The following is a 57,671-nucleotide window of genomic DNA, read 5'->3' on the forward strand; positions in this document are numbered from 1 at the left end:
CGCGACCGTCGCCGCCCTGCCGGTCGGGCGCTGGGGCGCCCGACGGGCTGGTTCCTGGTTGGCCTGAGATTCCGGGGCCGGGCTGGTCACGGGCCGAGGCGTTGGCCGGGACCGTCGGCTCCGCGACGGTCAGCGCTGGGTCGCTGGCGCGACCGTCGCCCGGGACGGCTGATGCTGGGTCGCTGACGCGACCATCGCTCGGGACGGTCAGTGCTGGGTCGCTGGCGCGACCGTCGCTGGTCTGCCGGTCGGGTGTTGGGGTGGCCGACGGGTTGGGTTCTGGGTGGCCTGAGACTCCGGGAGCGGGCTGGTCACGGGCCGCGACGGGCCGCTGAGCCTGCGCCGGGACTCCCGTTCTGGCCCTCGCGACATTCAGCCGCGGCCACGCCACGTCACCCGAAGCCGTCTCCAGCTCCCCTACGTGCACCCCCACGCCGGCCAGCGTCTCACGGGCAGCAGCAAGCCCGCTACGCACAGCTCCCTCCATGGTGGCCGGCCAGCCGGTGTCGGTCCACGCGCCGGCCAGGGCGAACCCGGGCAGACCGGTCTTCGCCGCCGCGCGCAGCGCAAGCGATCCGGGCGCCTGCTGGAAGGTCGCGGTGCGCTCCCTGGTGACGAAGACCTCGACCAGCTCCGCGTCACGCGCGGCCGGGAGGATGCGGCGCGTCTCGGCGACGAACTCGGCGCCGAGCTCCGCCGCGGGCCGGTCCACCCAGGGCGCGGCGGCCGACTGGGAGAGGGCCAGATACTGCGATCCGGGCGGCGCGACGCCGGCGGCGGCGAGGCCCGAGGGGCCTGTCCGGTCGAAGATCCACTGGACGGGCGAACCGGTGGCCGCGAGGAACGGGCGGTCCATCACCTGGCGATCGAAGATCATGTGGATGTTGACGATCGGGGAGGCGCCGAGGCCCTCCAGGCTCGCCGGGTCGGGGTGGGCGCCCGGGGGCAGCAGCGCCGCCGCGGCCGGCGGCGGCACGGCGAGCACGACGGCGTCGGCCGTCAGCACGTCCGAGTCCCCGCGCTCCGTCCCGCCAGAGGTGATCGAGAGCTCGTAGCCGGTGTCGGTTCTCGTGATCTGGCGGACCTTCACGCTGGTCCGCACGTCCGCGCCGAGGTCGGCGAGAGCCTTGGCCGCGGCCTCGCCATGCAGCTGCTGCAGCGGCACGTCGGCCCAGCCGATGTCGGCGGCATCGGCCCGCTCGAGCAGTCCGGAGCGGACGACCTTGGCGGCCAGCGCCAGCGACGCCTCGGCGGCCGGGGCGTTGAGCGTGGCGACGGTGAGCAGCTCCCACAGCGCCTCGGTGGCGACGGCGCCCTGGCGGTGCGTGGCGAGCCAGCCGCCGAACGAGGCACCGTCGACCTTCGGCGAGCGCTGGTCGAGCCGGCCGATCTGGAGCGCGGCCAGCGCCGCGGAGACCCGCTGGCCCACCGGCAGCGCCTTGTAGCCGAGCAGGGCGGGCGCCAGGTGCAGCGGCGCCGGCAGCCGCGCCTTCGTGCGGCGCAGCCGGGCACGCTCACCCGGGCGGTCACCCAGCAGCACCTCGACGTCGAGCCGGGGCTGCAGCGTGGTCAGGTGCTCCACGCCGAGGCGCCCCAGGAAACCGCGGTAGGCGGTGCAGCAGCGCATGAACACGTGCTGGCCGGTGTCCACCCACAGGCCCTTGCGGTCGAACGACGCCGTGGCGCCGCCAAGACGCGGCCTGGTCTCCAGCAGCACCACCTCGGCCCCGCCATCGGCGGCCATCAGCGCGGCCGCGAGCCCCGCGAGCCCACCGCCGACGACCGCGACCCGCGGCCGGGCACTGCCCCCCTCGCCCGTCATCGAGCCACACCCTCGGCACCACCGGCACCACCGGGCGCGTCGCGCCGGACACCCTCGGGACGGCCGGCCAGGTTACGCACCGCGACCAGCGCCTTCTCCCGGCCCGGCAGCGACAGCCGCTGCGTCAGCACGGCCGTCGGGTCGGTCCGGATACGCCGGTTGAGACGCAGGTAGATGCCGGCCATCGCGCCGCAGCACGCGGCGCTGCGCCGGTCGAGCAGCCCCAGCAGGGCCAGGCCCCGGTCGTACCACTCGTCGGCCCGCGCCGCGCTGGTGCGCAGGTAGCCGACCAGGGCGTCCTCGGGCCCGCCCAGCCGGCCGTTCGCGTCGACGGCGAGCTTCACCCCGGCGGCGGCGAGCTCGGCCTGCGGCAGGTAGACCCGCCCGTTCAGCAGGTCCTCGCGCACGTCGCGCAGGATGTTGGTCTGCTGCAGGGCGACGCCGAGGGCGTCGGCGATCGCCGGCGCGTCCCCGCGGCCCGCGGCCTCCTTCGTCCCGAAGATCCCGAGCGAGAGCCGGCCGATCGTGCCCGCGACCAGGCGGCAGTACCCGACCATGTCGTCGAACGTCTCGTACGTGCCGGGCACGATGTCGCTCTCGACGCCGTCCGCCAGCTCGATGAACGCCTCGAGCGGGATCGGGAAGCGCCGGGCCGCGTCGGCGAGCGCCACGATCACCGGGTCGGAGCTGTCCGGGTCCAGGCCACGGATGTCGGCGCGCGCCTTGGCCAGGCCCTCGATCTTCTGCTCGTCCGGCAGGTCGCCGTCGCCGATGTCGTCGAGCCGGCGGGAGAAGGCGTAGACGGCGGACAGCGCGGCCCGCCGATCGGCCGGCAGCAGCCGGATGCCCCAGGAGAAGTTCCGCGCCGCCTGCTTGGTGATCTCCTCGCAGGCGGCGTAGGCCTCAGCGACGGTCGGCCGAGGCGCGGCGGCGGTCATCGAGCGCCCCCCTCGTCCGTCGGCCGTGTCTCGGTCGCGGCTCCTGCCTCTGGCACGGCTTCTGTCGCGGTCACGGCCCCTGTTCCGGTCACGTTCGCGGCGACGTCCCCCACTGGGGTATCCCCAGCGCCGGGGCCGCTGCTCGTGCCCGCCGACGTGGCGGGCGCCACGCTCGGTGCCCCCACCGAGGTGGCGGCGCTCACCGAGGTGACAGCGCTCACCGCGGCCGGGCTCGCAGTTGGAATGGACGACGGGGCCGGGGGCTCACACAGCGGCGACAGGCTGTTCGCGCCGGCCGCGGCGGCACGCGCGGAGGGGGCGTAGGACCGGGTAGTCACCCACAGTGTGGCGGCAACCACCCGCTGCTTGTTCGCCTTCGGCGCGCCGCCGAGCACGTCGTAGCCGGACTGCCGGACGGCGTGCAGCGCCGCGCGCCCGCCGCCGACGAAGCCCGCGATCGCCAGCCGCATCCGGCCGCGCAGCAGGCTCGCCAGCGGCGCCCCCTGGTCGAGGATGGTGGTCGCCCTGGCGACCTGGAAGGCCATCAGGTTGCGCAGCGCCGGCGAGGCGGTCGAGGCCGCGAGGTCGCGCTCGGTGACGCCGAAGGTGTCCATATCCTCCAGCGGCAGGTAGATCCGGCCGGCGGCGTAGTCCTCGGCGACGTCCTGCAGGTGCTCGGCGAGCTGCAGCGCGGTGCACACCCGGTCGGAGAGGATCAGCCGGTCCGGTGTGGCCTGGCCGAGCACGCCCAGCACCATCCGCCCGATCGGGTCGGCCGAGAGCGTGCAGTAGCGCAGCAGGTCGTCGAACGTGTCGTACCGGGTCACCCACTGGTCCATCCGGTTGGCCTCGACCAGCCGCAGGAACGGCTCAGCGGGCAGGTCGCAGGCCCGAACGGTGCCGGCGAGCCGCTGGTGGACGGGCAGGTGCGGCTCGCTGGTCCAGATCAGCTCCAGGTCGGCGGCGAGCCGGTCGAGCAGGGCGAGCCGGTCGCCGGGTGCCTCGTCGCCGATGTCATCGACGAGCCGGGCGAACCCGTAGAGCGCCTTGAAGTGGTCGCGGATGCCGGCGGGCAGCACCATGGGCGAGACCGGGAAGTTCTCCCCGTAGGCGGCGCGCAGCACCTCGTCGGTCGTCGTCGCGAGGTCGGTGACCCCCGCCGGCTCGGCTCGCCGCGGCCGGCCGCGCTGGGCCTGCTCCGAGGCCTGCGGACGCGTGGCGTCGCCGGTCTCCTCGGCGGTCCGCGCCAGCGGGTCGTTGGGGGAGCCACTACCGCCCTGTGACCGGATGTCGGTGGTGGTCATGCGCCTCTCCTTCGGGGGCGATCTGCGCGCACGGCGCTGGCGAAGCTGGTCGGGCTCGGGACCAGGCTGGCCGCTGGAGACACGATCAGGCTGTTCGGTCGCATCTGGAGCGGCGTTCTCCTGGAGTCTCGGGGCTCACGGCGGCTGCCGGCTGCTCTGCTCGGGCTTCGGTCCTCGCTGTCGGCGGGTCCTCGCCGCCCGCGGGTGCCCGCTGTCGGCGGGTGCTCGCTATCCGAACACGTTGGCCAGCCGCCGGTAGATCGGTGGCGCGGCCCCGTGCACGCGCGCCGCCAGGGACATCCACCCGGGCACCCAGACCTCGGCGTCACCGCGCCCGGCCGCCGCCAGCATCCGTTCAGCGACCAGGCCAGGGGGCAGTGGCTTGGGCCAGCGACGGACGTAGGGAGCGCCTCGACGGCGGAAGAACGGCGTGTCCACCGCACCTGGTAAACACAGCGTCACCGTGATGCCTCGGCCGGCGACTTCGGCGCGCAGCGCGTCCGCGAACCCGATCAGCGCCGCCTTGCTCGCCGAGTACCCCACCTCCCCGCGCACACCGAGCGCGCCCGCGACGCTGCCGACCAGCAGGATCCGGCCCTCGCCACGCTCGAGCATCGCGGGCAGGACCGCGCGGACCAGCATCATCGGCGACAGCACGTTGACGGCGACCAGGTTGCGCAGGGCGGTCGACGACATGGCCTCGAACGGCCCGGCCGCGCCCACACCCGCCGAGCAGACCAGCAGGTCGACATCGCCGAGGATCTCGACGGCGCGGGACGCGACAGCGTTCTCCGAGCCGACGACGGCGAGGTCGGTGGCGAACCGGTGGCCACCGGTCGCCGCCGCCACCTCGTCGAGGGCGACGCCGTTACGCCCGACCAGCAGCACCCGGGTGTCCTCGTGGGCGAGCTGGAGCGCGGCGGCTCGGCCGATTCCGCTGGACGCACCCGTGACAAGCGCGGTGCGCGGTGGCCAGGGAGCGGACGTGGCCGCCCGGGCCCTGCTGATCACCGGCCGGGAAGCCCGGTCCTGGACAGCGGGACGGGAGCGGGTGCTCACGCCTCAGACACCTCCGGTCGCGTCGGCTGTCATGGCCGGCACGACGCCGGCCATGGCGGGGGCGGTCGCCCCCGGAGGGGCAGACATCATGTACCAGACCACCGGGAACCTGCCAGACGACAGCGAACACGATGAACCAGCCCAGTGTGCCGGCCCGGGCCCGTCGAGTGGCAGGCTAGATGAACATGCGGAGGCGTCCCCATATCCTCCACATCCCAACTGCCCGGCAAGGCCCCGACAGCCATCAACTGAACTGAACGTGCCCAGTGCTACAGCGGCAAGGTTGTGCGTCCGCGTTGACGCTGGGCCCGCCAAGGGCAGCCCCATCATTTCACCGCCCCCCGGCGATCCCGTCCATGGTCAGATGGATGACATCACGCACCCAGCCCCGTCGGCGCGACCGATACTCGTCCACCGAAGGGTACGGAACGATTACCCAGAGCGCATCTTGCCGGCGCCCGGCCAACTATTCATTCGATTTACGTCTGTGAATCAGGTTGGAATGACACACCGGCGACATGCGGTAGACATGATGGGGACATCTGGCGGAACACGGCTGTGACGCCGTTGTGACACGCGTTGCCCACCGGTAGCGACATTGCCTGCCGTCCGGCCGGGCCGTCACGCTCGACCGATGGTCACCGAGCCACCTGCGCACACGATCGCGAAGGTGCTCGCGGGCACCTTCACTGTCAGCGCACAGAGACCCCTCGCGTCGTAGAGCGGGCACGACGCTATGTCACCGCCCAGACACGGAACCATCTCCCACACAGACACAACCCTACCGTCTCGGACAAACATGATCTAAAGGGGTGCCCGTGCGCGGTCAGTGTCGAACGGCCGTGACGTCTGGCGACGGGACCTGGTGATCTCGCACAAGATCCGCCAGGCACGGCGATGCCTAACAGGCCAGCGAAAACCGCCGCCGGCACGCGCGGCCCGGACGCGCCCGCCGCGCCAGTCGCGCCAGTCGCGCCAGTCGCGCCAGTCGCGCCAGTCGCGCCAGTCGGAGCCTGCGGCACCTACCGCGTGCCGACGCCGGCGAGGCCGCCCTGGCTCGCGCCGGGCGCGGCCGGGCCGGGCGGGCCCGCCGGGCGCCCGCCGCCCAGCGCCGCCATCGCGGCGTCCACGATCACGGACCGTACGTCTTCCGCGATGATCGGATGCGGTGGCCAGCTCACCTGCGCCCCGAGCACGCTTTCGGCCTTGATCTTGGACTCAGCCTTGGTCTCGGCGTCGGCGTCGGTCTCGGTGTCGGTCTCGGTGTCGGGCGCGGCCATGAGCGCCCCGGTGCCGCAGGTCACTCCCTCGCTGGCCGTCCCGCCGCCAGGGGCACGCGGCCGGCTGAAGGCGGCACCCAGGATGCCACTCTGCACCGCGCCGAGCGCGCAGCGCGCGCGCAGCAACGCGGTGGGCGTCGGGTCCGACCCGGCCAGGGCGCGGACAACCTCCTCCGAAAAGGAGAAGACGTCCTCTTCACCGATCTTGCGGTGAAGCACCGACGGGTCGTTGACGAACGCGCAAAGGATACTGCCCGGACCGGCGAGCAGGCCGGCCATCAGCTCGATGATCACCTTGGGCTCCGGCGGAGGAGCTCCCCTGACCAATTCCACGATTCGGGTGAGTTCGGTCACGAAGGGATCGAGCAGGGCATCGAGAATCGTCTCTTTTGACGGGAAGTGGTAGTACAGCGCGGCTTTGGTGAGCCCAAGGCGTTCGGCGATGTCCCGCACGGAGGTACCGGCGTAGCCATGCTCACCGAACAAGGAGACGGCGGCGTCGAGAATCCTGCCTCGGGTGTCGGTCCCCCGCACGCCAGTGGCCTCGGGGAGCCGGTCGGCGGGGACTGCTGGTGCGGCGCGGCCAGTCAGCGCGGGCCGGTGGGCGCGCCGGACCTGCTGGATCGGCTCCCTGACCTCCCCGATCGGCTCCGCCGATCGGGCAGGAACCCCGGATCCAGCAGGAACCCCGGACGGCGAAGCCTCACGCGCCCGGAGGCCTTCACCAGACACAGGTCCACCCTCCCGTATGGGAGTTGCCCCAGACGCGCGGGCACACGCGCCCCGGCGCCTCCCCGGTTGCTCGAAACCGTGATGTTAGCCTCCCGCTGACCTACCGAACGACCGGTAAGCTGTTCGGTAACCGACCGATCGGTAAGGCCTAGCCGAGCGGGCCCAACGACCGGCGAGCTCGCCCAGTACGCACACGGGCGATCACCCAGCGACATCCACAGCGATATCTGTCGACCCAGCGATACCTGTCGACCCGAGGAGAACCGTGACAGCGCTCGCCCGCTGGTGCTTCCAGCACCGCTGGATCGTCCTGATCGCCTGGCTCGTGGCCTTCGTCGGCCTCGGCGGTGCCGCGCGCGCCATCGGCGACGACTACAAGGACGCCTTCTCCCTGCCGGGCACCGACTCCCAGGCAGCGTATGACCTGCTGGCAAGCGATTTTCCCGCGGCTTCCGGCGAGAGCGCGTCGATCGTGCTGCACGCGCGGACGGGCTCGCTCACCGATGCCGCGCTGCGCACGCCCGCCGCGTCGATGCTCGACTCGCTGGCGAAACTGCCGCATGTCGCCAGCGTCGCCAGCCCCTACGACGCCAAGGGCGCGTCGCAGATCAGCGCCGACGGCCGGACGGCATTCGCGACCCTCACGGTCGATGGCCAGGCCTCGGATCTGACCGCCACGGACATCAAGAAGATCGTCGACACGGCGCGCGCCGCCGACAAGGGCTCGCTGCAGGTGGAGGCGACCGGCAACATCGTCTCGGCCGCCGAGCAGCCCGGGCAGAGCTACAGCGAGCTGATCGGCATCATCGCCGCGGCGATCATCCTGTTCTTCGCGTTCGGCTCGCTGCTGTCGATAACGCTGCCGCTGATCACCGCCCTGGTCGCTCTCGGCATCGCGACCAGCACTATCCCGCTCTTGTCGCACGTCTGGACCTTCTCGGAGGTCAGCCTGACGCTGACCACACTGATCGGGCTCGGGGTCGGCATCGACTACGCGTTGTTCATCGTCAACCGGCACCGGATCGCGCTGCGGGCGGGCAAGAGCCCGGAGGAGGCCGCGGTGAACGCGGTCAACACCTCGGGCCGCGCGGTGCTGTTCGCCGGAGTCACGGTGTGCATCGCCCTGCTCGGCATGTTTGCTCTCGGCGTCACCTTCCTTTACGGCGTGGCGGTCGCCGCCGCCCTCGGCGTGGCCCTCACCATGGCGACCTCGGTCACGTTGCTGCCCGCGCTGCTCGGCTTCTACGGGCAGAAGGTGCTCAGCCGCCGCGAACGGCGCCGGATCGCCCAGCACGGCCCGGAGCCGGAGCGGCCGAGCGGCTTCTGGTGGCGGTGGTCGAAGATCGTGGAGGCGAGGCCAAGGAGGCTCGCCGTCCTCGCCGCCGCGCTGATCGTCGTGATCGCACTGCCGTTCTTCTCGCTGCGCCTTGGCTCGTCCGACCAGGGCAACGGTGCGGACACAAAGACCTCCAAGCGCGGCTACGACCTGCTTGCCGAGGGCTTCGGTCCTGGTTTCAACGGCCCGTTCCTGATCGCGGCACGCACCGGCAGTGAGGCCGACAAGGCGACGGTCTCGCGGCTCGTCGACACCCTGGCTGACACTCCTGGCGTCGCGTCCGTCAGCGAGCCGGAGTACAGCCCGACAGGGACCGCGGCGACGGTCACCCTGTTCCCCACGACCAGCCCGCAAGCCGCCGAGACGTCGAAGCTTCTTGACCGGCTGCGCGACGATGTCGTACCCGCGGTCGTCGCCGGTTCAGGCACCCAGGTCTACATCGGTGGCTCGACGGCGACCGGCGACGACTTCTCCAGCGTCCTGCAGAGCAAGCTGCCGCTGTTCATAGGCATCGTCGTGATTCTCGCGTTCCTGCTGCTGGTGGCGGTGTTCCGAAGCCTGCTGATCCCGCTGACCGCGTCGGTGATGAACCTGTTCGCGGTCGGCGCCGCGTTCGGCGTGATCGTCTCGATCTTCCAGTGGGGCTGGTTCGGCAGCCTGATCGGGATCACCGGCGGCCCGGTCGAGGCGTTCATCCCGGTGATCCTGTTTGCCGTGTTGTTCGGCCTGTCCATGGACTACGAGGTGTTCCTGGTCAGCCGGATGCACGAGGAGTGGAGCGCGCGGCGCGACAACCGGCTCGCCGTCTCCCTCGGCCAGGCCGAGACCGGCCGGGTCATCTCCGCCGCCGGCGCGATCATGACCCTGGTGTTCGCATCCTTCGTCCTCGGCGACGAGCGTGTCCTGAAGCTCTTCGGCCTGGGCCTGGCGATGGCGGTCCTGATCGACGCGTTCGTGATCCGCACCGTGCTGGTTCCCGCCCTGATGCACATCTTCGGCAAGGCCAACTGGTGGCTCCCCCGCGCTCTCGACCGGCGGCTCCCCCGCCTGTCCGTCGAGCCGACCGCCGACGAGCTGGGGGAGATCGTGCCCGAAGCGGCCGCGGCCCGGTCCAACGGTTCCGCGATCCCCGGCCAGTCGACGGGCCCGAGAGCCTCCTTCGACAAGCCCGCCGGCCGGCGCTGACCCGCCGCCACCAGCAACGGCCGCTGTTATCCAGTAACGGCCGCTGTTATCTAGCAACGGCCACTGTTATCCAGTAACGGCCGCTGTTATCGCCCGCCCCAGGTATCGCTGGGGCGGGCGGTGACGTTTTCATCTACCGGGACATCTACCGGAGTCCCCATACGCGGCTCCCGGCAGCTCGTCGTCACCAAGGCCGAGCTGGGCCAGCCGTTCAAGCTGCCGGCCAGCGCGCCAACCACCCAGTTCGGACGGCGCTGGGGCCTCAACACTTCCCGCTTCCCGACACTTCCCGCTTCCCGACGACCACGCCTACCTCACTGTCGACGAGAGCATTGACCTTCCCGCCCTCCTCGCCGAATCTCGGCAGAGCTGACCAGTCAGGTATCCCGCCGTCAGGCATCCCGGGCCCTAACGTTGGGAGGTAACGCCCGCGAGAACGTTGGGAGGTAACGCCCGCGAGCCCGCTCCTCGGGTCCGCGGCGCGGTCACGGCCAGCTCACCAGCCCTCCTCGGCGCCGGCCACCCGCTCGGCCGGGAGGTGTCCGGCCGCCGGTGGATTCCCCTGATCGTCTGGAAGGGGCGTCAGAAGGGGCAAGGGCCATGGGCAGGAGTCCGGCGCCTCGGGATCATCGACTTGGAGCCGGGTTCGGCTCCGGCCGGGACGGTGGACCGGGTGTCGCGGTCCTGGTCCGGGAGGAGGCCCTCACCATCGTTGGTGTTGGTGTCGTTGCGATAGGCGCGGCCATCGACACTGGTCCAGACGAACACTCCGGGACGGGGCTGGCCGAGTCTCCATCCACCTTCGGTTTTGAGCCGGTGGTGGTGGCGGCAGGCGGCGCCGAGATTGTCGAAGGCGGTGGCGCCGCCGCGGGCCCAGGGGACGGTGTGGTCCAGGTCGGCATTCACCGCGGGGACCGCGCAGCCGGGAAACGTGCAGCGCTGGTCGCGATATCGGATGAGCCGGGCCAGATCCGGGGCCGGGACCCGGCGGCGCCCAAGGTCGAGGACGGTGCCGGTGGTCGGGTCGGTCAGCACGCGACGCCAGCGGGCATCGGCGGCCAGCGCCCGCCCGACGCCGGCCGGGATCGGCCCGTAGCCGACCAGCTCGGCAGGATTGTCGTCCAGCCCCGCCAGCGTGCCGATCGGGGCGATCACCTGGATCTCGGTCGTCACGTACTCACGCCGGTTGCCCAGCAGAAGCGCCGCGAGCACGTCGGCACGGACGGCCGCAATGGGCCGACCATCGCCGTCGGTACGCGCCTTCCTCGCGAGCCGGTCGATCCGGTCGCAGATCGCGCGGACATCCTCGGCCACGAGCGTCGCCGATAGCCGCGCCATCCCGTCCTCCAACGGCTCGACCGTGACGTCCCGCTCCGCGTGCGCCTCCCGGCGCCGCCGGGCCGCCCCCGCCGGGTCGAGCCGCAGCGCGAGCCGGCGCGCCTTGCGCCGCCACAGCGTCGGCGAGCCCAGCTTCTTCCCGGCGAGCATCTGCGCCTCGGCGACGGCACGCTGCCCCTCGGTCAGGTGCTCGGTAACGTCGAACAGCGCGAGCAGCCGCCGCCAGTCCAGCTCCCCCGCCACCAGCGCGTCCACGGCGCCGGGCAGTTTCCCGGCCAGATCCCACGCCTGCGCGAGCCGGTTGGAGACGGTGCGGGGTGACTGGGCCAACTCCGGGGCGACCCGGTCCGCCAGGAACTCCGAGTAGGGGTCGCCCGGCTCATCGACGTCGTTCTCGGCCGGCCCCGGCGGATGCAGCTCCGCCAGCCGGACCTGCGCCCGCACCGTCAGCCCCGCGAGCCGCGCCGCGTGCCGCCCCATCAGCAGCACGACCAGCTCCAGGGCCTCTTCCTTCGAGCAGGTCTCCAGCTTCGCCAACGTCTCGTCATACACCGCGTCCACCACGGCCAACCGCGCCACCAGCCCCGAAACGACCTCGTGGGTCACCTGGTCGCCCCCGGCGTCCGCCCCTCGGCCGGCGGAGTCGGCATGGCCCGCGGCGCCGCCCGGACCACCAGGCACGGCCGGACCACCCCGCACGGTCGAACCACGGGACACGGCCGGGCCACCGGACACCGCTGGGCCACGGGACACGGCCGGGCCACCGGACACCGCTGGGCCACGGGACACGGCCGGGCCACCGGACACGGCCGAACCGCGGGACACCGCTGGGCCACCGGGCAGGACTGGTCCGTCGAGCACAGCCGCGCCAACGAATGCGTCCGAACCACCGAGCACGGCTGGGCCACCGGGCAGGGCCGGCCCGTCGGGCACAGCCCGATCGTCGAGCACAGCCGAATCACCGAGCGCGACCGGATCGTCGGTGGTCGGACGGACGGCGGTCGGACGGACGCTGGCCGGCCCCGCTCGACAGGCGGTGGTCACGCGATCAGCGCCGCGATGGGTCTGACGCACGGTGGCGGCCATGTTTGTCATCCGGGCCGTGGTGTGGGCCTCCGGCCGTCTCAATGCGGCCGACGATGGCGCCGGTGCAGCCGGCGGCCGGGCAACGGAACGAGGCCGCGGCGCACCGGCCGCGCCGGGCAGCGTGGGCCGGGATGACGGGACAGGGCCATCCCGATCCGGGTCACCATTCATATCGAACACAAGTTCGACAATAAACGGGTTTGACGAATTCGTCAAACAGGGCCCGGAGCCGCACCCCGGCACCAGAAAAATACGAACGACAACAGCGAGAATTCCTCGAGAAAATTCGTTCAGAAAAAGATCGACCCCTAAATGACGTGGCGACCAATAACCGATCAGTACTCCCGGCGACTCTGTCGACCGACGGGAAGCACGCCCAACCCGTCCCGTCTCGTCGACATGCCTGTCTCGTCGACATGCCCTACCCCGCCCCACGCCTCCGCAAGGGCCTGATCGGGACGCGAAGCGGCGATCTCAGCCGTCCGCAAGTCAGGGCACGCGGAGTTCGCCGAGAGGCTGGAGATCGACCTGGCGCGACAGCGCGCCCCCGGCGCCCCCAGCGCCCGCCGGCCGGCGGGGCCGGCGGGGCCGCGGCTGCCGTGGGTCAGGCGGTGACGTAGGTGTCGGCGACGGTGAGGGCCTCGTCGAGGATGGCCAGGCCTTCTCGGAGCTCCTCGGCCGTGATCGTGCACGGCGGGACGACGTGGACCCGGTTGAAATGCGTAAAGGGCCAGAGGCCGCGTTCCTTGCAGGCCGCCGCAATAGCGCCCATGGGGGCAGCGTCGGGGCCGGCGGCGTTGAACGGGACCAGCGGCTCGCGAGTCTCCCGGTCACGGACCAGCTCGATGGCCCAGAAGACGCCTAGGCCGCGGACCTCGCCGATGCTTGGGTGGTTCGCGGCGAGCTTCTCGAGCTCCGGGCCGATGATGTCCGTTCCGAGCGTCCGGGCGTGTTCGACGATGCCTTCCTCCTCGAAGGCCCGGATCGAGCCGACGGCGGCGGCGCAGGCCAGCGGGTGGCCGGAGTAGGTGAGGCCGCCGGGGTAGGACCGGGTCGCGAACGCGTCGGCGACCCGTGGGCCCATGATCACACCGCCCAGCGGGATGTAGCCCGAGTTGACGCCCTTGGCGAAGCAGATCAGGTCGGGGACGACGCCCCAGCGATCGACGGCGAACCATTCGCCGCAGCGGCCGAAGCCGGACATGACCTCGTCGACGACCAGCAGGATGCCGTGCCGGTCGCACAGCTCACGCACGCCGGCGAGGTAGCCGTCCGGCGGGACGAGGATGCCGTTCGTGCCGACGACCGTTTCCAGCAGCACCGCGGCGACCGTCGACGGGCCTTCCATCGCGATCACATCGGCGAGGTGCGCGAGGGCGCGTTCGCCTTCCTGCCCGGCGCTCGCGGCGTAGAACGGCGACCGGTACGGGTAGGGGCCGAAGAAGTGGACGACGCCGGGGATGCCGGGCTCGCTGGCCCAGCGGCGCGGCTCGCCGGTCAGGACGATCGAGCCGCCGGTGGCGCCGTGGTAGGAGCGGTAGGCCGTGAGGATCTTGTGCCGGCCGGTGACGAGGCGGGCCATGCGGACGGCGTTCTCGGTCGCCTCGGCGCCGCCGTTGGTGAAGAAGACCTTGTCGAGGTCGCCGGGGGCGTGCGAGGCGATTAGCCGGGCCGCCTCGGAACGGGCCTCGTTCGCGTGGAACGGGGCGATGGTGGTCAGCTTCTGGGCCTGCTCGACGATGGCCGCGATGACCTTGGAGTGCTGGTGGCCGATGTTGGCGTTGACCAGCTGGGAGGAGAAGTCCAGATAGCGCTTGCCGGACTCGTCCCAGAAGCAGCTGCCCTCGGCCCGGTTGACCACCAGTGGGGTTAGGGCCGCCTGCGCCGACCACGAATGAAAGACGTGCTTGCGGTCGTCCTCGTACGTCTTGCTGTTCGTCCCCATGGAACCCGCTGCCTCCTCGCCGCCAGGGCTTGCCACTCGCTACCGCGCTGCCTCAGTGCCTCGTCGCCTCGTCGCCTCAACGCCTCGCTGCCGCGCCGCCGTCCCCACCCGGCTCTACCCCTCAGGAAACCCCGAGGCCGTGCCTGGACGCGAGCAGACGCCGGGCCGGCTCGCCCGCGGCGCGGGGGGTGCGCGCCGCGGGGCGAGCCGGTTGATCGGTATCGGCCTGACCCGCCGGCCCCAGCTCTGGCCATGCCGATGTCCCGAACAGGACGTACTGATGTCCCGGAAAGGAATCGAAACGGCCCCGGCCGGCCGGCGACCGGCGGGGTCGGGCCTGTCTATGTGTGTCGGGTCAGGTGGGTGTCGGGTCAGTCACCCGATCTCAGACGCCGCCCGCCTCCAGGGTGACGGTCTCCGGCTTGAAGCCGCTGCCGGTGACGTCGACGCCCTGGCCCTTCAGATCCGCCAGCGCCTTGGTGACGTAGTCGTTCGTGTAGGCGAGGCCTTCGGGGTCGCCCTTCAGGACGGTGTCGCCGTCGGCGTTCTTGGTGCCCTTGGCGATGGTGACGGTCTGGTCCCACTTCGTCTTGTCGATCAGGCCGATACCGTCCGGTGATGGCCAGATCAGCTTGTTGATCTCATTCACCTGCCAGAACTGGTGGCTCTTGCCGAGCTTCGAGCCGGCGGCGACGACCAGGTCGCGGCAGTCCGTCGGGTTGTCGCGGCAGTAGATCCAGCCCTTGATCGACGCGGTGACGAACTTCGTCGCCGTGTCCTGGTAGGCCTTGTCGCCCTGCAGCTTGTCGGTGTTCGCCCAGATGGCGTCCTGCAGCATCGCGGTGCCGACGTCATTCCAGTTCATGGTGTTGAAGTCGCTCGGCTGGTAGAGCTTGCCGGTCGCCGGGTTCGTCGCCTCGAGCACCTGGGCGTACTCGTTGTAGCTCATCGCCTGGGCAGCGTCGATGTCGCCGGACAGCAGGCCCTTCATGTCGAACTGCTGCTGAACCAGCGTGATGTCCTTGGACGGGTCGACCCCGGCCTTGGTCATCGCGGCGAACAGCTCGTACTCGTTACCGAAGCCCCAGTCGCCGACCTTCTTGCCCTTCAGGTCGGCCGGGGTGGTGATGTTCTTGTCCTTGAAGCTGACCTGCAGCGTGCCGGACCGCTGGAAGATCTGCGCGATGTCGGTGATCGCCGCGCCCTGCTCACGCGACGCCAGCGCCTTCGGCACCCAGGCGATCGCGAAGTCGGCCTTGCCCTGCGCGAGCACCGTCTGCGGGACGATGTCGGTGCCGCCCTCAAGGATCGAGACGTCAAGGCCCACGTCCTTGTAGTAGCCCTTCTCCTTCGCCGCGATGTAGCCGGCGAACTGCGCCTGGGTGAACCACTGCAGCTGCAGCTTCACCGGCGTGAGCCCAGCGGCCGAGCTCGCGCCGCCGCCGGGCGTCGTCGTCTCGTCGTCGCTGGAGCTACACGCCGCGAGCGCCAGCGTCACGGCAAGTGCCGCCGCCAGCCCTCCGGCCAACCGTCGTTTCATGTCCCCTCCACCTGCTCGGGCCGTCGCGGAACCGGGAACGACGCCCAGGCCCCTCTCGTCTGGTCGTCCGGACTCCGGAGTCCGTCGTATTCGTCAGCGGGCCGCACCGCCCGCGTCTCGCCTCGGATCCACCGGGCCACGCCGCCCGCCGACGAACCGGATGTCCACGGGCCACGCCGCCCGCCTGGCGGCCCGGTTCGCCGCTCACCTGCCGCCTACGTATTGGTTGACCTACCTACTGGCCGGCCCACGTATTGATTGACCTATGTACTGGCTGGTCTACGCTCTGGCTGGTCTACGTCCTGGCTGTCGACCCCGACCCCGACCCGCGCCGCCACGGGGTGGCGAGCCATTCGAGCAGGCCGGCGATGAGGTAGACGGCGATCCCGAGCACGCACGCGGCGAGGACGAACGCCCATGCCCTCGGGTACGCCGTGTTCGCCGCGGCCGAGGTGATCCGCGAGCCGAGCCCGTTCTGCCGCCCGCCGAAGTACTCGGCGACGACGGCCGCGATCACCGCCAGCGACGACGCCACCCGGAATCCGGTGAACAGGTACGGGATCGCGCCCGGCAGCTGCACCGTGCAGGCGAACCGCCACCGCCCGACGGCGAGCGAGCGCATCAGCTCCCGCTGCACGTCGGGCACCTGCCGCAGCCCGCGCACCGTGTTCACGTAGACCGGGAAGAACACCACGATCGCGACGACAAGTCGCCGCGGCACCGACGACGTCGTCGAGAACATCGAGTTGAACAGCGGGGCGAGCGCGATGATCGGGATCGCGTTCATCGCCGCCGCGATCGGCGCGAGCAGCCCGTCGACGATCTTCGAGCTGGCGGCGACGAGCGCGGCGAGCAGCCCGGTCACCAGGCCGACGACGAGCCCGACCAGGGCATTCGAACCGGTCGCCTTGGACGTGTCGACGATGACGCGGAAGCTGTGCCGGAACTGCGTCCAGATCTCCGACGGCGCGGGCAGCAGGTACGGCTTGATGTCGTAGGCCTGGACGTAGGCCTCCCACAGCGCGACGACGACGATCCCGAAGACGACCGGCGGGAGGACGACGGCCAGCCGCGCTCGCGCGCGGGCACCCCTGACACCTCCAGCACCGCTGACACCTCCAGCACCGCTGGCACCTCCAGCACCGCTGACACCGCCAGCACGCCTGGCACCTCCAGCGCCGCTGGCATCCGCGGCGTCGCTCGCATCCGCGACGCTTCTGGCATCCGCGGCCAACCGCGGGCCTGGGCCCGTCATGAGCCGCCTCCGGCGCGCAGCGCCTCGCGCACGGCGGTGACGGCCTGGAAGAACGCCGCCTGTTCGCGGACGTCCTCGGCCTCCGCGACGGCGTCCTCGACCGCCGGCGCGCCCCCGCTCTCCCCCGGCGCGGGGCCCCTGCCCGGCACGTCGATGTCGATGACCTGGGTGATCCGGCCCGGCCGGGGCGACATGACGGCGACCCGGTCGGAGAGGAACACCGCCTCGGGGATCGAGTGGGTGACCAGGATGACGGTCGTCGACGTCTCCAGCCGGATCCGGGCGAGCTCCGCCTGCATCCGCTCCCGGGTCATCTCGTCGAGAGCGCCGAACGGCTCGTCGAGCAGCAGCAGCGGCGGGCGCTCGGCGAGCGCCCGGGCGATCGCGACCCGCTGCTGCATGCCGCCGGAGAGCTGCGCCGGCCAGTGGCCGGCGAAGTCGGCGAGGCCGACGAGCTCGAGCAGCTCGCGGGCCCGCTCGCGGCGTTCCTTCTTCTTGACGCCGTGGACCTGCAGCGGCAGCTCGACGTTGCCGGCGACGGTGCGCCATTCGAGCAGCCCGGCCTGCTGGAACGCGATGCCGTAACGCTGGGACTGGCGGGCCGCCCGCGCCGGCTCGCCGAAGACGCGCACCTCGCCACCGGTCGGTTCGACGAGGTCGCCGACGAGGCGCAGCAGCGTCGACTTGCCGCAGCCGGACGGGCCGATCAGCGAGACGAACTCGCCCGGCGCGACGGTCAGGTCGATGCCGGTGAGCGCGACGGTCGCCCCGCCGCCGGAGGTGGAAAACACCTTGTCGACGCCGATGACCTCGACGGCCTGCGTCGGCCCGGCAGCGGCCGGCACGGCGGCGGGGACGGCGGCGGCAGTGGGGACAGCGGTGCCGGGCACGACGGGGTCCGGCGCGACGGGGTCCGGCACGGCGGCCGTCGGCTCGTCGTGGGGGGACGGCGCCGCGGGCGCGTCCGACGCGGCGCCGGCGGCCGGGGACTGAGGCGGCGTCGAGGTCATGTGCGCACCTTCTGGGTCTTCGAGGTCGAGATGCCCCGGCCCGCGCCTGGCCGCGCGGGATGAGCCCTGCGCGTGCCCAGCGCGAGCTCGGTGAGCGAGATCAGCCCGGCGACGAGCAGGCCGGTGACGGCGGCGCCGAGCACCGCGTCGTAGAGCTTCGTCGCGTCGCTGGTGGCGGACTGCGAGTAGGCGATGATCAGGCGGCCGACGCCGCCGCTGGTGCCGGTGGAGATCTCCGCGACGATCGCGCCGATCACGGCCGAGGCGGCGGCCAGCCGCAGCGCTGGCAGCAGGAACGGGACGGAGGCGGGCAGCCGCAGCCGCAGCAGCGTCTGCCACCAGGAGGCGGCGTAGCTGCGCATCAGCTCGACGGCGTTCGCGCCCGGCGACTGCAGGCCGCGCAGCATGCCGATCGCGACCGGGAAGAACGCGAGATAGGCCGCGATCAGCGAGACCGTCATCCAGTCCGCCCACTCGAGCGTGCCGACCTTCAACTTGCCGGCCCAGCCGGCGACAAGCGGCGCCAGGGCGATCAGCGGCACCGTCTGGCTGGCGATGATGTACGGCAACAGCCCGCGCTCGACGAGCTTGAGGCGCGCCATCAGGACAGCTAGCAGCACCCCGACGACGACGCCGACGACGAGGCCCACGAGCGCCACGCGCAGGGTGAACCAGATCCCCTTGAGCACGGCGACGCCGACCGTCTGGCTGTCGGCGGTGTTGACCTCCTTGTGCCCGAGCTGCGCGAGCACCGACCAGATGTGCGGCATCGACGTGTCGTCGTTGCGGGGCAGCACCGGCACCCCGAACAGGCGGCCGCCGTGCGGCGAGCCGACCAGCTTGTAGAGCTCCCACACCGCGCAGACGAGCACCACGGCGGCGACGGCCAGCCCCACGCGCCGCAGCCGCTCCCCCCGGCCGCCGGCGGCCGCGGGCCCCGGCGCGGGGGCGGCACCCGCGTCGCCGCCGCCGGCCGGGGCGGGCCGTTCGGACGCCGGCTGGTCGACGGTGGTCACGGTCACGGCGCCTCGCCCGGCGCGCCCACGGCCGGCGCGCTCTCGGCCGATTCCTTGGCGCGGACCGTCTGGGCGATCGCCGGGATCACCTGCTCGCCGTAGGCCTCCAGCGTCGTCATCTTGGCGTCGTGTTGCAGGTAGATCGCGAACTGGTCGACGCCGAGCGCCGCGAGCTCGGTCAGCCGGCGCACGTGCGCCTCGGCCGGGCCGAGCAGGCAGAACCGGTCGACGATCTCGTCCGGGACGAACGTGGTGTGGGTGTTCCCCGCCCGGCCATGCTCGTTGTAGTCGTAGTCGGTGCGGCCCTTGATGTAGTCGGTCAGCGCCGCGGGGACCGCGGAACCGCCGTCGGGAGACCCGGCCCCGTAGCGAGCGACCAGGTCCGCGACGTGGTTGCCGACCATGCCGCCGAACCAGCGGCACTGGTCGCGCTGGTGGGCCATCGACGCGTCGTCGCCCGGGCCGACGTAGGCGGGGGCGGCGACGCAGATCTTCACCGACGCCGGGTCGCGGCCCGCGGCGGCCGCCGCGGTGCGCACGGCGTCGATCGTCCAGGCGGTGATGTCCGGGTCGGCGAGCTGCAGGATGAAGCCGTCGCCGACCTCACCCGCGAGCGCCAGCGCCTTCGGTCCGTAGCCGGCGACCCAGATGTCGAGCCGGCTCTCGGTGCCCCAGGGGAAGCGCAGCCTGGTGCCGTTCACCTCGGCCTCGCGGCCGTTCGCGAGCTCGCGGACGACGCCGATGCAGTCGCGCAGGGTCGCGAGCGTGGTCGGCTTGCCGTTCAGGACGCGGACGGCGGAGTCACCGCGGCCAATGCCGCAGATCGTCCGGTTGCCGTACATCTCGTTCAGGGTCGCGAACAGCGAGGCTGTGACCGTCCAGTCCCTGGTCGCCGGGTTCGTGACCATCGGGCCGACAACCACCTTGCGGGTGGCGGCCAGGATCTGGCTGTAGATGACGAACGGCTCCTCCCAGAGCAGGTGGGAGTCGAACGTCCACACATGTGAGAAGCCGAGCGTCTCCGCCTGGCGGGCCAGCTCCACCACCCGGGAGGCCGGCGGGTTCGTCTGCAGCACAACGCCGATTTCCATGATTCCTTACTCCCCTCCCGTGGTACATGCTGTTGCGCTGTCCGTAGTACGTGCCGTTGCGCTGTTGCTTGCGTTTCCAGCGTTCGTGGTGACGGCCTGGCCTAACCGTCCGGCCCTGTCCGTGGTCTGCCTGCCGGCCCAGGGGCAGGCGCCACGTTCTTGCGCTGTTGCTTACGTTTCAGGCGTTCGTGGTGCGGCCTGGTTCGTCGGGCCCGGCCTGGCTGGGCGTCTGCCTGGCGGCCAGGGCGGGCGCCCCCAGGTTCGGGGTGGGCGCTCCTGGGGGCGGGCTCCTGGCCGGGCTGTGCACGACGGCCCGGCCAGGGCGATCGACCTACTCTCGCGTCATCTTGTGCGCGGGAAGCCGAGGTCCACCGAGCTGGTCGCCGGGTCCGGCCAGCGGGTCGTGACGACCTTGGTCTTCGTGTAGAAGCGGATCCCGTCCGGGCCGTACATGTGCAGGTCGCCGAACAGCGACGCCTTCCAGCCACCGAAGCTGTAGTAGGCGACCGGCACCGGGATCGGCACGTTGACGCCGACCATGCCGGCCTGGACGTCGAACGTGAACCGGCGGGCGGCGCCGCCATCCCGGGTGAAGATCGCCACGCCGTTGCCGTACGGGTTGTCCTCGACGAGCTTCACCGCCTCGGTGTAGGTCTCGCAGCGGACGACCGCGAGCACCGGGCCGAAGATCTCGTCGGTGTAGACCTTGCTGGTCGGCGACACGTTGTCGACCAGGCTCGGGGCCAGGAAGAAGCCCGGGCCGGAGTAGACCGGGTCCTCGCGGCCGTCGACGACCAGGGTGGCGCCGTCGGACTTGGCCGTGTCCAGGTAGCCGGCGATCTTGTCGCGGGCCTCCCGGGTGATGACCGGGCCCATCTCGCTGTCCGGGTCGGCGCCCGGGCCGACCTTGATCTTGCGAACCCGCTCGGCGATCGCCTCGACCAGCGGGTCGGCCGCGTCGCCGACCGCGGCGACGACGGCGACCGCCATGCAGCGCTCGCCGGCCGAGCCATAGCCCGCGGAGACCGCCGCGTCCGCCGCCGCGGCGATGTCCGCGTCCGGCAGCACGATCATGTGGTTCTTCGCGCCGCCGAGCGCCTGCACCCGCTTGCCGGCCGCGGTGCCGGTCTCGTAGACGTAGCGCGCGATCGGCGTCGAGCCGACGAAGCTCAGGGCCTCGACGTCCGGGTGGGTGAGCAGCGTGTCGACGGCGAGCTTGTCGCCCTGCAGCACGGTGAACACGCCCTCGGGCACGCCCGCCTGCGCCAGCAGGTCGGCCAGCAGCAGCGACGCCGAGGGGTCGCGCTCGCTGGGCTTGAGGATGAACGCGTTGCCGCAGACCAGGGCGTTGGACAGCATCCACAGCGGGACCATCGCCGGGAAGTTGAACGGCGTGATGCCCGCGACGACACCCAGCGGCTGGCGGATCTCGTGGACGTCGACGCCGGTCGACACCTGCTCGGAGAAGCCGCCGCGCAGCAGGCTCGGCGCTCCGCAGGCGAACTCGACGTTCTCCAGGCCGCGGGCGAGCTCGCCGAGGGCGTCGTCGACGGTCTTGCCGTGCTCCGCGGTGATGAGCTTCGCGAGCTCCGTCCGGTTCGTGTACAGCAGCTCGCGGAAGCGGAACATCACCTCCGCGCGCCGGCCAAGACCGGTCCGCCGCCAGGCGGGGAACGCCGCCCTGGCGCTCGCGACCGCCGCGTTGATCTCGTCCAGGCTGGCCAGGGCCACCTGCGCGGCCTGCTCGCCGGTCGCCGGGTTCCACACCGGCCCGAACCGGCCCGAGGTGCCCGCCACCGCCTTGCCATCGATCCAGTGCCCGATTTCCCGCATCGCGTCCCTCTCCGGTCCATCCGTCCGCCGCGCCCGTCCTGTCGGCGGTCATCCCACCGTACGAACTGAGCGCTTACTCAGCACTCTTCGTACCCGCTTCGGGGCCGGCGTGCAGTGGTTATGTCGCGCGCCACCCGGCGACGGGATGAGTCAACGCAGGTACTGGGTCAGGCCGCGGCGCAGGTACTGGCCGTGGCCGGCGCGGCCGTGGAAGGCACCGCCGGCGACGACCGCGGTCCCCCGGGAGAACACCGTGTCGACCTTGCCGGCGATCTCGAAACCCTCCCAGGCCGAATGGTCCAGGTTCATGTGGTGGGTGGCCGCGCTGATCGTGGTCGTCGCGTTCGGGTCGTAGATGACGATGTCCGCGTCCGACCCCGGGGCGATCACGCCCTTCTTCGGGTAGAGGCCGAACATCCGGGCCGGCGTCGTCGAGCAGGTCTCCACCCAGCGCTCCAGCGACAGCCTGCCGGTGGCGACGCCCTGGTAGACGAGGTCCATCCGGTGCTCCACGGTGCCGATCCCGTTCGGGATCTTCGTGAAGTCGCCGCGGCCGAGCTCCTTCTGGTCCTTGAAGCAGAAGGGGCAGTGGTCGGTGGAGACGACCGCGAGGTCGTCGGTCCGCAGCCCGCGCCACAGGTCGTCGCGGTGCGGCTCGTCCCGCGGGCGCAGCGGCGGGGAGGCGACCCACTTGGCTCCCTCGAAGCCGGGAGCGCCGAGCTGGTCCTCCAGGGTCAGGTAGAGGTACTGCGGGCAGGTCTCCGCGAACACGTTGCGCCCTGCGCCGCGGGCCGCCGACACGTGCGCCAGCGCCTCGGACGCCGACATGTGCACGAAGTAGAGCGGGGTGTTGCCGGCCACCTGCGCGAGCACGGTCGCCCGGTGGGTGGCCTCGCCCTCCAGCGCGGACGGCCGGGTGATGCCGTGGAACACCGGGTCCGTGTCGCCACGGGCGACCGCCTGGGCGGCGAGCACGTCGATCGCGATGCCGTTCTCGGCGTGCATCATGATCAGCGCGCCGTTGTCGGACGCCTTCTGCATGGCCCGCAGGATCTGGCCGTCGTCGCTGTAGAAGACACCGGGATAGGCCATGAACAGCTTGAAGCTGGTGATCCCCTCGTGCTCGACGAGGTAGTCCATCGCCTTGAGCGCCTCGTCGTCGACCCCACCCATGATCATGTGGAAGCCGTAGTCAATCGCGCAGTTGCCGTCCGCCAGCGCGTGCCAGGCGGCGAGCCCGTCCTGCACGACCTCCCCGGTGCGCTGCACGGCGAAGTCGATGATCGTGGTCGTGCCGCCCCAGGCGGCGGCCCTCGTCCCCGACTCGAAGTCGTCCGAGGCGAACGTGCCGCCGAACGGCAGCTTCATGTGGGTGTGGACGTCCACTCCGCCCGGGACGACGTACTTCCCGGTGGCGTCGACGACCTTGTCGGCGACGACTCCTCCGGTGGACGCGACGCCGGGCGCGTACAGCGCGGCGATCGTCTCCCCGTCGACCAGGACGTCCGTGGGTACCGCGCCGAGCGGGCCGACAACGGTCCCGCCGGTGATCAGCGTCTTCATCGAGGCTCCTTGTTTCTGGTTCGCTCCGTCCGGGCGGCGCGCTCCGGCCCCTTGCTCGCCTGGCGGCTCGCAAGGGACCTCCGCGCGCCGTCCTCCTCCGCTCACGGGCGCTCCGGCGACCTCCGCTGCGGCCCAACCCCGTCGCTTCGCTCGGGGCCGGGCCTCCGCGGAGGCGCGCCTCCGCGCCCAGCACGGTCACCTGCCGCTGTAACGGCGCTAAACCGGGTCCGGGCCGGCTTGGCTCGGCTCACATGCGCCTCCCTGTCGGTGGGCCTCCGCGGAGGCGCGCCTCCGCGCCCAGCACGGTCGCCCACCGCTGGAGCGTCACCAAGCCGGGGTCCGGGCTGGCTTGGTGACATCGCTTCGCTCGGGGACGGGGAACGGGAACCGCCCTCTAGGGCGCGGTGAGGTCGCCGTACTGGTCCGGGCGGCGGTCGCGGTAGAACGCCCACCGGTTGCGCACCTCGGTCAGCAGGTCCAGGTCGAGGTCGCGGACCATCAGCTCCGGCTCGTTCGGGTCGCCCGTCCCGTCGACGAACTTGCCCTCCGGGTCGACGAAGTAGGACGTGCCGTAGAAGTCGTCGTCACCGAGGTCCTCGACGCCGACCCGATTGATCGCGCCGATGAAGTACTCGTTGGCGACGGCGGCGGCCGGCTGCTCCAGCTTCCACAGGTAGTTCGACAGGCCGCGCGAGGTCGCCGACGGGTTGAACACCAGCTCGGCGCCGTTCAGCCCGAGCGCCCGCCAGCCCTCCGGGAAGTGCCGGTCGTAGCAGATGTAGACGCCGACCCGGCCGACCGCGGTGTCGAACACCGGGTAGCCCAGGTTCCCCGGCCGGAAGTAGAACTTCTCCCAGAAGCCCTTCACGTGCGGGATGTGCGTCTTGCGGTACTTGCCGAGGTACTTCCCGTCGGCGTCGAGGACCGCGGCGGTGTTGTAGAGGACGCCGGGCTGCTCCTGCTCGTAGACCGGCAGCACCAGCACCATGCCGAGCTCGGCGGCCAGTGCCTGGAAGCGCTCGACGGTCGGGCCGGGCACCGACTCCGCGTACGCGTAGTACTCCGGGTCCTGCACCTGGCAGAAGTACGGGCCGTAGAACAGCTCCTGGAAGCACATGACCTTGGCGCCCTGCTCGGCCGCCGACCGGGCGTACTCCTCGTGCGCCTTGATCATGGATTCCTTGTCGCCCGTCCATTTCGCCTGGACGAGCGCCGCGCGGATAACCCTGCCCATCGCCTTCGCTCTCCCTCCCGCACCGCGCCGCGCCGCCCGTCGGGCGGACGGTCGTCCCGGCGCCGCCGCGGCGGGCGGCGCGGCCCTCGTCCGACAGGACCACCGAACCCGCCGCCGCGCCAGTCCACCGGCCGGCGGGCGTTTGTGGTGCTCGCAGACTACTGTCACACTCTTGCCCGGACAATTCTCAGTTTGTTTCTTCTTGTTACAGGCTCTGTTACGAGCAGGGGTCTACTACCAGCAGGGGGCGGCGGCATGATCGACGTGATCACCTCGGCGATCGACGACCGCTCCGCACGCGGCATCGCGGGCACCGTCAGTCGCCTGGTCATGTCGGGTGCTCTGCCCGCCGGCACCCGGCTGCCCACCGTCCGCGAGCTCGCCACCGAGCTCGGCATCAGCCCCACCACGGTGAGCCAGGCCTGGCGCACCCTGGCCCGCGCCGGCGTGATCTCGCCACGCGGCCGCGCCGGGACGTTCGTGCTGGCCGGTCCCCCCGCGAGCGCGGACCCGCGCCGCTACCGCCGGATCACGCGCAGCCCCGGCCGGCTCCCGCACGACTACTCCACTGGTACCCCGGACGTCGCACTGCTGCCCGATCTCGCGCCGGTGCTCGCCAGGGTGGCCCGCGGCGGCAACCTGACCGCCAGCTACCTGGACGACCCGGTGCTGCCCGCGCTGGAGAAGGCGCTGCGCGTCCGCTGGCCGTTCCCGCCCGCCGCGCTGACCGTCGTCGACGGGGCGCTCGACGCTCTGGACAGGGTGACCGGCGTCCTGGTCGGCTTCGGCAGCCGGGTACTGGTCGAGAACCCGTGTTTCCCCCCGCTGCTGGACCTGTTCGAGGCCGTCGGTGCCGAGGTGGTCGCGCTGCCGCTCGACGACGAGGGCATCCGGCCGGACGCGCTGCGCGCGGCACTGTCCGCCGTCACCCCGGCCGGCGCCGAGCCGGTGGCGCTCTACCTGCAGCCGCGCGCGCACAACCCGGCCGGCGTGAGCATGACGCCCCGGCGCGCCAAGGCGCTGGCGGCACTGCTCGCGGGGCGCGGGGTGACGGTCATCGAGGACGACCACGTCGGCGACGTGGCCGCCGCGGCGCCGCTCAGCCTCGGGACGTACCTGCCCGAGGCGACCGTGCACATCCGCAGCTTCTCCAAGAGCCACGGCCCCGACCTGCGGCTGGCGGCCGTCGGCGGGGTCGAGTCGGTGGTGAACGGGCTGGTCAGCCGCCGGATGCTCGGGCCCGGCTGGTCGAGCCGCCTACTGCAGGCCGTGCTCGCCGAGCTCCTCGACGACGACGACACCGAGCGGACGCTCGCCCGAGCCCGCGAGGTCTACGCGGGCAGGCGCGAGCGGATGACGGCCGCGCTGGCGGCCCGTGGCGTGCGCGCCCAGGCGGGCGACGGCATCAACCTGTGGATGGAGGTCGCCGACGAGCAGGTCGCGCTCGTGTCACTGGCCGCCCGCGGCATCGGCGCCGCTCCCGGCACCCCCTTCGAAGCCGCTCCCCTTGGCACGGCCCACCTGCGCGTCACCGTCGGCCTCATCCCCGACGACGACATCGACGCCGTGGCCGCTCTCCTGGCCGAGGCCGCCCACGGCTGACGCCGCGGCCGCCCACCATCATGCTCGCGTCATGCTACTGAGGAGCCTGATGCGCCCACGAGTAGCATGATGGAATCCTGATACCCCGGGCGAAGATCCTGACGAGGTACACCGATGGATCGCGAGACTGTCAGCCACGTGCTCGCCGAGCTTGTCCGGCTCGGCCGCGACAACCATCGCGTCGAGGTGAAGAAGGCCCGTGGCGGCATGCCGCGGACGCTCCACGAGACGATCAGCGCCTTCGCCAACGCCGATGGCGGCATGATCATTCTTGGTGTAGACGAGAAGGCCTCGTTCGACGTGGTGGGCCTCCTCTTCCCCGACGAGACGAGAGACCAGTTCGTCGCGCTGTGCCGGTCCATGGAACCTTCCATTGCCGCGACCGTCGACATCGTCGACATGGACGGACGGAAGGTACTGGCTGCCCACATCCCGGCGATTCCTCGGGAGCAACGGCCCTGTCACCTGGCCAGGACCGCGCCGTGGGACAGCTCCTTCATTCGGATGTCCGACGGCGACCGCAGACTATCCGCCTACGAGGTCCAGCTCCTGCTGGAGAACAGGAAGCCGACGAGGCATGACGCGGCCGCGGTACCGGAGGCGTCCGAGACCGATCTCGACCAGCGGCGCCTGGGCGCCTTCCTGACTCGGGTCCGCGAACAGCGGGCCGTGTTCACGGGTCGCTCTGACGACGAGATCCTGCGTCTGCTCAACGTGCTGCGCGACACCGCCGACGGCACACGACCGACGCTGGCCGGCCTGCTGGCGTTCGGCAGCTACCCACAGCAGCACCTCCCTCAGCTAAACGTGACGATCACGGTCTTCCCGACGACCGAGCCGACGGTACCCGGCCCGCGTGGCGAACGTTTTCTGGACAACCGCTCGTTCGACGGCTCAGTCCCGGTCATGGTGCAGGATTCCATTACGTTGCTGAAACGTCACATGAAGCAACGCAGCACGATCGCCGGAATTTTCCGGATAAACGAGTGGGAGTACCCCGAGGAAGTCCTCCGCGAGGTTCTCGTCAACGCTCTCGTCCACCGGGACTACTCGCCGTCATCGCAGGGTGCGCAGGTGCAGATCGAGCTGTACCCCGATCGGCTGCTGGTCCGCAATCCCGGCGGGCTGTTTGGCCCGCTGAACGTCGCCGAGCTCGGTCTCGGCACCATACCGGCCTCGTCCCGCAACGCGGTGCTACTCAAGATCCTGGAAGACACACCACTCGCGCCAGGGCACACCGTGTGCGAGAACCGCGGTACCGGAATCGCCCAGGTGCGCGCTGCACTGACCAACGCGGGCATGGAACCCCCCCGTTTCGAGGACAACGTCGCGACTTTCGCGGTGACGATCCCGAACCACGCTCTCCTGGACGAGTCCACCGCGGCCTGGCTGTCCACGCTCAATGTGAGCGGCCTTGCCAGGGGGCAGCTCACCGCGCTGGCACTTGCCCGGCGCGGGACGAGGCTGACCAATGTCAGCTACCGCCAAGCCACCGGGATCGCCGACAGCCGGACCGCGACCGCGCACCTGCGCGAACTGCGTGATCGCGACCTGCTGGTCCAGGAAGGCGACCGCGGGCAGGCCACGTACCGGCTCGCCTCAGCGTCGGTTCAGCGCACGCAGGTCAGGCCGCAGCCGTCAACGCACCAGGAGACCGTTCTCGCCAGCCTGACGGCCCAACCCGTCAGTCGACACGAGATCGTCTCCCGAACGGGCCTGACCGACGTCCAGGTTCGCAACGCGCTTGGCCGCCTTCGAAGAGCTGGGCTCGCCCAACTCGTGGGTCCGAGCCGGTCCAAGAACGCCCTTTGGCGACGGCACGATCAGCCAACACAGGACAAGCGGCCGGTATAGCTGCCGGACGCGATGAAGGATGGGGCCATGAGCGAGTCGACGACACCGACGGACAGCCCGAACAAGTGGGTTGCCGACCATACCCGCACCTATGTGGAGAGCGGCGGCGAGGAGGGGCACCTCTGGTACGGCCCGGACGGCTCCCTGGCCGAGGGCGTGCCTACGCTGCTGCTGACGACGATCGGCCGGCGGTCCGGCCAGCCCCGGCGCACCGCGCTGATCTACAGCCAGGACGGCGACGACTACCTGGTCGTCGCGTCGAAGGGCGGCGCGCAGGCACACCCGCTCTGGTACCGCAATCTGGTCGACAACCCCGAGGTCGAGCTGCAGGTGAAGGCGGACGCGTTCAAGGCGACCGCCCGCACCGCGACCCCGCAGGAGAAGGCCCGCCTCTGGCCGAAGATGGTCGAGGTCTGGCCGCCCTACACCGACTACCAGAAGCGCACCGACCGGGACATCCCCGTCGTCGTCCTCACCTCCGTCTCCTGAGCCGCGCCGGCTGAGTCACCTTTCCCGAGCCGCGCTTCCTGACGCGCGCGCCGGCCCGCGGGTACCGACCGGCGCGCGCTCGGGCTCAGCCCTTGATGAAGGCGACCAGGTCCCTGGAGAACTCGGCGCTGTGGTCGCCGTACAGGCCGTGCGGCGCGCCCGGGTAGACCTTGAGCGTCGCGTCCTTGACGAGCTTTGCGGTCCTGTACGCCGAGGCGACGATCGGGACGATCTGGTCGTCGTCTCCGTGCGCGACCAGGGTCGGGATGTCGAACTTCGCCAGGTCGTCGGTGAAGTCGGTCTCGGAGAACTGCTTGATGCAGTCGTAGGCGGGCTTGAGGCCCGCCTGCATGCTCAGCAGCCAGAACTCGTCGATCACGCCCTGGGAGACCCGCGCGCCGGGCCGGTTGAAGCCGTAGAACGGCGTGGCGAGGTCCTTGTAGAACTGCGACCGGTCGGCGAGCACGCCGGCTCGGATGCCGTCGAACGCGTCGATCGGCAGGCCTTCCGGGTTGGCCTCGGTCTTCAGCATCAACGGCGGGACCGCGCCGAGCAGCACCGCCTTCGCCACCCGGAAGGTCCCGTGCCGGCCGATGTAGCGGGCGACCTCGCCGCCGCCGGTGGAGTGGCCGACGTGGACGGCGTCGTGCAGGTCCAGCGCCGTCACCAGCTGGGCCAGGTCGTCGGCATAGGTGTCCATGTCGTTGCCGGTCCAGGTCTGGGTGGACCGGCCATGCCCGCGCCGGTCGTGCGCGATCGCGCGGAACCCGGCATCGGCGACGGCCTTCAGCTGGGAGTCCCAGGCATCCGCGTTCAGCGGCCAGCCGTGGCTGAAGACCACCGGCTGCCCCGAGCCCCAGTCCTTGTAGAAGATCTCGGCACCGTCGCGGGTCGTGATGAAGGGCATGATCTTCCTCCTGGAAGCTGGCGTGGATCAGCGGCCTGCCGGCGTGCGCAGGCGCCTCGGGCCCTGCTCAGCGCCGCCGCGGGCGCCCCGCCGACGTCTTCGACGCTAGATCAGCGACTGCCGGCCGTCATCCGTCACGTGACTGCCATCCACCACCGCCCGTCAGGACGGCCGCCCGCCGGCACATTCCGCCCGCCGGCCCGTTCCGGCCGCCGGCCGGTCAGACCGGTGGGCCGAGCGGTTCCGGCTGGGCGCGCGGGAGGCTGACCTGGAAACGGGTGTCGCCGGGCTCGGAGCTGACGACGCGCAGGTCGCCGTGGTGCTTGTTGACGACGATCCGCCAGGAGATGTCCAGCCCGAGGCCGGTACCCTCGCCGACGGGTTTGGTGGTGAAGAAGGGCTCGAAGATGCGGCCGACGATGTCCGCCGGGATGCCCGGGCCGGTGTCGCCGATCTCGACGGTGACCGACTCGCCGTCACCCCAGGTACGCAGCGTCAGCGTGCCGATGCCGCCCATCGCCGAGACGGCGTTGTCGATCAGGTTCGTCCAGACCTGGTTCAGCTCGGCGGCGTAGACCGCGATCGGCGCCAGCGTCCGGTCGAAATCCTTCACGACCTCGATGCCGTCCCCGATCTTGCGCCCGAGCATGACGAGCGTGCTCTTGAGCAGGTCGTGGATGTCGACGGTCTGGAACGGGGCCCGGTCGAGCTGGGAGTACTGCTTGGCCGCGCCCACGAGCGTGGACACCCGGGTCGTCGAGTCCTCGATCTCGTTCATGAGCAGCTCGGTCTCGACGGTGTAGCCGAGCCAGCGGACCGCGCTGGCCAGGTGCTCGCCGCCCACCAGCTCGGCGACCTGGTCGAGCCAGCCGATGTCGATGCCCGCCTGCACGAACACCGGCGCGACGTCCCAGCCGGAGTCGACGCCGTGCTCGTCGAACCAGTCGCCCAGCTCGTCCTCGCGGTCGCTGGCCTCCAGCGGCGACAGCGTCGGCGCTTTGGCAACCCGTTCCGCCGCCTCCTCCTGCAGCCGGATGAGCGTGCTCAGCACCGCCTTGTCATACAGGCCGTCGGCGATGAGGCTGAGCTTGTGCCGCATGCCGGCGACCCGCTCGCGCAGGCCCGCCGTCGCCCGCACGGCCGCCGCGGCGGGGTTGTTGAGCTCGTGCGTCAGGCCCGCCGACAGCGCGCCGAGGGCGAGCAGCCGTTCGCGCTGCCCGACGGTCTCCTGGAGGTTGCGCAGCCCGAAGAACAGGCCCTCCAGCAGGTGCACCGCCATCGGGAACCAGTCGCGCATGAGGAACGCGAACTGGTCGGCGTCGAGCACGAAGAACCGGGACGGCCGTAGCGCCCGCAGCGACTGCGGGTAGGTCTGCGGGACCCGGTCGCCCAGGTAGGCGTTCCAGGCGCCGCCGTAGACGCCCCGGTGGTCGGTCCGGCTGATCTCGACGTCCACGCCCTGGACCCGCTTGATGACGGCGACCTCGCCCTCGAGCAGGACGACGAACAGCTCCGCCGGCTCGCCTTCGACGATCACCATTCCCGACTCGGCCTCGATGACTCGGCCCCGCTCGCACAGCCAGGCGAGCTGGGCGTCGGTCAGCTTCTCGAACAGGAACAGCGACCGCAGCTCGTCAACGCTGCACGGCAGCCCGCCTGCCGGTGGCGTGCCCTGGGGCGCCTCGCCCGCGCTCATGCGAGGTACCTGTGGACGAGCGCGATGGCCATCGCGCCCTCGCCCACCGCCGAGGCGACTCGTTTCACTGACTCCGACCGTGCGTCTCCGGCCACGAACACCCCCGGCAGGCTGGTTTCCAGGTGATACGGGTCCCGGTCGAGCGTCCAGCCGCGCGGGCGGCGCCCGTCGACGACGAGATCCGGACCGGTGAGGACGAAGCCGTGCGCGTCGCGCTCGACGGTGCCGTCGAGCCAGTCGGTGCGCGGCTCGGCACCGATGAAGACGAACAGCCGGCTGGCGGGGACCGTCTCGGTCGCGCCCGTCGCGCTGTCGCGAAGCGTGAGGGTGCCCAGATGCTCGTCGCCCTCACCCGCGACCACGTCCGTACAGTTCCGCACGGTGATGTTCGCGATCCCGGCGATCTGCTCGATCAGGTAGTGCGACATCGAGGCCTGCAGCGACCGGCCGCGCACCAGCATCGTCACCGACCGGGCATGCCGGGCGAGGTAGACCGCCGCCTGCCCGGCTGAGTTGGCCCCGCCGACGACGTAGATGTCCTCGCCGGCGCAGCCGGCGGCCTCCGTGAGCGCGGAGCCGTAGAACACCCCGCGGCCGGTCAGCCGCTCGAGCCCGGACGCCGGCAGCTGGCGGTAGGCGACGCCGGTGGCCAGGACGATGGTGTGCGCGCTGAGCTCCCCGCCGTCGGCGAAGCGGACCATGCGGGTGTTGCCCGCCGTCCGCAGCTCGACGACCTCCCGGGCAGTGATCACCTCCGCCTCGAACTTGACGGCCTGGCGCCGCGCCCGGTCGGTGAGCTGCGCGCCGGACACGCCGTCGGGGAAGCCCAGGTAGTTCTCGATCCGCGAGCTCTGCCCGGCCTGGCCGCCGGTGGCCGTGCGTTCGATGAGCACGGTCTTGAGGCCCTCGGACGCCGCGTACACCGCCGAGCCGAGCCCGGCCGGCCCCCCACCGATGATGATGACGTCGTAGAAGTCCTCGCACGGGGTGGTGCTCAGCCCGACCTCGGCGGCGATCTGAGCGTCCGTCGGGTTGACGAGCGCGGTCCCGCCCGGCGTCACGACCACCGGTAGCGCGACGGTGTGCCCATTCGCCGCCGCGCCGTTCGGGCTCCCGATCACGGGGACGTCGGTGTCCGCGATGGCGTAGGTGTCGACGGGGACTGGGGCCGGGGCCGGGGCGTCCGCGGTCGCGGCGGCGAGCAGCCGGCGTCCCTCCGGCTCGTCCGCGAGATACCACCGGTAGGGCACCTGGTTACGGGCGAGGAACTCGCGGACCTCGTAGGACCGGGAGGACCACCGGTCGCCGACGACCCGGGTCTCCAGCACCGGCCGCCGGTCCGAACAGTTCCAGGAGTCCAGCAGCGCGTCGATGACCGGGTAGAGCTTCTCCTCCGGCGGGTTCCAGGGCTTGAGCAGGTAGTAGTCGAGATCGACGACGTTGATGGCCTCGATGGCGGCGTTGGTGTCCGCGTACGCGGTCAGCAGCACCCGCTTGGCTTCCGGGTAGAGGTCCATCGCCTGCTCGAGGAACTGGATGCCGTCGAGCTGGGGCATCCGGTAGTCGGCGACCAGCACGGCGACGTGGTCGCCGCGCAGTTTCATCTCCCGCAGGGTGTCGAGCGCCTGCGGGCCGGACTCCGCCCGCACGATCCGGCACTGCTCGCCGTAACGGCGGCGCAGGTCACGGGCGACCGCGCGGGAGACGCTCGGGTCGTCGTCGACGGTCAGGATCGCCGGCCGGCCCACGGCGGCCGGTGCCGGCTGGGTGGCGCCGGCCGTGGCCGGCCGCCCGGCGGCGACGGAGGTGGTCTCGGTCACGATCGGCGCCCCTGGCGAAGCCGGCCGAGGCTGGTGGCCGTGGCCGAACGCGCCCGGCCGCGGACCGCGTGGCCGGCGGCGGCGTCACTGAGCACAGAACCGGAAGACACAGAACCGGAAGACATGTATGGAGATCCTGGGGGGCCTGGAAGGTCGGGACTGCCTGGCACTCGCGGGATGCTGGTCACGGTCGACTCCCTGCTCGGGCCGGCCGCCGGGGGCAGAGGCTCCGGGGGACGCCCCAACCCACTGCTCCCGGACCGGCGGAAAACAACCCGGCGCCTCAAGCATAGGTATCCAGCGGCCGGGCGACCTGGCCGTGCGCATCTCCCGGCCGGCCGGCCAGGTCCGGGCTCGCCGCGCGTCCGGCCGGATCGCTCCCCGCGTCCGCGGCGTGTCGCGGCGTCTGCGCGGCCCGATATCCGCGGCCCAGCCGGGCGACCAGCGGGAACGGGTTGTCCGCCCACGTCCGGGTACCTCGGCCAGGAACCCAAACCGGTAGCGCAGCGTCGCGCACCGGATGCGGAAGAGCAAGGGAGGCGAATAGATGTGAGCGCGATCGCGCGGACGGCGGCGACGGCCGCGACGGGCAGGCAGGCGAAACCAGACGAGACCGGACGAACGTGGTTGAGGCCCTGCGTCGCGGAGGGGATCGGCACGTTCTTTCTGGTCCTCGCCGGCGTCGGGACGGCCGTGCTCGCGGGGGGCTTCATGGGGGCGCTTGGAGTGGCGCTCGCCTTCGGCCTCACCCTGCTCGTGCTGGTCTATGTGATCGGCCCGGTCTCCGGCTGCCATGTGAACCCGGCGGTGACGGTCGGCCTGTGCGCGGCGCGCAAGATCGCGCCGAAGGCCGCCGTCGCCTACATCGTCGCGCAGTGCCTCGGCGCGATCCTCGCCGCGGCGACGGTCTGGCTGATCGCCGACTCGGGGCCGTTCGGCTACTCGGCGGGGGCGCAGGGCCTGGGCGCGAACGGGTACGGCGCGCACTCGCCGGGCGGCTTCGGCCTTGGCGGGGCGTTCCTCGCGGAGCTGGTCCTCACCGGCCTGCTCGTGTTCACCGTGCTCGGAGCGACCCACATCCAGGCGCCGCCCGGTTTCGCCGGCATCGCGATCGGCTTCGTGCTGGTCGTCGGCAACCTGGTCGCGATCCCGGTCGACAACGCGTCGATCAACCCTGCCCGCAGCCTGGGCCCGGCGGTGTTCGCCGGCGGCTGGGCGCTCAGCCAGCTGTGGCTGTTCATCGTCGCGCCGCTCATCGGGGCGCTGCTCGCGGCGGCCGTGCACCTCGCGTTGCGGGCCGGGCCGCAGGTCCGCGCGTCGACGTTCCGCGCGCTGCCGGAGGAGTCCGCGTACCGGCTCGCGCAGGAAGCCGCCCGGCTCGAGGGTGTGCGACTGTCGCTGGAGGACCTGATCCGGATGCCCGGCGGTGCCCCGGGCCGGCCGGACGGGCGGGGCGAGCCGGCCGGATCGACGGCGCGCTCCAACGGGGCCTCCCCGGATCTCTATCCGGACGACCAGCCCAGGGGCGACGCGCGCCAGCCCCGCGACGACCGGGCCGGCACGGACCGGTCCGGCGGGCGCTAGGGACGCCAGGCCAGGCACCGGCCCGCGTGGTCGAGCCTCGGTCTTCGGGGCCTGGGCGCTCTTTGGGCCAGGGGTCCGCGACGCTCGAGGGGGCCGCGATTCCCATTGGGGACGCGGCTTCTGGTGAGGCCGCGGCCGCGCCGGCCCGCACGGGGGCCGCGCCGACGGGAGGCATGCACGCCGCGGCGACAGCCCACGCCTGGGTTGTCCACAGGTAGGACGGTGCGGGCGACGATGTCGCAGGGGGCTTCTACAGTAGCCGGGTGACCTTGCCTGTGACTGAGACCGCGGGCGCCTCCGTCCAGGCGCCGAGTCCACCACCGCCGGCACCGGCGGACGCCACCGAGCCGGTGAGCGCCGCCCGGCGGGTGCTGCGGCGGGTGTTCGGGTACGAGTCGTTCCGCGGCGGGCAGCAGGAGATCATCGAGCACGTCATCGATGGCGGCGACGCGCTCGTGCTGATGCCGACCGGCGCGGGTAAGAGCCTCTGCTACCAGATCCCCGCGCTCGTCCGGCCCGGCACCGGAATCGTGATCTCGCCGCTGATCGCCCTCATGCAGGACCAGGTCGACGCGCTGCGGGCGCTCGGCGCGCGGGCCGACTTCATCAACTCCACCCAGGACCCCGACCAGCGCAGGACGGTCGAGGCGCTCTTCCTCGCCGGCGAGCTGGACCTGCTCTACCTGGCTCCCGAGCGGCTGCGGCTGCCGTCGACCATGGACCTGCTCGACCGGGGCAGGATCGCGCTTTTCGCGATCGACGAGGCGCACTGCGTCGCGCAGTGGGGCCATGACTTCCGGCCCGACTACCTCGCGCTGTCGGCCCTGCACGAGCGCTGGCCGGACGTGCCGCGGGTCGCGCTCACCGCGACCGCGACCCCGGCGACGCACCAGGAGATCACCGGCCGGCTCGGCCTGGAGAGCGCCCGGCACTTCGTCGCCGACTTCGACCGGCCGAACATCTCCTACCGCATCGTCCCGAAGAAGGAGCCGAAGCGGCAGCTGCTCGATCTGCTGCGCTCGGAGCACGCAGGCGACGCGGGCATCGTCTACTGCCTGTCGCGGGCGTCCGTCGAACAGACCGCCGACTTCCTGGTCACGAACGGGATCGCCGCGCTGCCCTACCACGCGGGCCTGGACTCACGGGTCCGGGCCACGAACCAGGCGCGGTTCCTCCGCGAGGACGGCCTGGTCATGGTCGCGACCATCGCGTTCGGCATGGGCATCGACAAGCCGGACGTGCGCTTCGTCGCCCACCTGGACCTACCAAAGTCGGTCGAGGGCTACTACCAGGAGACCGGCCGCGCCGGCCGCGACGGCCTGCCGTCCACGGCCTGGCTCGCCTACGGCCTGCAGGACGTCGTCCAGCTCCGCAAGATGATCAATTCATCGGACGGCGACGCGGCGCACCGACGTCGCCAGGGCGTCCACCTGGACGCGATGCTGTCGCTGTGCGAGACGGTCGAGTGCCGTCGCACCGGCCTGCTCGCCTACTTCGGCCAAGAGCGCGCCGGCTCCTGCGGCAACTGCGACACCTGTCTGAACCGGCCCGAGACCTGGGACGGGACGGTCGCCGCGCAGAAGCTGCTGTCGACGGTGCTGCGACTGGCCAAGGAACGCCGGCAGAAGTTCGGCGCCGGCCACGTCACCGACATCCTGCTCGGCCGCATTACCCCGAAGGTGACCCAGCACGAGCACCAGACGCTGACCGTCTTCGGAGTCGGCGCCGAGCTGAACGAGTCGCAGTGGCGCGGCGTCGTCCGCCAGCTGCTGGCGCAGGGGCTGCTCACCGTCGAGGGCGAGCACGGCACCCTGGTGCTCACCGAGACGAGTGCCGACGTGCTGCGCGGGACACGCAAGGTCTCGATGCGCCGCGACCCAGAACGCCCCGCGAAGACCGCCGGTGGCTCCCGCGGTGCCGGGTCGGCGGACGGCAAGGCCAGGCGCGCCGTCGCGGCCGTGGACCTGTCGGCCGAGGCCGCCGCCGTCTTCGAGCGGCTACGCGCCTGGCGCGGCGCCACCGCCAAGGAGCAGAGCGTCCCGGCCTACGTCATCTTCCATGACGCCACCCTGCGCGAGATCGCGAGCCGGCTTCCGTCGACCCTCGCGGAGCTGGCCACGATCAACGGCGTGGGCGAGAACAAGCTCACCAAGTACGGCCAGCAGGTCCTCGACACCCTGGCCGCCCCGTGAGAGTCATCGGGTCGGCATAAGGGCCGGCCCGGTGCCGGCGCGTCCGTGGGCCAGGCTGTCCGGCGGCGGGAGTGGTGGCTCACGGGACGAGGTCCGCGAGGACCTCGGCGGCGAGACCGTGCGACGTCGTCATTCCTATGCCGGTCGTGACGACGACGGCCCGCACGCCCGGATGCGGCGTCGCGACCAGGAACTCGCGATCGGGTGCGGTCGCGTAGTAGCCGCGCCAGCGCTCGCGGACCACCAGCTCGGCCGCCGGCACACCGAGCAGCTCGGCGGTCTCAGCCAGCACCAGGTCGTCGACCCGTTCGGCCTGGAACGGGTGATGCGTGACGGCGCGCTCGTGGGTGTCGCCGATGATCAGATCGCCGTCCGGGAGCTGGGTGAACATCAGGTTCATGTCGACGGCAAGCAGGTCGGGCCGCTCGGCCTCGAAGCGGGCACGCAGCGCCGGCAGGGACGGGCAGCGCTCGAAGGCGGCGTAACGCAGCAGCGACAGCCCGGTCAGCACGCCGGGGCGGAAACGCGCGCCACTCGCGCCACCATCCACCTCGCCGCCGCCGGCGCCCCCGCCGCCGGCGCTGCCGGGGGCGCCGGTGCCGCCAGGGGCGCTGACCCGGAGCATCCGCAGCGCGCAGCGGCGCATTCCGGCCTCCTCGGCGAGCTCCGGGAGCAGCCAGTCGAGGTCGTGGCCGGTGGCCAGCACGATCGCGGGCGCGGCGAGGTCACCGCGGCTGGTGTGCAGCAGGCCCTCCTCGACACCAGTCGCGGCGGTCCGCCAGAAGAACGTCACACCCCGGCCGGCAAGCCAGCGGGCCAGCGCTCCGACAGCCTCGCGCGGGTTCACCCGGACGTCCCAGGGCAGCCAGGCACCGCCGAGCAGCGTCCGCGCGCGCGACGGCACCCGGGCACGCACCCCGTCCGCGTCGAGGAGCTCGACAGGGGCCGGTCCCACGGCGGCGAACTCGCCCAGCACGGCGAGCTCCTCCTCGGAGCGGGCGACCACCACCGAGCCGGTGGGCTCGGCGAAGAACCCGGCAAGCCGGCCGAGCTCGAGCCAGCGCTCGCGCGCCACCTGGGCGTAGCCCATCGCGGCGCCCGCCTGGCCGCTCACGCAGCCGTGGCCGAAGTTGCGCACGGACGCGCCGCGCGCGAACTCGTCCCGCTCGACGACGGCCACCCGCAGCCCGCGCCGCACTCCCTCGGCCGCGTGGGCCAGCCCGATGATCCCCGCGCCTACGACAACCACGTCGAACCGCTCGCGAGCAAACCGCATGGGTCGAGCATTTCGGCGGGGAAAATCCCTGGTCAACGGCGGGGAGAGGAGTTGGCCGCGTGTTCATGTCGTGCCCATGCGTCCGCCGTCCTCGTCCTGGGAAGGTGAACCCGTGGCCGCCGACTCCACCGACTCCACCGTGTCCACCGGCTCATCCGTGTCCGTCCTCGTGCCGCCCGCGCCGGGCGTCGGCGCCGCCCCGGGCGTTGTCGCCACGGACGGCGCCTCGGGCGTCGTCGCGGACCGCCCGCGCATCGACCTGGCGGTGTTCGACATAGCCGGCACCACCGTCGAGGAGCACGGCGCGGTGTACCAGGCGCTGCGGCGGGCCGTCGAGGCCGCTGGCGGCGCGCCGGGCGACGACGACATCGAGCGCTGGATGGGCGCCGACAAGCGGGCCGCGATCCGCGCGCTGCTGACCGGCGCCCCGGCCCGTGCCGCCGAGGACCAGGCGAGCGTCGACGCGGCGGAGGTCGAGCGGGTCTTCCTTGACTTCCGTGGCCGGCTCGCGGCCGCCTACCGGACGCGGCCGCCCATGCCCATACCCGGCGTGGTCGAGGCCTTCGGCACGCTGCGGGCCCGCGGCATCCGGATCGCGCTGACCACCGGCTTCGACCGGTCGGTCGTCGGCCCGCTGCTCGCTTCCCTCAGCTGGGACGGTGGCCTGCTCGACGCGGTGGTGTGCGCGGACGACGTCCCCGCTGGCCGACCCGCCCCCTACATGATCTTCCGTGCGATGGAGCTGACGGGTGCCACCGCCGTGGCCCGGATACTGGTCGCCGGCGACACCGTCCGTGACCTGCGGGCCGGGACGAACGCGGGCGCCGGTGTCGTCGTGGGGGTGCTGACCGGCCAGGTCGGCGCGTCCGTGCTCGGCGCGGTCCGCCACACCCACCTGCTCGCCAGCGTCGCCGACATCCCCGCTCTGGTCACCGGGCCCACCGGCTGAGGCCGTCCCGCGACGGACGCTCCGCGCCCCAGACCTCCCAGATCGCTTCGCGATCCGGCAGGGACCCCGGCCGGGCGCGGCCTGTCGGGCGCGGAGCGCCCTCCCACGTGATTCCGGGCCGATGCCTATGACGGTGGTCGGCCTGGTTCCGGGGCCGATGAGGTGGTTGGGTTCGCGCAGCGCTGATGCGCCGTCACCATTGGTGGCCGGGTCACGCGAACGGCTCACTGGCACGATGCGACGCCCCGCATCGTCACTCGACACCCAATCCGATGGCTTCGCACCCAAGCACGACGAACACGGGGCGTCGTGGAGCGATGAGTTCGGCGGCCAAGGACGGTCATTTCCTGGACGGCCGCCGGAAGTCGGCGGCGCCCGTCGACGGGGGCCATCTCACCGCCGACGACCTGGGAGGTTGCCAGCATGCCGAAGACGACGCCGTGCCTGTGGTTCGACGGCCGGGCCGAGCAGGCCGCCGAGTTCTACGTCTCCCTGTTCCCGAACTCGAAGATTCTGGACGTGTCGCGCTACGGGCCGGACACCCCGGGGACGGCGGGCGCCGCGATGACCGTGGGCTTCTCGCTGGACGGGCAGGAGTATCTCGGGCTCAACGGCGGCCCGCAGTTCCCGTTCACCGAGGCGATCTCGTTCATGATCTCCTGTGGTTCGCAGGAGGAGGTCGACCACTACTGGTACGGGCTGACCGCGGGCGGCGGTGAGGAGGGAAGCTGCGGCTGGCTGAAGGACCGCTTCGGCGTGTCCTGGCAGGTTGTCCCCGCCGCGCTGTACGAGCTGCTCGGCGACCCGGACCCGGAGCGCGCGAACCGGGCCACCCAGGCGATGCTGAAGATGAGCCGTCTCGACATCGCCGGGCTGCGCCGGGCCGCGGGCGAGACGCCGGTCGCCGGCTGAGGGCGTCGCCGTGTCAAGGGCGTCAGTACATCATCCGCGGGTCGGCATAATGCTTGAACTCCAGCAGGTTGTCGGACGGGTCGCGTAGGACCAGCGTCCGGTGCTCCTCGGCGAGCCCCTCGAACCTGAGACCGATGGGCTGGAACACCGAGACGCCGCGGATCCGGACCAGGCGCAGGAGCGCGTCGAAGTCCTCGGCGTGGTGGAAGGTGACGCCGAAATGGCGCGGGTAGAGCTTCAGCCGGAGCGGCAGCGGGCCCGCGTCACGGTCCGGCGGCTCGGACAGATGGCACACGACCTGGTCGCCGAAGAAATCCAGGGTGATCCGGTCGGGATAGCGCCTGGCCAGCTTGCAGCCGAGCTGGCCGACGTAGAAGTCGACGGCCTCGTCCAGGTCGTAGGCCGGGATCGCCAGGTGGAACGCGTCCGCCGGTTCACGCATACCCGCCCCCGGCGGCGGCCCGGCCCGCGCGCGGCCCGAGGTCCGTCTCGACGTCGAGCAGCGTGTCCGAGCGCAGGCCGAGGCGCAGCGTCTCCAGCGCGAGCACCTCGGCCGGCGCGATGTTACCGAGGTTCACGTTCGTCCCGACCCGGCGCACGAAGTAGGTCTGCAGCTCCTTCGTCGGCGCCTCGAACAGCAGTTGATCCGCCGGTAGGCCGGCGTCCAGGATGTCCTCGATCAGCCCGAAGCGGAGCCGGCCGTCGGGCCGGCAGATGCCGCTGCGGCCGCTTTCCCTGGCCTCGGTGATGACGAGGTCCGCGCCCGCGTCCAGGTCCGCGCGGATGAACTCGACCCAGCGCGACGGTGAGAGCCGCTCGGACCGCTCGCCGTCCTTGAAGCCGACCTCGCTGAGGACGACGAAGTCATCCGTGAGCTTCTCGATGTATGCGTCCTTCTCGTGGTTCGGCAGCTCGATCGTCCCGTTGGACACCTCGATATGACTACAGCCATGGGCTTTGCAGAAAACCCGGTAGTCATCGAACCGATCCTGCAGCACATGCTTCTCGAACAAGGTCCCGCCGAAGAAGTAGTCAATTCCGAGGGACCGCAGGACATCAATCTTCCGGTCGAGGCCGGACGTGACCAGGGCGGTCCCCCAGCCGAACTTCACCAGGTCGATGAACTCGGCCGCACTGCTGATCGCGTCCTGGAAGTGGCCGGTCGGAAGGCCGTTGTCGATCACCATTGTCAGCCCTCGCGCGCGGGGCCTGACCTGCCGGTTCGGTAGCCGAAGGGCGGTCTCCCGCATATTCGATTCCTCCTCGCGTCAGCCCCCACCCACCGACCCTCACCAGGAAACCTGAACCATCCCTGAAAGGACGATACGAAAGAGCCATGTGCCGCCGCGCCGACGGCGGCGCCGCCCTGCCGTCCGTGCACGCGACGGCTACCTGCGCAATAATGCGCGCGGCCAGCTTCGCCGGTGGCCGGGTGAGAGCCCGCGCCGCGCTCGCGGATGAAAATGCTCACAGCGGGGACTCAGGCTCCCCGAATGTCATCCTCAGGTTTCCGGGGAACCGTCTGGCCAATGAGGACCCACGCGGATGGAGCCGGTATCGGCCGGACGGCGGGCACCGATGGGCTTTTCGAACTCATCGCCCGGCGCGGCACCGGCCCCGCCGCCGGCCGCGCCTACCTCACCAGTGCGCGCACCGGCCGCCAGGTGACGTACGAGGATCTGGCGCACGCCGTGCACGACTGGCTGGGCGAGTTCGACCGCCGAGGAGCACATCCGGGAAGCCGGGTGGCGCTGGCGGTGGCGGACCCGCTCGACTTCGCCGCGGTCTTCCTCGCGACGGTCGCCACCGGCCGCTGCGCGGTCCCGCTCCCGGCCCGCGCCCCCGGGCCCGAGCTCGCACGATCGCTGGCGACGCTCACGCCCGATCTCGTCGTCGCGGACCACGCGATCACGACCGGGCAGCGCGCCCTGACACCGGACGCCTGGGGTGGCGGTGGCGGTGGCGCCGGTGGCGGCGTGCTGCTGGCGAGCTCCGGCACGACCGGGACGCCGAAGCAGGTGTTGCTCGATGCCGGCCGGCTGCTGCACGTCGCGACGGCCATCGCCCGCCACCATCAGCTCACGGCGGCCGACGTCGGCTTCAACTCGCTGCCGCTGGTGCACGTGAACGCGGAGGTCGTCGGCCTGCTCGCGACCCTGGTCGCCGGCGGCGAGCTGGTGCTCGACGAGCGCTTCCACCGGAAGGGCTTCTGGAACCTCGTCCAGTCCCGTGGCGTCACCTGGATCAACGCGGTGCCAGCGATCCTCGCCATTCTCGCCCGCGGGCCGGCGCCGAGCGCCGCGCAGACGCGCACGGTGCGGTTCGCGCGGTCCGCCTCCGCTCCCCTGCCCGCCGCGGTGCTCATCGCGTTCGAGGCCCGCACCGGCCTGCCGGTCGTCGAGACCTACGGGATGACGGAGGCCGCGAGCCAGATCACGGCGAACCCCGTGGGCGGCCGGCGCCGGCCCGGCTCGGTCGGCCGGCCGGTCGGCACCGAGGTGCGGATCGTCGACGAGGACGGCCGCCCGCTTGGGCGCGGGCAGGTAGGGCGGGTCCAGATCCGCGGCCGCGGGGTCATCTCCGCCTACGCCACCCAGGCCGGCGACGATCTTTTCCGCCCGGGTGGCTGGCTCGAGACCGGCGATCTCGGCCAGCTCGACACGGACGGCTACCTGTTCCTGGTCGGGCGGACCGACGACGTGATCAACCGCGGCGGCGAGAAGATCTTCCCCCGGGAGGTCGAGGAGGTGCTGCTCGCCGACGCCCGGGTCGCCCGGGCGGTCGTCTACGGCCTCCCGCACGAGGTGCTCGGCCAGGTGCCGGCGGCGCGCGTCCAGCTGGCGGGCCCGGCGGACGGCGCGGAGCGACGGGCGCCGCATCGGCGAGGCCCCGCGGCGGCGGCCGCGGCGCACGGCCTGCTCGCCGACCTGTCCGAACGGTGCGCCGCGCAGCTGGACCGGCACAAGCGCCCGGTTCGCATCGAGGTCGTTGACGACATTCCCGTCGGCCAGACCGGCAAGGTGCTGCGTCGGCTGATCGAACCTGGACAGGCCGTCGACGGCTCGGAAGCGGCCTGATGCCGCCGGCACAGGCCACCACTGTCACCATCGCCACCGCCGTCACCACCACTGTCGCCGACCCCGCCGCAGCTACCGCGCACACGGCCAAAGACGCGGACCCGGCTGCCGAAGGCGCCAGGCTGACCGATGCCGCCTCGCCGCCTCGAGCCGCCGCGAACGCCGGCCCGGCCGGCCGGCCGGCGGGTGGGCACCGGCACGTGCACGAGGTCGACGTCGTGCGGGTGCTGACGTTCGTGGCCGTGATCGGCGTCCACGCGACCGGCGGGACGACCGACGGCGGCAGCTACCTGGGCAACGCCGCGCTGAACCTGCTGCACTTCACCCGCGAGGCGTTCTTCGTCCTCACCGGCTTCGTCCTGGTGTACAGCTACGCCGACCGCCCGCCGCGGGGAGACGGGCTCCGCAGGTTCTGGGCCCGGCGGCTGCTGCTGGTCGGCGTTCCGTACGCGGTATGGACAGCGGTCTACGGCGCCGCGGTGGTGGGCACCCGGACGCGCTCCGACGGTCCATGGGGCGGCCTCGCCCAGTTCGGTGGGCTCCTGCTCAGCGGTGACGCCCACTACCACCTGTACTTCCTGCTCGTGTCCCTGCAGATCTACCTGGTGACGCCGCTGTTGCTGGCCCTCGTCCGGCGCGCCGACCGTCACCTGGCCTGGCTGCTGGCCGCCGGCGCGGCGGTGCAGGCGGCGATCCTCCTGGAGATCCAGTACGGCCGGCCACGCGGCGGCCTGGCCGGCTGGCTGCGGGACTACTGCCACGCCCTGCTGCCGACCTACCTGTTCTGGGTCCTGCTCGGTGCCGTCGCCGCCGCCCGCCTGGACGCGGTGCGCGGCTGGTTCGACCGGCACCGGCGCCTGGTGCCCGTCCTCGTGCTCGGCGGCGCCGCGGCCACGCAGGTCTGGTACTCGGTCCTGGTCCACCGCGGCCGCGGTCCGGCCTTCGCGTCCTCTGTGTTCCAGCCGGTGATGATCATCTGGGGTACCGCGACCGTCGTCGGGCTGTTCGCGGTCGGCCGGCTGTGGGTCAGCCGGCGCACCGCCGGCTCTCGCCTGGACCGGCTGCTCCGCCTCGGCTCGGAGCTGTCCTTCGGCGTCTACCTGATCCATCCGCTGTTCGTCGACAACCTCGTCGACGTGCTGGCCGGCAGGATCCCGGCGCCGCTGTCGACTCTCCTGATCGTCGTGGCGGCGCTGGCCGCCTCCGCCCTGCTGGTCGCGTTCGCCCGGCGCACCCCGCTGAGCCTGCCGGTTGCCGGCCGCCCGATGCGGCGTCGAGCCGCCGGCGGGACGAACGCCGCGCCTCGGGCGGCCGACCGCAGCTAGTCTCCCGCTGGGTGCGAGCCGCGTTCTCGGCCGCGGGCGAGAACGGCCGGCCCGAGAACAGGCGACCAGATCACGGCAGGCGGGCGGCACGGCGACGACCGTGAGTTGAGGAGTGGTGCTGTGACGGTGACGGGCGGGTTCGAGCTGGGGCTGGCGGGCAAGGCCGCGGTGGTCACGGGCGCGGGCGCCGGCCTCGGGCAGGCGATCGCCCTCGGGCTGGCCAGGGCCGGGGTGCTGGTCGGCCTGGTGGAGATCGACCCGACCAGGGCGACCGCCACCGCCGAGCTGATCGAGAAGGGTGGCGGGAGGGCGCTGCCCCTGCCGGCGAGCGTGATGGACACCGCCGCACTCGCCGAGGCGATCACCGCCGCGCACGCCGAGTTCGGCCGGCTCGACATCCTCGTGAACAACGCTGGCGGGGTGAAGGGCGCCCGGTTCCTCGACCAGAGCGAGCGCAGCTGGCGGCGTCACATCGACATCAACCTCGTCAGCATGCTCGCGGCGACGTCGACCGCCGCGCCGCTGATCGCCCAGACCGTCGCCGCCTCGGGCGACCCCGCGAGCCCCGTCGGCCCCGGTGGCCATGGCCGCGGCGGCGGCGGCTCGATCGTCAACGTCACCAGCATCGAGGGCATGCGTGCCGCGCCCATGTACGCCGTCTACGCCGCCTGCAAGGCCGGAATGATCAATTTCACCCGGACGATGGCCGTGGAACTCGCCGACCAGGGCATCCGGATCAACGCGATCGCCCCCGACATGACCGGGACCGCCGGTCTGCGCGGCATCATGCGCGGCCCGGTCGACCCGGACGAGCTGCCGCCCGTCCCGCCCGGGCGCCTGCCCGGGATCGAGCGCTACGTCCCGCTCGGCCGGGAGGGCGTCGCCAGCGAGGTCGCCGACGCCGCCGTCTTCCTCTGCTCCGACCGTGCCAGCTACATCACCGGCACCACCCTCAGCGTCGACGGCGGCACCGCCGCCTCCGGCGGCTGGATCCGCTCCGGCACCGGCTGGACCCTTCAGGGCGACCCCACCCCCTCCGGCTTCACCCACGGCGGGCCGAGTGACGGCCGCCCGGACGGGGCGTGAGATCTCGCAGCGGGCACGGTTCGGCGCGCTGCGAGCCGTCGAGTCGTGGCGGCTGCGCCGCGGGCATGCCATTCCCTGGCACGCCGAGGAGGGGCCCCGAGCCTTTCTGACCACCGTCATCCGCATACCGGAAACGGTGGGCGACCGGCTGCGCGAGGCGGCGCGGCCGGCCGCCGGGGCCGGTGGCCACCACCTTTACCCGGCGGCGAGCCTGCACGTGACACTCATCAATCTCGATCGTCACGCGGACGTCCCGGTGGCGCGGGTCGAACAGGTGCTGGCGGACTGCGTCTCGGCCGCCCCGCCGGTCGTCTTCGACCTGTGGGGGCTGGCGGTGGCACGCAACACCATCTATGTCCAGGCATACGCCCGCCCGGCACGGGCGGTTCCGTGGCTGCGCGCGTCGATCCTGCGCCGGCTGGACCCGGACCGCCGGGAGGGGCCGCCGAGGGGGGCGGCCCTGGCGTTCAGCAACGTCGTCCGGTTCCGGTCGACCGACATCGCCGCGGCCCGGGAGGTCACCCGCGCGCACCGGGCGGACCACTTCGGCTCGTTCTCCCTGGAGGCGGTCGAACTGGTCAGGACCGACAAGGTGATGTCGGCGGCGGGAACGGAGACCCTCGCCGTCTTCCCCGCGCGGCGGCGGCCACGCTGACCGGCCGGGCGGGGCGATCCCACGCCGCCGAACGTGAAGTGGGACTCGTCAGCCGCGAGCGGGCCGGACGGGCCCGTCGTCCGACGTGGCGCGCGGGTAACGTGTGAACAAGAGCATTCCGCTGTTCAGGCCTCGGCCAGGCCGGCTTCGGCGAGCCGGCGGGAGTCCGGGATGGCGGACCCGCGCGAGGCCGGAAACCCTGCGGCGGGGCGGGGTCAGGTTCGCTGGACCGTAGGGGGTCCGATGGCTCAGGTGGACACGTCCGCCGTCGCCGCGCCGACGACGCTGTCCGCCAAGGGCACCCGCCTCAACCGGCGCGGGCTCGCCACCCGGGGGCGCATCCTGGACATCGCGGTCGACCTGCTCAGCGGCGGTGGGCCGGACGCGGTCAGCGCGAACCTGATCGCCCGGGAGGCCGGCGTCACCTGGGGGACGATCCAGCATCAGTTCGGGGAGGCGGACGGCGTCTGGGCCGCGGTCATCGAGCACGTCTCGACCAGCCCGGACTTCTACCCGAAGACGGAGCATCTCTCGTCCGTGCTTCCGTTGACGAGGCGGCTGGAGGCCGTCGTCGACCTTGTCTGGACCGCACTGGACTCGCCGAGCGTGCGAGCCGTGCACAACCTGCGCCTGTACCTGCCGCGCGACCTCGCGGTGCTGGAAGAGGAGTTCCCGCGCACCGCGGCCGCGCTCGCCGCCTGGGACGCCCGCTGGGCGCAGGCCTGGGATCGCATCTTCGACGGCCTGAGCGTCTCCCGGGAACGCCTGGCCAAGGCACGTTCCCTCGTGCCCGCCGCGATCCGTGGCCTGCACGACATCAGCGACCTGAGTACCTACACGGATATCAGCCTCGCCCGGACCGGCCTCATCGAGGCCATGGCGCTCTATCTCTCGTAGCAGTCTCTCGTAGCACCCGGTATCTCTCGTAGCGGCCCGCGCGCCGGCGGACTAGAACCCGTTGCATGTCGGAGCGCGTCGCGGCACGGTAGCCGGATGGGCGGCGACAGCGACGCGGGTGAGCCCGCGGTCTTCGACAGCGGCGCCGGCTCCCGCCCAGGCCTCGCCGCCCCCGTGGTGGGGGCGGTGGACGACGCGCGGGACTTCGCCGGCCTGCCTGGAGTAGCGGTCGTCGCCGGCGGAAGCGGCGGGATCGGCGCGGCGGTCTGCCGGCTGCTCGCCGAGCGCGGCAGCGACGTCGTCCTCACCTACCACCGCAACGCCGACGCGGCGGCGGCGAGCACCGTGGCGGTCGCGGCCGCCGGGCGCCGCGGCGAGGCCCGCCAGCTCAGGCTCGAGGACGAGGCGGAGACGGCCGCGTTCGTCGCCGACGTCGCCGCCCGGTTCGGCGCGATGCACACCCTGGTGGTCGCCTCCGGCCCGCACGTCCCGCAGAAGCACCTCTCGACGGTGAGCCCGGCCATGTTCCGCCGCCAGGTGGAGGGCGAGGTGGTGGCGTTCTTCAACCTCGTCCAGCCCGCGCTGTCGGCGCTGCGGGCCGCCCGGGGCAGCGTCGTGGCGGTCACCACGGCGGCGACCCGCCGCTACCCGGTCCGCGACGGCCTGTCCGCCGGCCCGAAGGGGGCGGTCGAGTCGGTGGTGCGCGCCCTCGCCGCCGAGGAGGGCCGCTTCGGGGTGCGGCTGAACTGCGTCGGCCCCGGCATGCTGACCGACGGGATGGCCGGGCGGCTGATCAGCGCCGGCGACTACGCGGACGGCGCGCTCGACGTCGCCCGCCGCAACATCCCGCTGCGCCGCTTCGGCGCGGCGACCGACGTCGCCGAGGCGGTCTGTTTCCTCGCGTCGCCGCGCGCCGCCTACATCACCGGTGTCATGCTCGACGTCGACGGCGGCTACCACCTCTGACGGCCCGCCACCGCCCACCGCCGGCCGGCCACCCGCACTGGTCCGCCGCCCGCCGGCGCGGGCGGCGCGCCCCTCCGGGTGGCACCCGGCTAGCCCCACCACGGATCGGGGCACAGCACCAGTGTGCCCAGGGCGCCGCGCTGGTGAGCTGATCTCATGGAAAAGCTCCAGCAGAGGGCGCAGGCCGGTGCCGAAGCGTCGCCCGCGCCGAGCGCCGCCGAGAGCAGGGCAGTGGCGCTGCGCGACGTCCGGAAGGTCTACGGGCGGCGGGCGGCGGCCGTGACCGCCCTGGACGGCGTGACCCTCGACATCGACCGGGGCACGTTCGTCGCGGTGATGGGGCCGTCCGGCTCGGGCAAGTCGACGCTGCTGCAGTGCGCGGCGGGGCTCGACCGGCCGAGTGCTGGCGAGGTGTTCCTCGACGGCGTGGACCTGCGCCGACTGAGCGAGAACGAGCTGACAGTGCTGCGCCGGGAGCGGATCGGCTTCGTCTTCCAGTCGTTCAACCTCGTTCCGGCGCTGTCCGCCGAGTTGAACGTGGCGCTGCCGCTGCGGCTGGCCGGCCGCCGGCCGCGGCGGCGGGAGGTGCGGGACGTGCTCGCCGCCGTCGGGCTCGCCGGGCGCGGCCGGCACCGGCCGGCCGAGCTCTCCGGCGGCCAGCAGCAGCGGGTCGCCATCGCGCGGGCACTGGTCACCCGACCGGCGGTGCTGTTCGCCGACGAGCCGACCGGGGCGCTGGACACCCGGACCGGCCGCGAGGTGCTGACGCTGCTTCGCGAGCTGGTCGACGTCGACGGCCAGACGATCGTGATGGTCACCCACGACCCGGTCGCCGCCTCCTACGCCGATCGGGTCGTGTTCCTCGTCGACGGCCGAGCCGCCGGCGAGCTGCTCGGCCCGGACCCGGCCACCGTCGCCGCCCGGCTCGCGGGCCTCGAGCCCGATGGCCGCGAGTACGACCACGAGGACCACGAGGACCACGAGGACCACGACGGCCCGTCGGCCTGGCGGCCAGCGGCCCGCGCGTCGGCGAGGCCGGCCACGCGGGCCTCCGGGCCGCTGCCAGCCCCCGCGGCGCTCGGCGAGGAGAGCTGACGTGACCGGCCTCGTCTGGCACACCGTCCGTGCCCGCATGGGCAGCCTGCTGGGGACCTTCCTAGCGCTGGCGCTCGGTGTCGCGCTGCTCGCGGCGATGACGCTGACGCTGGTCAGCACGGTCGGCGGCTCCGCCCGCACCCCGCGCTGGTACGTCGCGCCGGACGTCGTCGTCGCCGGCGCCGGCACGGTCAGCGTCACGACCGGCTCCGGCGACGACCGGGAGACCTCCTCGACCAGGACGACCTTCACCCGCGCGCTGCCCGCCGGGCTCGCCGGCCGGCTCCAGGCCGCCCTGGGCGGCGAGGCGACGGTGGTCGTGGACGTCGCCGGCTACGCGGCGGCCGACGGCGCGCCGGGTGACACCGTCCATCCGTGGTCCGCCGCGGCCCTGCACCCCTACTCCTGGGTCGCGGGGGGCGCGCCACGGGCGGCCGGTGACCTCGTGCTCAGCGCGCCGACCGGGCACCGCCCCGGCGACCGCATCACCGTAGTGACGACGCATGGCACACGTGTGTTCACGGTGAGCGGGGTGCTGCGCACCGATGCGCCAGGCGCGTTCTACGCCACCGACGCCGTCGCCACCGAGCTCGCGGACGGCCGGGTCTCGGCGGTGGCTCTGACGGGCCGCCCGGCCACGGCCGCCGCCGGCGGCCCGGCCGCCGCCGCGGCTCGCCCGCGCGACGCGGCGGCGCTGGCGACGGCCACGCGGGCCGCCGTCCGCGAGGCGAGCGCCGACGACGGCTCGGTCAGGGTGCTCACCGGCAACGGCCGCCGGGCCGCCGAACCCGACCCGGACGCCGAGCGCCGCACGGTCGCGATCGCCCTGCTCGGCACCACCACCGGCCTCGGCGGCTTCGTGTCGGTCTTCGTCGTGGCCGCGACGTTCGCGTACTCCGTCGCCGCCCGGCGGCGCGAGTTCGGCCTGCTGCGCGCCGCCGGAGCCACCCCGCGCCAGGTTTTCCGGCTCGTGCTCGGCGAGGCACTCACGGTCGGCCTGCTGGCCTCGCTCTCCGGCGTGGCGCTGGGCGCGCTGCTCGCCCCGGAGTTCGCGCACGTGCTCGTTCGTACCGGGTTCGCGCCGAGTGACTTCACCGCGCACTTCATCTTCTGGGCGGTGACCCCCGCGTTCGGGACGGGCCTGCTGGTCGCGTTGGTGGGTGCCTGGGCGGCGGCGTGGCGCGCCGGCCGGATCCGGCCGGTCGAGGCGCTACGGGAGGCGGCCGTGGACCGGCGGGCGATGACCGTGGGACGCACGGTCATCGGCCTGCTCGCGTTCGGCGGCTCTGTGCCACTCATCGCCGTGCTGATGGCGAACCCGTCGGCGGACGGCGTGGCGCTGATCATCATCGCGGCGATGCTGCTGATCGTGGGGTTCGCGCTGTTCGCGCCCGTGCTCATCCCGCCGCTGGCGTGGCTGCTCACCGCGCCGCTCGCCGCCTCGCCCGGGGCCGTCGGGCTGCTCGCCCGCCATGGCGCGCGCGCCGCCGTGCGGCGCACCGCGGCGACGGCGGCGCCGATCCTCGTGACGATCGGCATCGCCGGCGCGACGCTCACCGGCTTCGGGACGCTGCAGGCGGCGAGCGACAGCGCCGCCCGCGACCAGATCACCGCCGACGCGCTGGTCGTGCCGGCCGTCGGCGCCGGCCTGCCCGACGCGACCGTCGACGCGCTGCGCGCCATCCCCGGCGTGCGGGCCGCCGTTCCGGTCGCCGACGCGTCCGTCTACGTCCGCGACGGCGAGGACCCAGAGGCATGGGTCGCCCGGTATGCCCCCGGCGGGGATCTCGACGCCGTGCTCGACATCCCGGTGACGGCCGGCCGGCTCGCCGACCTGACCGGCACCGACACGGTCGCGGTGCCGGCCGGCAGCCGCTGGAAGGTCGGCGAACGGGCCGAGCTGTGGCTCGCCGACTCGACGCCGGTGCGGCCGCGGGTGGTCGCCGTGCTCGGCCGGCGGCTCGACCTCGACGAGACCTTCCTGCTGCCGGCGGCGCTACGCACCGGGCACGAGCCGACGCTCGCGACCGTCGTCTACCTGCGGCTCTCGCCAGAGGCGACGCGGTCGGCGGCCGCCGGGGCCGCCGTCGCCGCCGAGGTGGCGGCGACGACGGCCGCCACCGGAAGGATGGTCGGCACCGGCGAGTACCTGTCCGCGGCGAGCGCCGAGCAGGCAAGGGCCAACCGCCAGGCGTCGGTGGTGGTGCTCGGCATGGCGCTCGTCTACACGGCGATCGCGATCGCGAACACGCTGGTCATGGCGACCCGGGACCGGGCGCGTGAGTTCGCCACCGTCCGTCTCGCCGGTGCCACGCGTCGGCAGGTGCTGGCCGTCGTCGGCGCCGAGGCCGTCCTGGTGACCGGCATCGGCGCCGCGCTCGCGGCCGCGGTCACGGCGATCACGGCCTGGGGCGCCCAGTACGGCCTGGCGGACCTCGCGCCGTCCGTACCGATCACCGTTCCCTGGGGCCCGCTCGGCGCGATCGCCGCGGCCTGTCTCACCATCGCCCTGCTCGCCAGCGTCATCCCCGCCGCGCTGCTGCTGCGTCGCGACCCTGCCGACCTGGCCGCCGTCCGGGAGTGACCGGGCCCGTCCTCACGAACTGGCCGCTCCGGGCGGGTGCGACACTCGTCGCCTGGTTCGGCACGGAGGCGGGAGGGACAGCGGCATGACGGACGACGGGAGCGCTCCCGCGCGCAACTGGGCCGGAAACGTGACGTTCGCGGCGGCCCGCGTCGTCACTCCGACGTCGGTCGCCGAGCTCGCGGAGGCCGTGACCGCCGGCGGCGCGGTGCGCCCGCTTGGCACTCGGCACTCGTTCAACCGGATCGCCGACACGGACGGCACGCTGATCTCGACCGCCGGGCTGCCACGCCTCGTCCGCGTCGACCCCGCCGCGCGGGAGGTGACGGTGAGCGCCGGCACCCGCTACGGCGACCTGGGCCGTGAGCTCGACGCGGCCGGCTGGGCGCTGCGCAACCTCGGGTCGCTGCCGCACATCTCGGTCGCCGGCGCGTGCGCGACGGCGACGCACGGCTCGGGCGAGCGCAACGGCAACCTGGCCACCTCCGTCGTCGCCCTCGACCTGGTCACCTCGTCGGGCGAGCTCGTGACGGTCAGGCGGGGCGTCGACGAGGACTTCGACGGCCACGTCGTCGCCCTCGGCGCGCTCGGCGTCGTCGTCGCGCTGACCCTTGAGATCGTCCCGACGTTCCAGGTCAGCCAGCACGTCTACGAGGGCCTGACGCGCGAGAGCCTGCTGGCGGGCGTCGGCGAGATCCTCGGCGCGGCCTACAGCGTCAGCGTGTTCACCACCTGGGACCCGGACGCCGGCTCGCAGGTGTGGCTCAAGCGGCGGCTCGGCGAAGACCGTGAAGCTGGCGAGGACCACCAAAGCGGCGAGGGCGGCGTTGGCACAGCCGCGCCAGCACCGGCCCAGCTGTGCGGCGCCCGGCCGGCCGCGCGCCCGCTGCACCCGATCCCCGGCGTCGACCCGGAGCACACGACCCGGCAGCTCGGCGTTCCCGGCCCCTGGTTCGAGCGGCTGCCCCACTTCCGTCTGGGCTTCACCCCGAGCGCCGGCGACGAGCTCCAGTCCGAGTACTTCGTTCCCCGTGACCACGCCGCCGCGGCCATCGAGGCCGTCTACAAGGTCAGCGGCGAGATCCGCGGTGCGCTCCAGATCGGCGAGCTGCGCACGGTCGCCGCGGACAGCCTCTGGCTCAGCCCTGCCTACCGCCGCGACGCCCTCGCGCTGCACTTCACATGGCTACCGGACGAGGACGCCGCTGCCCGCGCGGTCGCCGCCGTCGAGCGGGCACTCGCCCCGTTCGATCCCCGTCCGCACTGGGGGAAGGTCTTCGTGCTGGCTCCCGGGCAGGTCCGGGCCGGATATCCCCGGATGGCGGACTTCGCCCGGCTGGCGGCCCGCCATGATCCGCCCGGTGTCTTCCGCAACGCCTTCCTCGACGCCTACCTCCAGTCCGACTGACGGCGTGGCCTCGGCGGCCCGCCCCGGGAGACCGGACGGCCCGCCCGCGGCACGGACCGCCTGCCCGCCCCGTCGGGCCCGGCAGCTGGCCGGCCGGCGGTGATGGCACCAATGGGGCTTGCCTCGGGGGAACCGGCCTAGTCGCTTTTCGGGCGATCATCGGTGCGGTTGATGGATGGCGTCCGGTTGACCACACCAGGCGCTCGCATATATGACTTTGAGTGATCGGTCCCATACAGAAGGCGCCTGTCCGCGACAACGACACCACCCGCGTCCAACGGATTCGCAATCATGCGCACCGACAACCTATCCAGCCACGTTCCGCAGCATTTAGCGGATCTGGTTTGGCCGCCACGTCGCGAGCACCACATTGCTACCGCCTGTATCGTTCCAATTGGTTATAGGGATCACGTCCTGTCACGCTTGATCTAATTGCCGGCCCGCCCAGCGCCCGCGAGCCCGGCCAGCGTCTCATTTACCCGGGGGAAATGTGATCACGGCCCAGGCGGCGCAGGAGCACGCCAGCAGCGACACCATTTTTGTCGCGAGTTCCATCGGTCTCGCCTTGATCGGCTCGTTCGCCGCGCTGGTGAGCGCTCTGCGCATCCCGTCCTCCCAGGGCGCCGCCCGGCGCAGGTGGGTCGCCGCGTCCGCGGTCTCCCTCGGCGGCGGGGCGATCTGGTCCATGCATTTCATGGGAATGCTCGGTTACCACGTCGGCAACCGGCAGCTTGCCTACAACCTTCCGCTGACCGCTCTTTCTCTGCTGATCGCCGTCGGCGTTTCAGCGATCGGGCTGTCCATCGTCGGAAGCAACCCGAGAAGCGCCGGCCGCCTCGTCGCCGGCGGGGTCATCGCGGGGCTCGGCGTGGCGGCCATGCACTACACCGGCATGGCCGCGATGCAGTCGGGCAGCACCGTCACCTATGACACGAAGCTGGCCGGCGCCTCCGTCGGGATTGCCGTGGTGGCGGCGCTGGCCGCTCTCTGGCTCGCCTTCCGGGTGCGCACCACCGCGCACATCGTCGCCGCGTCCGTCGTCATGGCCGTCGCCGTCTGCGGAATGCACTACACCGCGATGGCGGCCACCCAGATCGCCCAGACCGACCACCTGGACCAGATCAGTGGCGCCGATCCCATTGTGCTGAGCTTCCCCGTCATGCTGATCGCCTTCACGGTGCTGGCGCTCATCATTTTCGCGGCGCTGGGCGGCTTTGCCAACTCCGGAATGTCACCGCTCGGCGTCACCGGGACGAACGGGCGGCGTTCGCCCGCCCCGGCCCCGGCCGGCCGGCGGAGCTCGGCTCCGACTGGCCGTCACCAGCCGGCACCAGCCGCGGATACCCGTGACGCCGCGGGGCGAGGCGCCTTCGACGGCCAGCCTGGGCGCGAGCGCTTCGACCACGCGGCACCCGCCGGGCAGGACTGGGCGGGTTATCTCCCCTCGCAGCCCGCGCCCGCCGCTCCGGCGTTCCCGGAAGACGACCGCCAGACGCCGTTGTACCGGTAGGGTCGGCCGGAGTCACGCGGTAGTTGTGCGGGGGCCGTGTAGTAGCAGTCTCAGGCAGAAGGTGCTGGCCGGATGACGACCATCGACGACCTGGCCGCTCTCGGGCGCGAGGAGCACGGCCTGGCGGTCGTCTCGACCGTGCGGGGCGACCAGACGATCCAGTCGTCGGTTGTCAACGCGGGCGTGCTGGCGCATCCGTTCACCGGCGAGGCCGTGCTCGGTTTCGTCACCTACGGCAGGGTGAAGCTCGCGAACCTCCGCGCCCGCCCCCAGGTGACGGCCACCGTCCGGTCCGGCTGGCGGTGGGCCACGGTCGAGGGGCGCGCGGAGCTGATCGGCCCTGACGACCCGCATCCGGACGTTGACGCCGAACGCCTGCGGCTGCTGCTGCGCGAGGTGTTCACCGCGGCGGGCGGCACCCACGACGACTGGGACGAGTACGACCGTGTCATGGCCGAGCAGCGGCGCACGGCCGTTTTCGTCCGGCCCGACCGGGTCTACAGCAACTAGAACCGTCGGTCGCGGTCAGCTGTCACCATCATCGCCAACGCGGTCACCGTCGCCGGGCGGTGGGCGCGTACAGCGCGGCGCGCAGGCCCGGGGCGAGGTACCGGACTAATTCATCAGCCGACATGCTCGCGATGGGTTCGAGCTCGAGCACGTAGCGCGTGAAGATGACGCCGGCCAGCTGCGCGCTGAACGCGGCGGCCCGATAGGGCGCGTCCGCGGCGCCGATGTACTCGGCCACCCGGCCCACGATCTCCCGTTCCAGCACCTCCCGGAACAGCCGGGCCACCTCGGGCTCCTGCACGAGCGCCGACATCACGAGCCGGAGCTGGCTGCCGCGGTCGGAGTCGTCCCAGGTGGCGACGACGGTGCGCAGCACCCGTTCCGGCAGCGTCGCCCGGTCGCCCGGCAGCGCGGCGGACAGGAGCTCGGGCGGGTTGGCGAGCAGGCCGAGCGTCGCGCCGAACAGGCCCTTCTTGGAACCGAAGAAGTAGCTGATCAGGGCGACGTCCACCCCGGCCTCGGCGGCGATCGAGCGCAGTGTCACGGTTCGGTAGCCGTCCGACAGAAAACGGCGACGCGCGACCTCGAGGATCTGGCTGCGAGTGTCCGGGCTGCCGGCCCGCCGGCCGCGCGGGCTCCCCTCGGCCTTATTCATCATGGTTGAAATTGTGCGGGGAGCAGGCGACCTTGGCCAGGGTTCACACCCCAGGCTGGAGGCCCACGATGACCATCACCACGGCGACCCCTGCGTCGCCGGCAGACCGGCAGGGCGGCCCGCACCGCGCGGTGCTCCCAGTCGTCATGCTCGCCCTCGCCACAGTCGTCGCCGCCGTCGCGTCCCTGAACGTGGCGCTTCCCTCGATCGCGCGCGACACCCACGCTAACCAGACCCAGCTGTCCTGGATCATCGACGCCTACGCCCTCCCCTTCGCGGCACTGCTGCTCCTCGGCGGCGCCATCGGCGACCGGTACGGGCGGCGGCGCGCACTGGTCGTCGGTCTCGCGGTCTTCGGGGCCGGCTCGCTCGCGGCCATGACCGTCAGCGATCCGGGCTGGCTCATCGCGATGCGCGCCGTGCTCGGGGTCGGCGCCGCCCTGGTCATGCCGGCGACGCTCTCGACGATCACCGCCACCTTCCCACCGGAACAGCGGTCGCGCGCCGTCGGAGCCTGGGCCGGCGTCGCCGGGGCGAGCGCGCTGCTGGGAGTGCTCATCTCCGGCCTGCTCCTGGAGGTCTGGTCGTGGCGCTCGGTGTTCGGGCTGAACGTCGCCCTCGCGGTGGTGGCCGTCCTCGCCACCCTCCGGGTGATCCCCGAGTCGGCGGACCCCGGCGCCGGGCGGCTTGACGTGATCGGCGCGCTGCTCACGGTCGCCGGGCTTGGCGTGGCGGTCTACTCGATCATCGAGGCGCCCACCGAGGGGTGGAGCAGCCCCCAGACGCTGATCGGCATCGCCGCCGGGGTCGTCATCCTGGTCGGTTTCGTCTTCTGGGAGCTGCGCCACCCGAACCCGCTGCTGGACCCGCGCCTGTTCGCCCACCGCGCCTTCACCGCCGGCACCCTGTCGATCACCCTGCAGTTCTTCGCGTTCTTCGGGTTCATCTTCCTGCTCCTGCAGTACCTGCAGCTGGTCCGCGGCGACGGCCCGCTGGTCGCGGCGGTGAGCCTGATACCGATGAGCCTGACGATCATGCCCGCCGCGCGCGTGGCCGCGCCCCGGCTGGTCAGCCGGGTCGGCGCCCGCCCGGTCGTGGTCCTCGGGCTCGGTCTGGTCACCGCGGGCCTGCTGGTGCTGTCGCGCCTGGAGGTGGGCAGCGGCTACTGGCTGCTGCTGGCCGGCCTGCTGCCGCTCGGCGCCGGCATGGGCCTGGCGATGACGCCCGCGACGACCGCGATCACCGACGCGCTGCCGGCCGCGAAGCAGGGCGTCGGCTCGGCGACGAACGACCTTGCCCGCGAGCTGGGCGGCGCCCTGGGGATCGCCGTGCTGGGCAGCATCCTGCAGTCGACCTACCGCGACCACCTGCACCCCGCCGGCCTGCCGGCCCCGCTCGCCGAGTCCGCCCGTTCCTCCCTCGCCCTCGCCACCCGGCTGGGCCCGGCCGTCGCCCAGCAGGCCGAGACCGCCTTCGTCGACGGCATGCGGACCGCGCTGACCTGCGCCGCCATCGTGGTCGCCGTCGCGGCCGTCGCCGTCGGGGCCCTGCTCCGCCCCGCCGCCGCGCAGGCCGCCCCAGGCCAGGCAGCCGAAGCGGCCCAGGACCAGCGGTCCCCGCATCCCGCCTCGTCGTAGGCAGCTCCACCCCAGGACCAGCGGTTCGAACCGAACTCATATGTTCGCCAGATGGAATGGTCCGTGGACGGCACGGCAGCCGAAGGCCGGGGGGGAACGATGGAGGGAGCCGGGCCACGGCTGCTGGTCGTCGATGACGAGCCGAACATCGTCGACATGCTCCGGATGGCGCTGCGCTTCCACGGGTTCGACGTGGTCACCGCGCAGTCCGGGCGGCAGGCCACGGCGGCGGTGGCGGCACGGCGGCCGGACCTGATGGTGCTGGACGTCATGCTGCCCGACGGCGACGGCCTGGAGCTGTGCCGGCAGTGGCGGGAGCAGGGCGTGGACGTGCCGGTCGTGTTCCTGACCGCGCGCGACCGGCACACCGACAAGATCGCCGGGCTGACCTATGGCGGCGACGACTACGTCACCAAAC

43 protein-coding genes (1 of these 43 running past the window's edge) are annotated in these 57,671 nt (G+C 72.4%); 21 read left to right on the plus strand and 22 right to left on the minus strand.

Going from position 1 to position 57,671, the window contains the following annotated elements; translation table 11 throughout:
• The 5 genes from hpnE to BCD48_RS16505 form a co-directional block, all read right to left on the minus strand.
• Nucleotides 1-1,822 (minus strand): hydroxysqualene dehydroxylase HpnE (gene hpnE, locus BCD48_RS16485; protein ID WP_241841775.1); only part of this gene is annotated, 1,822 nt, incomplete at its 3' end.
• Nucleotides 1,819-2,760, minus strand: coding sequence for a presqualene diphosphate synthase HpnD (gene hpnD / locus BCD48_RS16490; protein ID WP_071049286.1), 942 nt, complete (start codon nt 2,758-2,760; stop codon nt 1,819-1,821). The genes hpnE and hpnD, both read right to left, overlap by 4 nt.
• Nucleotides 2,757-4,064, minus strand: coding sequence for a squalene synthase HpnC (gene hpnC / locus BCD48_RS16495; protein WP_116271539.1), 1,308 nt, complete (start codon nt 4,062-4,064; stop codon nt 2,757-2,759). Before hpnC ends, hpnD begins: the two co-directional genes overlap by 4 nt.
• Before the next feature lie 228 nt (nt 4,065-4,292).
• On the minus strand, nt 4,293-5,123 hold the full coding sequence (locus tag BCD48_RS16500; RefSeq protein WP_071049287.1) for an SDR family NAD(P)-dependent oxidoreductase: 831 nt from the start codon (nt 5,121-5,123) through the stop codon (nt 4,293-4,295).
• A gap of 1,022 nt (nt 5,124-6,145) precedes the next feature.
• A complete protein-coding gene (locus BCD48_RS16505) occupies nt 6,146-6,937 on the minus strand; it encodes a TetR/AcrR family transcriptional regulator (RefSeq protein WP_071049288.1) in 792 nt (263 codons plus the stop codon).
• 463 nt (nt 6,938-7,400) lie between these two features.
• On the opposite strand from BCD48_RS16505, the gene BCD48_RS16510 reads away from it, so the two are divergent.
• Nucleotides 7,401-9,656, plus strand: coding sequence for an MMPL family transporter (locus tag BCD48_RS16510; protein WP_071049289.1), 2,256 nt, complete (start codon nt 7,401-7,403; stop codon nt 9,654-9,656).
• Nucleotides 9,657-10,238: 582 nt separating this feature from the next.
• On the opposite strand, the gene BCD48_RS16515 is transcribed toward BCD48_RS16510, so the two are convergent.
• From BCD48_RS16515 to BCD48_RS16560, 10 genes are all read right to left on the minus strand, one after another.
• A complete protein-coding gene (locus BCD48_RS16515; protein WP_116271542.1) occupies nt 10,239-11,675 on the minus strand; it encodes an HNH endonuclease signature motif containing protein in 1,437 nt (478 codons plus the stop codon).
• A gap of 1,009 nt (nt 11,676-12,684) precedes the next feature.
• Complete coding sequence (locus BCD48_RS16520; RefSeq protein WP_071049291.1) at nt 12,685-14,025, minus strand: aspartate aminotransferase family protein; 1,341 nt, start codon at nt 14,023-14,025, stop codon at nt 12,685-12,687.
• 385 nt (nt 14,026-14,410) lie between these two features.
• Nucleotides 14,411-15,565, minus strand: coding sequence for an ABC transporter substrate-binding protein (locus BCD48_RS16525; protein ID WP_071049292.1), 1,155 nt, complete (start codon nt 15,563-15,565; stop codon nt 14,411-14,413).
• Between the two features lie 295 nt (nt 15,566-15,860).
• A complete protein-coding gene (locus BCD48_RS16530) occupies nt 15,861-16,820 on the minus strand; it encodes an ABC transporter permease (RefSeq protein WP_241841776.1) in 960 nt (319 codons plus the stop codon).
• Entirely contained in the window at nt 16,817-17,830 is a 1,014-nt protein-coding gene (locus BCD48_RS16535) for an ABC transporter ATP-binding protein (RefSeq protein ID WP_083418742.1), read from the minus strand. Before BCD48_RS16535 ends, BCD48_RS16530 begins: the two co-directional genes overlap by 4 nt.
• Nucleotides 17,827-18,852, minus strand: a complete 1,026-nt coding sequence (locus BCD48_RS16540) for an ABC transporter permease (RefSeq protein ID WP_071049293.1) — start codon at nt 18,850-18,852, stop codon at nt 17,827-17,829. The genes BCD48_RS16535 and BCD48_RS16540 overlap by 4 nt, the downstream gene beginning before the upstream one ends.
• On the minus strand, nt 18,849-19,937 hold the full coding sequence (locus tag BCD48_RS16545) for a TIGR03842 family LLM class F420-dependent oxidoreductase (RefSeq protein ID WP_071049294.1): 1,089 nt from the start codon (nt 19,935-19,937) through the stop codon (nt 18,849-18,851). Before BCD48_RS16545 ends, BCD48_RS16540 begins: the two co-directional genes overlap by 4 nt.
• Nucleotides 19,938-20,279: 342 nt before the next feature.
• Nucleotides 20,280-21,770, minus strand: coding sequence for a CoA-acylating methylmalonate-semialdehyde dehydrogenase (locus BCD48_RS16550; protein WP_071049295.1), 1,491 nt, complete (start codon nt 21,768-21,770; stop codon nt 20,280-20,282).
• A gap of 150 nt (nt 21,771-21,920) precedes the next feature.
• Nucleotides 21,921-23,333: a dihydropyrimidinase gene (gene hydA / locus BCD48_RS16555; protein WP_071049296.1), complete on the minus strand. Its 1,413-nt coding sequence runs from the start codon at nt 23,331-23,333 to the stop codon at nt 21,921-21,923.
• Between the two features lie 394 nt (nt 23,334-23,727).
• A complete protein-coding gene (locus tag BCD48_RS16560) occupies nt 23,728-24,567 on the minus strand; it encodes a nitrilase-related carbon-nitrogen hydrolase (RefSeq protein ID WP_071049297.1) in 840 nt (279 codons plus the stop codon).
• Nucleotides 24,568-24,822: 255 nt separating this feature from the next.
• On the opposite strand from BCD48_RS16560, the gene BCD48_RS16565 reads away from it, so the two are divergent.
• From BCD48_RS16565 to BCD48_RS16575, 3 genes are all read left to right on the plus strand, one after another.
• Nucleotides 24,823-26,169: an aminotransferase-like domain-containing protein gene (locus tag BCD48_RS16565; protein WP_071049298.1), complete on the plus strand. Its 1,347-nt coding sequence runs from the start codon at nt 24,823-24,825 to the stop codon at nt 26,167-26,169.
• Between the two features lie 114 nt (nt 26,170-26,283).
• A complete protein-coding gene (locus BCD48_RS16570; RefSeq protein ID WP_071049299.1) occupies nt 26,284-28,023 on the plus strand; it encodes an ATP-binding protein in 1,740 nt (579 codons plus the stop codon).
• Nucleotides 28,024-28,050: 27 nt separating this feature from the next.
• Complete coding sequence (locus BCD48_RS16575) at nt 28,051-28,512, plus strand: nitroreductase family deazaflavin-dependent oxidoreductase (protein WP_071049300.1); 462 nt, start codon at nt 28,051-28,053, stop codon at nt 28,510-28,512.
• Nucleotides 28,513-28,597: 85 nt separating this feature from the next.
• Here BCD48_RS16575 and BCD48_RS16580 read toward each other — a convergent pair whose 3' ends face one another.
• The 3 genes from BCD48_RS16580 to BCD48_RS16590 form a co-directional block, all read right to left on the minus strand.
• Nucleotides 28,598-29,419 (minus strand): alpha/beta fold hydrolase, encoded by an 822-nt coding sequence (locus BCD48_RS16580; protein WP_071049301.1) that lies wholly within the window; start codon nt 29,417-29,419, stop codon nt 28,598-28,600.
• A 220-nt stretch (nt 29,420-29,639) separates the two neighbouring features.
• Nucleotides 29,640-31,115: an ATP-binding protein gene (locus BCD48_RS16585; RefSeq protein WP_071049302.1), complete on the minus strand. Its 1,476-nt coding sequence runs from the start codon at nt 31,113-31,115 to the stop codon at nt 29,640-29,642.
• The gene (locus BCD48_RS16590; protein WP_116271543.1) at nt 31,112-32,863 is read right to left on the minus strand and encodes an NAD(P)/FAD-dependent oxidoreductase; all 1,752 of its coding nucleotides are present in this window, start codon (nt 32,861-32,863) and stop codon (nt 31,112-31,114) included. The genes BCD48_RS16585 and BCD48_RS16590 overlap by 4 nt, the downstream gene beginning before the upstream one ends.
• A gap of 621 nt (nt 32,864-33,484) precedes the next feature.
• Here BCD48_RS16590 and BCD48_RS16595 point away from each other — a divergent pair.
• Nucleotides 33,485-34,519, plus strand: coding sequence for an aquaporin (locus BCD48_RS16595; RefSeq protein WP_083418743.1), 1,035 nt, complete (start codon nt 33,485-33,487; stop codon nt 34,517-34,519).
• Between the two features lie 275 nt (nt 34,520-34,794).
• The gene (gene recQ / locus BCD48_RS16600; protein ID WP_397428678.1) at nt 34,795-36,711 is read left to right on the plus strand and encodes a DNA helicase RecQ; all 1,917 of its coding nucleotides are present in this window, start codon (nt 34,795-34,797) and stop codon (nt 36,709-36,711) included.
• 79 nt (nt 36,712-36,790) lie between these two features.
• Here the strand turns inward: recQ and BCD48_RS16605 are convergent, their stop codons facing one another.
• The gene (locus tag BCD48_RS16605; protein WP_071049304.1) at nt 36,791-37,987 is read right to left on the minus strand and encodes an FAD-dependent oxidoreductase; all 1,197 of its coding nucleotides are present in this window, start codon (nt 37,985-37,987) and stop codon (nt 36,791-36,793) included.
• A gap of 112 nt (nt 37,988-38,099) precedes the next feature.
• Between BCD48_RS16605 and BCD48_RS16610 the strand changes: the two genes are divergently transcribed.
• Both BCD48_RS16610 and BCD48_RS16615 read left to right on the plus strand, forming a co-directional pair.
• Entirely contained in the window at nt 38,100-38,936 is an 837-nt protein-coding gene (locus BCD48_RS16610; RefSeq protein ID WP_198543274.1) for a phosphonatase-like hydrolase, read from the plus strand.
• Between the two features lie 423 nt (nt 38,937-39,359).
• Nucleotides 39,360-39,848 (plus strand): VOC family protein, encoded by a 489-nt coding sequence (locus BCD48_RS16615; RefSeq protein ID WP_071049305.1) that lies wholly within the window; start codon nt 39,360-39,362, stop codon nt 39,846-39,848.
• A 22-nt stretch (nt 39,849-39,870) separates the two neighbouring features.
• Here the strand turns inward: BCD48_RS16615 and BCD48_RS16620 are convergent, their stop codons facing one another.
• Nucleotides 39,871-40,290: a VOC family protein gene (locus tag BCD48_RS16620; protein ID WP_071049306.1), complete on the minus strand. Its 420-nt coding sequence runs from the start codon at nt 40,288-40,290 to the stop codon at nt 39,871-39,873.
• Nucleotides 40,283-41,098 (minus strand): phosphosulfolactate synthase, encoded by an 816-nt coding sequence (locus BCD48_RS16625; protein WP_071049307.1) that lies wholly within the window; start codon nt 41,096-41,098, stop codon nt 40,283-40,285. The genes BCD48_RS16620 and BCD48_RS16625 overlap by 8 nt, the downstream gene beginning before the upstream one ends.
• Before the next feature lie 279 nt (nt 41,099-41,377).
• On the opposite strand from BCD48_RS16625, the gene BCD48_RS16630 reads away from it, so the two are divergent.
• From BCD48_RS16630 to BCD48_RS16680, 11 genes are all read left to right on the plus strand, one after another.
• Nucleotides 41,378-42,925 carry an AMP-binding protein gene (locus BCD48_RS16630; protein ID WP_071049308.1) on the plus strand — a complete coding sequence of 516 codons (1,548 nt, stop codon included), beginning with the start codon at nt 41,378-41,380 and terminating at the stop codon, nt 42,923-42,925.
• Entirely contained in the window at nt 42,925-44,250 is a 1,326-nt protein-coding gene (locus BCD48_RS16635) for an acyltransferase (RefSeq protein ID WP_071049309.1), read from the plus strand. Before BCD48_RS16630 ends, BCD48_RS16635 begins: the two co-directional genes overlap by 1 nt.
• Nucleotides 44,251-44,370: 120 nt before the next feature.
• Nucleotides 44,371-45,336: an SDR family NAD(P)-dependent oxidoreductase gene (locus BCD48_RS16640; protein ID WP_083418747.1), complete on the plus strand. Its 966-nt coding sequence runs from the start codon at nt 44,371-44,373 to the stop codon at nt 45,334-45,336.
• Entirely contained in the window at nt 45,311-45,991 is a 681-nt protein-coding gene (locus BCD48_RS16645; protein WP_071049310.1) for a 2'-5' RNA ligase family protein, read from the plus strand. Before BCD48_RS16640 ends, BCD48_RS16645 begins: the two co-directional genes overlap by 26 nt.
• Before the next feature lie 243 nt (nt 45,992-46,234).
• Nucleotides 46,235-46,888: a TetR/AcrR family transcriptional regulator gene (locus tag BCD48_RS16650; protein WP_071049311.1), complete on the plus strand. Its 654-nt coding sequence runs from the start codon at nt 46,235-46,237 to the stop codon at nt 46,886-46,888.
• Between the two features lie 96 nt (nt 46,889-46,984).
• Complete coding sequence (locus tag BCD48_RS16655; protein ID WP_198543275.1) at nt 46,985-47,854, plus strand: SDR family NAD(P)-dependent oxidoreductase; 870 nt, start codon at nt 46,985-46,987, stop codon at nt 47,852-47,854.
• Nucleotides 47,855-48,010: 156 nt separating this feature from the next.
• Nucleotides 48,011-48,949 (plus strand): ABC transporter ATP-binding protein, encoded by a 939-nt coding sequence (locus BCD48_RS16660; protein ID WP_241841777.1) that lies wholly within the window; start codon nt 48,011-48,013, stop codon nt 48,947-48,949.
• Between the two features lies 1 nt (nt 48,950).
• Nucleotides 48,951-51,533, plus strand: coding sequence for an FtsX-like permease family protein (locus BCD48_RS16665; protein WP_083418748.1), 2,583 nt, complete (start codon nt 48,951-48,953; stop codon nt 51,531-51,533).
• A gap of 85 nt (nt 51,534-51,618) precedes the next feature.
• Nucleotides 51,619-52,941, plus strand: coding sequence for an FAD-binding protein (locus BCD48_RS16670; RefSeq protein WP_071049312.1), 1,323 nt, complete (start codon nt 51,619-51,621; stop codon nt 52,939-52,941).
• A gap of 490 nt (nt 52,942-53,431) precedes the next feature.
• Entirely contained in the window at nt 53,432-54,451 is a 1,020-nt protein-coding gene (locus BCD48_RS16675; protein ID WP_071049313.1) for an MHYT domain-containing protein, read from the plus strand.
• Between the two features lie 72 nt (nt 54,452-54,523).
• On the plus strand, nt 54,524-54,961 hold the full coding sequence (locus BCD48_RS16680; RefSeq protein ID WP_071049314.1) for a TIGR03618 family F420-dependent PPOX class oxidoreductase: 438 nt from the start codon (nt 54,524-54,526) through the stop codon (nt 54,959-54,961).
• 43 nt (nt 54,962-55,004) lie between these two features.
• On the opposite strand, the gene BCD48_RS16685 is transcribed toward BCD48_RS16680, so the two are convergent.
• On the minus strand, nt 55,005-55,619 hold the full coding sequence (locus BCD48_RS16685; protein WP_083418749.1) for a TetR/AcrR family transcriptional regulator: 615 nt from the start codon (nt 55,617-55,619) through the stop codon (nt 55,005-55,007).
• Between the two features lie 65 nt (nt 55,620-55,684).
• On the opposite strand from BCD48_RS16685, the gene BCD48_RS16690 reads away from it, so the two are divergent.
• Both BCD48_RS16690 and BCD48_RS16695 read left to right on the plus strand, forming a co-directional pair.
• Nucleotides 55,685-57,253, plus strand: coding sequence for an MFS transporter (locus BCD48_RS16690; RefSeq protein ID WP_071049315.1), 1,569 nt, complete (start codon nt 55,685-55,687; stop codon nt 57,251-57,253).
• A 99-nt stretch (nt 57,254-57,352) separates the two neighbouring features.
• A protein-coding gene (locus tag BCD48_RS16695) for a response regulator transcription factor (RefSeq protein ID WP_071049316.1) crosses the window boundary here: on the plus strand, nt 57,353-57,671 show its 5' end (the start). It continues 416 nt past the right edge of the window; the window shows 319 of its 735 coding nt (coding positions 1-319); the start codon lies at nt 57,353-57,355; its stop codon lies off the right edge, out of view.

The sequence above is a fragment of the Pseudofrankia coriaricola genome, from assembly GCF_001854805.1.
Taxonomy (GTDB): Bacteria; Actinomycetota; Actinomycetes; order Frankiales; family Frankiaceae; genus Pseudofrankia.

Bases quoted from the DNA above. Each gene is read 5' to 3' on its own strand.
- BCD48_RS16650 (WP_071049311.1), top strand. From the start codon at position 46,235: ATGGCTCAGGTGGACACGTCCGCCGTCGCCGCGCCGACGACGCTGTCC.
- BCD48_RS16670 (WP_071049312.1), top strand. From the start codon at position 51,619: ATGACGGACGACGGGAGCGCTCCCGCGCGCAACTGGGCCGGAAACGTG.
- BCD48_RS16580 (WP_071049301.1), bottom strand. From the start codon at position 29,419: ATGCCCTTCATCACGACCCGCGACGGTGCCGAGATCTTCTACAAGGAC.
- BCD48_RS16560 (WP_071049297.1), bottom strand. From the start codon at position 24,567: ATGGGCAGGGTTATCCGCGCGGCGCTCGTCCAGGCGAAATGGACGGGC.
- BCD48_RS16680 (WP_071049314.1), top strand. From the start codon at position 54,524: ATGACGACCATCGACGACCTGGCCGCTCTCGGGCGCGAGGAGCACGGC.
- BCD48_RS16525 (WP_071049292.1), bottom strand. From the start codon at position 15,565: ATGAAACGACGGTTGGCCGGAGGGCTGGCGGCGGCACTTGCCGTGACG.
- BCD48_RS16565 (WP_071049298.1), top strand. From the start codon at position 24,823: ATGATCGACGTGATCACCTCGGCGATCGACGACCGCTCCGCACGCGGC.
- BCD48_RS16685 (WP_083418749.1), bottom strand. From the start codon at position 55,619: ATGATGAATAAGGCCGAGGGGAGCCCGCGCGGCCGGCGGGCCGGCAGC.
- BCD48_RS16530 (WP_241841776.1), bottom strand. From the start codon at position 16,820: ATGACGGGCCCAGGCCCGCGGTTGGCCGCGGATGCCAGAAGCGTCGCG.
- BCD48_RS16655 (WP_198543275.1), top strand. From the start codon at position 46,985: ATGGGCGGCGACAGCGACGCGGGTGAGCCCGCGGTCTTCGACAGCGGC.
- BCD48_RS16605 (WP_071049304.1), bottom strand. From the start codon at position 37,987: ATGCGGTTTGCTCGCGAGCGGTTCGACGTGGTTGTCGTAGGCGCGGGG.
- BCD48_RS16550 (WP_071049295.1), bottom strand. From the start codon at position 21,770: ATGCGGGAAATCGGGCACTGGATCGATGGCAAGGCGGTGGCGGGCACC.
- BCD48_RS16585 (WP_071049302.1), bottom strand. From the start codon at position 31,115: ATGAGCGCGGGCGAGGCGCCCCAGGGCACGCCACCGGCAGGCGGGCTG.
- BCD48_RS16570 (WP_071049299.1), top strand. From the start codon at position 26,284: ATGGATCGCGAGACTGTCAGCCACGTGCTCGCCGAGCTTGTCCGGCTC.
- BCD48_RS16635 (WP_071049309.1), top strand. From the start codon at position 42,925: ATGCCGCCGGCACAGGCCACCACTGTCACCATCGCCACCGCCGTCACC.
- hydA (WP_071049296.1), bottom strand. From the start codon at position 23,333: ATGAAGACGCTGATCACCGGCGGGACCGTTGTCGGCCCGCTCGGCGCG.
- BCD48_RS16630 (WP_071049308.1), top strand. From the start codon at position 41,378: ATGAGGACCCACGCGGATGGAGCCGGTATCGGCCGGACGGCGGGCACC.
- hpnC (WP_116271539.1), bottom strand. From the start codon at position 4,064: ATGACCACCACCGACATCCGGTCACAGGGCGGTAGTGGCTCCCCCAAC.
- BCD48_RS16520 (WP_071049291.1), bottom strand. From the start codon at position 14,025: ATGGGGACGAACAGCAAGACGTACGAGGACGACCGCAAGCACGTCTTT.
- BCD48_RS16660 (WP_241841777.1), top strand. From the start codon at position 48,011: ATGGAAAAGCTCCAGCAGAGGGCGCAGGCCGGTGCCGAAGCGTCGCCC.
- BCD48_RS16690 (WP_071049315.1), top strand. From the start codon at position 55,685: ATGACCATCACCACGGCGACCCCTGCGTCGCCGGCAGACCGGCAGGGC.
- BCD48_RS16620 (WP_071049306.1), bottom strand. From the start codon at position 40,290: ATGCGTGAACCGGCGGACGCGTTCCACCTGGCGATCCCGGCCTACGAC.
- BCD48_RS16545 (WP_071049294.1), bottom strand. From the start codon at position 19,937: ATGGAAATCGGCGTTGTGCTGCAGACGAACCCGCCGGCCTCCCGGGTG.
- hpnD (WP_071049286.1), bottom strand. From the start codon at position 2,760: ATGACCGCCGCCGCGCCTCGGCCGACCGTCGCTGAGGCCTACGCCGCC.
- BCD48_RS16575 (WP_071049300.1), top strand. From the start codon at position 28,051: ATGAGCGAGTCGACGACACCGACGGACAGCCCGAACAAGTGGGTTGCC.
- BCD48_RS16535 (WP_083418742.1), bottom strand. From the start codon at position 17,830: ATGACCTCGACGCCGCCTCAGTCCCCGGCCGCCGGCGCCGCGTCGGAC.
- BCD48_RS16625 (WP_071049307.1), bottom strand. From the start codon at position 41,098: ATGCGGGAGACCGCCCTTCGGCTACCGAACCGGCAGGTCAGGCCCCGC.
- BCD48_RS16615 (WP_071049305.1), top strand. From the start codon at position 39,360: ATGCCGAAGACGACGCCGTGCCTGTGGTTCGACGGCCGGGCCGAGCAG.